Consider the following 57,671-nt stretch of genomic DNA (forward strand, 5'->3'; position numbering starts at 1 on the left):
CATCGCCCAGCCACACCGGCGGGGCATCCAGCAGCCGCCCGACGGTGACCAGATCCCGGGAATCGCGCGCGGACTTGCCGGTCAGGGTCGAGACGAGCCCTTCCGGGCCGCGCGCCCCGGTGCTGGCTGCGAGACCTTCATAGCCGGCATCCCGGGAGGAGCGCCGGTCGATCTCCCCGGCGAACGCGGCGACCACCGACTCGACGTGACGGGCGTGCGCGGCCCAGTGCCGCATCCCCTCCATCAACTCCTGATGCGAGGCACGCGCCAGCCCGGAGAGGTCGCAGACCTCGATCACAGGCACGGCAGGCAGGCTCACGCCGATCTCCCAGGTTCGTAGTTCGTCATTCAGAACGAGATGCTCGGCACGAGCAAGACCATACTATCGAATGTGTGTTCGATACGCAACTCTTGTGCGCAGGGTCTCGACACGCCGCCTCCGGCGGCTACTCGACCACCGAAGAGCCACACCGCCTCCGGCGGCTACTCGACCACCGAAGAGCCACACCGCCTCCGGCGGCTACTCGACCACCGAAGAGCCACACCGCGTCCGGCGGCTACTCGACCACCGAAGAGCCACGCCGCACCACCGAAGAGCCACGCCACCTCCGGCGGCTTCTGACCACAGAACTACAAGCTGCGGGTTTGGATGATCTCGGCGTAGCGGCGGCCGGAGTCCTTCACGATGCGCTCCTGGGTGTCGTAGTCGACGCGCACGATGCCGAAGCGCTTCGAGTAGCCGTAGCCCCACTCGAAGTTGTCCATCAGCGACCAGACCATATACCCGCGCACGTCGGCGCCGGCCGCACGAGCCGAGAGAGCCGCGGCGAGGTGCCGCTCGACGTAGTCCTGCCGCGCGACGTCGTGCACGCGACGGTCGATGACGACGTCGGGGAAGGCGGCGCCGTTCTCGGTGACCAGCAGCGGGGTCTCGGGGTAGTCGCGGGAGAGCCGTAACAGCAGCTCTTCGAGGGCATCCGGGGCGATGTTCCAGCCCATCTCGGTCTGCGGGCCGGGCTGCGGCAGAAACTCGACGTGTTCGCTGCCCGGCCACGGCGAGCCGCTCGCGGCCCCGTGCCCGTCGTTGCCGCTGCGCGGCGACCGGCCGTCCCACTCCCGTACGGTGACGGTCGAGTAGTAGTTGACCCCGAGCACGTCGATCGGGGCGGCGATCGCCGCCCGGTCGCCGTCACGCACGAACGACCAGTCGGTGACGCCCGCCGTGTCGAGAAGCAGGTCGTCGGGGTAGGCGCCGCGCAGGATCGGTTCGGTGAACGCCCGGTTCGCCAGGGCGTCGACGCGCCGCATCGCGTCCTCGGCGTCGTCGGATCCCGGGCGCGGCACGTGGAAGTTGAGGGTCGCCGACACTTCGGGGGCGTTGCGGGCGGCCCGCCGGATCTCGGGCACCGCGAGCCCGTGCGCGAGGTTGAGGTGGTGCATGGCCGCAAGCGCAGCGGCGCCGTTGGTGCGGCCGGGGGCATGTACCCCCGAGCCGTAACCGAGGAACGCCGAGCACCACGGCTCGTTGAGGGTGGTCCACATCGCCACGCGGTCGCCGAGCACCTCGACGATGCGGGCCGCGTACTCGGCGAAGCGGAAGGCGGTGTCGCGGGCGGGCCAGCCGCCGGCATCCTCGAGCTCTTGCGGCAGATCCCAGTGATACAGCGTCGCGATGGGGCGGATGCCGCGGGCGAGCAGCCCGTCGACCAACCGGGAGTAGAACGCGACACCTTTCGCATTGAGGTCGCCACGAGCCCCGGGCTGCACCCGCGGCCAGGAGATCGAGAAGCGATACGCCTCGAGCCCCAGCGACTGCATCAGGTCGAGGTCGGCATCCAGGCGGTAATAGTGGTCGGCGGCGACGTCGCCGGTGTCGCCGTTCCAGGTGCGGCCCAGCGTGTGGCTGAAGGTGTCCCAGATCGACGGGGTGCGGCCGTCGTCGTGAGCGGCGCCCTCGATCTGGTACGCCGCGGTCGCCGCTCCCAGCAGAAAGTCCTTCGGGATGGCCGTCATCGCGTCAGAGCCGGCTGAGGGTGTCGAGGAGGTCGGCGGTGAGGTCGTCGACGTCCTCGATGCCGACCGAGAGTCGCACCACGGAGTCGGGTACCTCGAGTTCGGTGCCGCGTACCGACGCGTGCGTCATCTCCGAGGGGTAGCAGACGAGCGACTCGACGCCGCCGAGCGACTCCGCGAGCTGGAAGAGCTGCGTCGACTCCGCGAACCGGCGAGCGGTGGCACCGTCGGCGAACTGCACCGAGAGCATGCCGCCGAACGCGCTCATCTGGGTGGCAGCGAGGTCGTGGCCGGGGTGGTCAGGCAGGCCGGGATAGTAGACGGCGGTGAGCTTCGGATGCCCCACCAGCTTCCCCGCGATCGCTGAGGCGTTCGCCGAGTGCCGATCCATGCGCACCGCGAGCGTCTTGATGCCGCGGATGGTGAGCCAGGCATCCATCGGGCCGGAAACCGCGCCGACGCCGAACTGCAGGAATTCGACCTTCTCGACCAGGCTCTGCCCGCCCACCTCGGTCGCGTCGCGCAGGATCACCGCGCCGCCGAGCACGTCGCTGTGGCCCCCGAGGTACTTCGTCGTCGAGTGCACAACGACGTCGGCGCCGAGCGAAAGCGGCTGCTGCAGGTAGGGGGTCGCGAAGGTGTTGTCGACGACCACGATCGCGCCGATCTCGTGCGCGATGGCCACCACCGCGGCGATGTCGGTGATCTTCATGAGCGGGTTGCTCGGGGTCTCGACCCAGACCACCTTCGTGGCGTCGGGCCGGATCGCGGCGCGCACGGCATCCAGATCGCTCATGTCGACCGTCGACAGGGATACCCCCCACGGCACGAACACCCGGCTCACCAGCCGGTGGGTGCCACCGTAGACGTCATTGCCCATGAGCACGTGCGCGTTCGGGGTGAGGATCGCGCGCAGCAGGGTGTCTTCGGCGGCGAGACCCGACGCGAAGCTGAACGCCCGATCGCCGCCCTCGAGGCTCGCGAGCAGGGTCTCGAGGGCCGTACGGGTGGGGTTGCCACCACGGGCGTACTCGTAGCCGTTGCGGAAACCGCCGATGCCGTCTTGCACGAACGTCGTCGTGAAGTAGACCGGCGGGATGACCGATCCGGTGGTCGGGTCGAAGTCCTGGCCCGCGCGGATCGCGCGCGTGGAGAACCGGTGGGATGCGTCGTTCATGGGGTGGGGTGTCCTAGGCGCCGAGGAAGGTGAGCAGGTCGTGGCGAGTGAGAACGCCGGCAGGCTTGCCGTCGTCTACCACGAGCAACGCGTCGACCGTGGCGAGGGATTCCCGTGCGGCGTCGACCGACTCGTTGACGCCGATCAGCTTCAGCGGCGGGGAGACGAAGGACTCGAGGGCGTCGGTGAGTTGCGCACGACCGGAGAAGACGGCATCCACCAGGGCCTTCTCGTCGATCGAGCCCATCACCTCGCCCATCACGACCGGCGGCTCGGCGGTGAGCACGGGCATCTGCGAGATGTCGTAGCGGCGCATCTTGTCGATCGTGTGCCGCACGGTGTCGCTCGGGTGCACGTGGATGAGCTCGGGCAGGTCGCCGTCCTTCGCGCCCACGACGTCGGCGACGGTCGCGCCCGACTCGGCGGGAAGGAAGCCGTAGGAGCGCATCCACTTGTCGTTGAACACCTTGCCGAGGTAGCCGCGCCCGCCGTCGGGCAGCAGCACGACGACGACCGCGTCGGCGGGGAGGTCTTTCGCCGCCTTGAGGGCCGCCGACACCGCGAGACCCGATGAACCTCCGACGAGCAGCCCCTCCTCGCGGGCGAGGCGGCGGGTGATCTCGAACGATTCGGCGTCACTCGACGCGATGATCTCGTCGACGACGCTCGGGTCGTACGCGGTCGGCCAGAAGTCCTCGCCGACGCCCTCGACCAGGTACGGGCGACCCGTGCCGCCGGAGTACACCGATCCCTCGGGGTCGGCGCCGATCACCCGGATGTCGGGGTTCTGCTCCTTGAGATACTTGCCCGCGCCCGAGATGGTTCCGCCCGTGCCGACGCCGGCCACGTAGTGGGTGACTTTGCCGTCGGTGTCGCGCCAGATCTCGGGGCCGGTCGTCTCGTAGTGGCTGAGCGGCCCGTTCGGGTTGGAGTACTGGTCGGGCTTGAACGCGCCCGGGATCTCCTTCACCAACCGGTCGGAGACGGAGTAATAGGAGTCTGGGCTCTCCGGAGCGACAGACGTCGGCGTGACGACGATCTCGGCGCCGTAGGCCAGCAACACGTTGCGCTTGTCTTCGCCGACCTTGTCGGGCAGCACGAAGACGCAGCGGTAGCCGCGCTGCTGGGCGACGAGGGCGAGACCGATGCCGGTGTTGCCCGACGTCGGCTCGACGATCGTGCCGCCGGGCTTGAGCTTGCCCTCACGCTCGGCCGCGTCGATGATGCGCGCCGCGATGCGGTCTTTGCTCGACCCGCCGGGGTTCAGGTACTCGATCTTCGCGAGCACCGTCGCCTGAATGCCGTCCGTCACGCTGTTGAGCTTGACGAGGGGCGTGTTGCCGACGAGGTCGAGCACCGTCTGGGCGTACTTCATCCCCCGATCCTACGGTCGCGGGTTGCCGTGTTACCTGGCCGGGCGACCTCAGGCGACGGGGAGCGAGACCGGAGGGGGCTCGCCGGCATCCATGAGGGCCTGGGCGACCAGCTTCAGTCGGGCGTCGATCGCCTGGCCCATGTCGCGGGCGAGGTCGGGATGCGTGCGCACCAGGTCGTCGATCACCGACAGCGGTACGAACAGCACCGCGAGGTCGACGAGGGCGACGACTTCCGCTCCGGCGATCTGCCGGGTGAGCGCGGTGACCCCGAGCACGTCGTCGCGCCCGAGCTGGCCGACCGGCAGCATCGCCCCGCGCGAGGCCGGCACCGACAGCTCGACGTTGCCGCTGATGATGATGCGGATGCCGTCGGGCACCGATCCGGCGCGCTGCACGATCTCACCCTCGCCGTACTGTTGCAGTCGCGCGCCCCTGTCGGCGAGCGCGACGGCTTCGGGGACGCTGAGGTAGAACCGGGGAGCGAGCCGCGCGAGATGCTCGCGAAGTCGCTGCGGCGTGGCGAAGTTGTCGGTGAGGTCGCGGTCGAGGTGCAGGCCCGCCCGGCGCGCGGCGTACCAGAGGCGCTTGCGGAACAGCCCGAGCGACATGTACCGCCGGGCCGGCGAGGTGAGGGCGAAATTGATCTCGTACTTCGATTTGCCCAGCGGGATGGCGTACGGCGTCTCGTCGGGATGCCGTTCGGGCAGTCCCGACGCCACCTCGACGAGCACGTCGATCGCCAGCTGCGGCGGGTCGTCGGTCGCGAAGCGCACGATGTCGGAGGCCTCGAACGGGGAAGTCGCCCGCGACAGGTTCGTGAACGACGCGCCTGACAGGGTCGAGTTCGGGATGACGAGGATGCCGTTGCTCGTGTCGAGATGCGTCGCCCGCCAGTTCACCGCGACGACGCGCCCCCGGCCGTCGGGGGTGACGATGAAGTCGCCGATCTCGAACGGCTGCTCGAAGAGCAGGAAGAGTCCCGACAGCACCGAGCCGACGGCGTTCTGCAGCGCGAGGCCGATGACGATCGAGCCGATGCCGAGCGCCGTGAAGAACCCGCCGATGTCGGCTTGCCAGATCCAGCCGAACAGCACCGCGAGGCTGATGGCGATGAGCAGCACCCGGGCGATGTCGACGAAGATGGACGGGATGCGCTGACGCCAGGTGCCCTCCTTCGCCGTGACGAAGACGGCGAGGTTGAGCCCGTTGAGCAGCACCAGGATGAGCACGAACCCGAATGCGGTCGCGGCGACCTTCGGCCAGGTGAACTCCGCGTTGCCGGCTTCCTGCGGGATCTGGGTGAACAGGATGATGATCGCGCCGAGCGGCGCCAGCACGTTCCGGATGAGCAGCACGATGCGCGTAGCGGGGGAGTCCCGGCGCACCATCGCGGTGTGGATCTCGCCGAGCACGAGCAGCACAATCGGCAGCCCGACGATCACCGAGACCGCGGGCCAGAACCACGGCTCCGCGGCGATATCGGCGAGGATCTCGATCATCGGCGCATCCGATCAGCGGCTCACAGCTCGGTCGCGACCGGGTCGACGCGCCACACCCGTTGCCACCCGGTCGAGGTCTCGACCACGCCCGCATCGCCGTACGGCAGGTTGTCGGGGATCTTGTCGACCACCCGCTGGGTGAGGAAGATGCCCGACTCGGTGGCGCCGCCCTGCAGCCGGAATGCGAGGCTCACCGCGTCGCCCCACAGGTCGTAGACCATGGCGGTGCGCCCGATGAGGCCGCTCGTGACGGTTCCGGTGTCCATGCCGACCCGCACGTGGATGTCGGCCCCCTGCTGGGCGCCGAACCGTTCGACGATGCGGGCGATGTCGAGTGAGAAGGCGACGGCCCGGCGCGCGTTGTCGACCCGGGGCACGGTGAGCCCGCAGCTGGCGAGGTAGCCCGCCCGGGTGCTGCGCACCCGTTCCACCCCGTGCACCTCGGCGGCCTCGTCGAACGCCCGGAACATCTCGTTGAGCAGGTCGAGCGACTTCTCGGAGTCGATGCCGCGCCCGTATTCCTCGAAGCCGACGACGTCGGCGAAGAGCACCGTGACCTCTTGGTGGTCTTGCACGATCGTGCGGGCGCCTTCGCGGTAGCGCTTCGCGATCGCCTCGGGCATGAGGGTGCGCAACAGTCGCTCGTTCTCGAGCCGTTGCTCTTCGAGCAGAGCGTTCTTGAGTTCGAGGCTGCGGCTCATCTCGTTGAACGCCGCGGCGACGTCGGCGAGTTCGTCGCTCTCGCCGGCCTCCACCTGCACCCCGCTCTCGCCGGCGGCGATGCGGCGGGCGGCATCCCGGAGGCGGTAGAGCGGCCGCACCGCGAAGCCGGCGATGAACACCGAGATGAGCGAGACGATGCCGACCAGAATCGCCGACGAGATCGCGAGACGACTGGTGAAGTCGGCCACCGGGGCGAGCGCCTCGTCGGCGTCGATCTCGGCGATGATCGCCCACTCGAAGCCCGCTGGCTTCACCGGGGCGTAGGCCGCGATCGATTGCGCGCCCAGATAGTTGCCGGACGTCACGATGCCCGTCTCGCCGCGCAGCGCGCTCGCGGCCGCCTCGGTGTCGACCCGTTGGATCAGAAGAGTCTGCCCGGTCGCGACGGCGCGGTCGGCGTCGTCGGCCGACAGGCCCATCGCGGTGGCGGCCTCGAGGTACGCCTGCGGGTCCTGAGCCAGATCGCGCGACAGCGATCGCATCGTGCCGTCCCGGCCGACGAGATATGCCTCGCCGGTCTCGCCGAGGCCGCTGTCTTGCCAGTCGGCACCGCCGGTCATGATCGCGTCGATGCGCTCCGAGGGCAGTCGAACGCCGATCGCCCCGATGATCGCGTCGTCGCTCGCAATCGGTGCGACAGCCCATCCGGTGGGAGCGTCGAGCGCCGGAGCGTAGGGCTCGAAGTCGCCGAAGGTGACCGAGTCGAGCCGGTTGCCCGACATCGCCTGTTGAAAGGCGAGCGCGAGGTTGGTGTAGCTGTAGGGCCCTTCGACCAGATCGGCTCCGAGGTCGACGTCCTTGTTGACCGAGTAGACGACTTGACCCGAGGGCGAAATGAGCACCAGCCCGGGGTATCCCGAGAGCCGGGCGAGCCGACGCAGGTAGTCGTGGTGCTCGGCATGAGCCGCCGACCACTCGCTTCCGTCACCCGCGTCGTCGACGGCGGAGGCGTCATCGCCGCCCTTCACGGTGTAGTGATACAGCAGGTAGCGGGCTGAGGCCGACGCCGGGATGAAACTGGACGCATCGACCTCCTCGCCACTGGCTTCGTTGAGCCGAGGGCCGAAATCGTCGGTGAAGAAGGCCACCAGTTCGGCCTCCTGCTCCGGCGTCAGCACCGGTGCAGGCGCGCCACCCGCCGCTGCGACGGCGTCGTTCGCGATCGCCGCCGCGTCGAGCTCGGCCACCCCCGCCGAGAACGCGAGCTCGGCATCCACCACGGCGCTGTCACGGCTCGCCAGCAGCAGCGACGCCTCGATCGAGTCGAAGAGGTTGACGATCTCGCGCGCGCGCGAGTCGCGCACCTCGGTGAGTCGCGCCTCGGCCGCAACAGTCAGCGACTCGGTGCCGTTGATGTAGCCGATCACGCCGACGACGACGTTCGACCCCACGCTCACCAACAGCAGCATCATCAGCAGCAGCGACTTGATGCTCAGCGAGTGCCGCCGACGCGCCCGGATGGCGACATGGTCGCCGGGAGCGTCATCGACCGTCACCGCAAGCCTCCTGGGGGCATGAGTAGGGCGCTCAGATAAGGAGTTGCCCCACTTTAGCGGGTGGCGGGTTCGGCGCATCCCTTGTCGCGATCATGGATGATATGGGGACAGGTCCACTGATCCCACCCTTCAGGAGCATGCTTGTCTTCGCCCTCGAACCGCCCCGCCCCGCCCAGCCTCAAGCAACAGCGAGCCGAGAAGCGGGCTGCCCAGCTTGAGAAGTTCAAGAAGCGCCAGGCTGCCGAGAAGCGCAACCGCATCCTCGGCATCATCGCGGCCGTCGTGGCACTCCTGCTCGTCGCTGGCACGGTGACGACGGTGCTCATCCTCAACGCGGCTCCGCCGAGCGGCGATCGTGAGGTGACCAGCGAGGACTACCCGGAGCGCCTGGAACTCTATCCCGACCTCGAGGCGACGCACACCGAGTCGCGGGTGACCTACGACCAGTCTCCGCCCGTCGGCGGCCCGCACAATCCGGCGTGGCTCAACTGCGGCGTCTACGACGTGCAACAGCAGAACGAGAACGTCGTGCACACCCTCGAGCACGGCGCCGTCTGGATCGCCTACGACCCCGCCTCGACAACCGACGACCAGATCGCCGCCCTCGTCGAACTCGCTCCGGACACCTACACGGTGGTCTCGCCGTACGACGGGCTCGACAGTGCGATGGTGATCTCGGCCTGGGGCGCGCAGCTGCGGTTCACCGACGTCGACGACCCCGCAGTGACGGACTTCCTCGACGAGTTCTGGCGCTCACCGACCTCGCCCGAGCCGAGCGCGCCCTGCACCGGCGGGCTCGACGGCCCCGGGCGGGTTTCGTGATCCGGTGACCCGCGGACGCATCGCCGCGGTGGTGCTCGCCGCGACACTCGTCGTCGCGGGCGCCTTCGCGGTGGGCCGCCTCACCGCCGGCCCGACGCCGACCCCGACCCCGACCTCCGACAGTGCCGCCGCCGGTTTCCTGCGCGACATGCAGGTGCACCACGCCCAGGCGGTCGAGATGGCCCTGCTCGTGCGCGACCGCACCGATGACGAGACGGTGCGCACGATCGCGTACGACGTGGCGATCACCCAGACCGGCCAGGCGGGGGCGATGTACGGCCTCCTCGACGCGTGGGGCCTGCCCCAGATCTCGACCGGGCCGCCGATGGCCTGGACCGAACTCCCCGCACTCGACGGCTCAGGCGACGGACACCAGATGGATCCCGAAGCGCCGGGCGGGATGCCGGGGATGGCGACGCAGGAGCAGCTCGCCGAGTTGCGCAGCGCCACCGGGGTCGATGCCGTGCGGCTGTACCTGCAGCTGATGATCCCGCACCATCAGGGCGGGCTCGAGATGGCCGAAGCCGTGCTCGCGCGCACCGGCGTGCCGCAAGTGGTCACTCTCGCGAGCGGGATCCAGCGCGCCCAGCGAGCCGAGATCCGCGTGATGGAGGATCTGCTGGCGGCTCTGCCGTCGGACTGAGGTCGCCCTCGAGCGTCGCGGCGAGCTGCTCGGCGAACAACCGGGCGTAGACGCCGCCGGCCGCGAGCAGTTCGGCGTGCGTGCCGCGCTCGACGATGCGACCGGCCTCGACGACGAAGATCACGTCGGCGGCGACGACCGTCGACAACCGGTGGGCGATCGCGAGCGTCGTACGCCCGCGGGACGCGTCGTCGAGGGCGCGCTGCACGATGCGTTCCGAGACGGTGTCGAGCGAACTGGTGGCCTCGTCGAGGATGAGCACGGCCGGGTCCTTGAGCAGCACCCGGGCGATCGCGACGCGCTGCTTCTCGCCGCCCGAGAGCCGGTAGCCGCGCTCACCGACGATCGTGTCGTACCCGTCGGGGAAGGCAGCGATGGTGTCGTGGATGTTGGCGGCCCGGGCCGCGACCTCGAGCTCGGCGTCGGTGGCGTCCGGTTTGGCGTACCGCAGGTTCTCGGCGATCGTCGCGTGGAACAGGTAGGTCTCCTGACTCACGATGCCGATCGCGTCGATGAGCGACGCGTGGGTGAGGCGCCGCACATCCTCGCCCGCGAAAAGCACGCGGCCGTCGGTGACCTCGTGCAGCCGGGGCAGCAGATACGACACCGTCGTCTTGCCGGCACCCGACGGCCCGACGAAGGCGGCGTAGGTGCCCGGCTTCAGGTCGAACGAGATGCCTTTGAGGGTGGTCGGAGCATCCTCGGCCTGGTCGGGGTAGCGGAAGACGACATCCTCGAAGGCGACCTCGCCGAGCCGGCCCGAGTCGACCGGCTGCGCGTCGTCGGCATCCCGGATCGCCGGCACGAGATCGAGGTACTCGAAGATGCGGGCGAACAACGCCTGCGAGGTCTGCAGGTCGAGCGCGACCCGCAGCAGCCCCATGAGCGGCCACATGAGTCGTGCCTGCACCGTCGTGAACGCGACGATCGTGCCGGCGGTGACCGCGACATCCTGGAAGATCAGCCACGCGGCGACGAGATAGATGACCGCGGGGATGACCGACAGTACGACGTTCACGATCGCGAAGAACCATTGACCCGTCATCGCGAGCTGGATCTGCAGCCGGATCTGGCGACCGTTCTCGTCGTGGTAGCGCGCGACTTCGGCGTCCTGCCGGTTGAACGCCTTCGCCAGCAACACGCCCGAGACGCTCAGGGTCTCCTGGGTGATCGCCGTCATGTCCGACAGCGACTCCTGCGTCTTCGTCGCGATGCGCGCCCGGGCCTGACCGACCCGCCGCTGCACGAACACCAGGATGGGCAGTAGCACGACGGCGACGATCGTCAGCTGCCAGGACAGCAGCAACATCGCCACGAGAGCGGCGATGACGGTGACGGTGTTGCCGACGACGCTCTGGATGGTGTTGCTCAGCACGCCCGCGACACCGCCGACGTCGTTCTGGAGGCGCGACTGGATGACGCCGGTCTTGGTGCGGGTGAAGAAGCCGAGTTCCATCGCCTGGAGGTGGGAGAACAGCTTCACCCGGAGGGCACCCATCACGTTGTTGCCGATGCGCGCGGTGAGATAGGTCTGCCCCACGCCGAGACCGGCCGACGCGAACCAGGCGAGCAACATCAGCCCGACCAGCTCGAGCAGCACCGGCACGTCGGGGCGGCCTTCCGGCGGGAAGAGGCCGCGGTCGAAGGCCTGCTGAGTGAGCAGTGGCGGCAACACGCTGAGGGCCGCGCCGGCGAGAACCAGCACGATCGTGACGATCAGGGCTCGGCGGTGCGGGCGGAAGAGATCGCCGATCCGGTGGATCAGGTCAGGGATGCGCGGAGCCTGCGCGTTGATCTCGCGCTGCGCCTCGGCGTCCCGGCCGCCGACTCGTCCGCCCCCCGGATGCGTCATGCCCCGGTTGCCCATGCTCACCGGGGAAGCCTACGGGACCGCACCCCGGGACGCCGGGGCCCGTCTGGGTCGGGATGTCCCGCATCGAAATGCCTCCGCCGTCAACCGGTGGACAGACGTGAGCGACCGCAAGTAGCCTCTCACCCGACTGCATTTGCCCGCCGAGCACGAGCGCTGGGAGCGATCCCGACGGGATTCCCGACGCTGCTGTCGCAGGATCACGACTCAGTGCGCCCCGGGCTCAACCACGTCGGGCGGCGCACCTACGCAGGAGACCGGTGGCGCACCCCGCATTCGAGGACGTGCGACGAACCGTCGAAGCCGCTCTGGCCGACGGCGACGTCGCGCGTGCCCTCGCCACGGTGCGCCAGTACGCGCGTGCCGCCGCGACGGAGCACGGGGCGGAGTTCCGCGCCCTGATCGCCGGCCTCCCGGCGTCGGCGTGGAGTTCAGATGCGCAGATCGCGAGCGCAATGGGCGCCAGCTACCGATCGCCGGGATCACCGCGTGGCTCGTCGGCGATCGGCTACTTCGACGCAGCCGAGGCGAGCCTCACCCAGGCGGGGCGAGACGCCGACAGCGACCGCATCACGGTCTGGCTGGGGCACGCGGCGGCGCTCCGCACCCTGGGCCGTCTCGGCGACGCCCAGCGATACGTGCAGCGTGCGCGCGACCTCGTCGCCGACGGCATCCTCTCCCTGCCCGTGCGGGTAGAGCTCGACGCCCGCACCATGCTCGAAGCCGGGATGATCGACCTCCATCTCGGCAACCTCGACGCCGCCCGGCACCATCTCGAGCACGCCAACGGCCTTGCCGCCGAGCATCTGACGCGCGCCGAACACATCGAGGGCCTCGGGGGGCTCGCCCTCGTCGAGTACGGGCAATCGGGCCTCGAGGCCGCGACCCGCCACAGCGCCGAAGCCCTCGCGTTGGCGGAAGGTACGGCGTTGCTGAAGACCGGCTTCGCGGCTCCCGCGCTCTTGGCCCAAAGCCTCGCCGCCACCGACCGGCACGACCGCGACGGCGCGGCCGAGATCGAGGGCGACATGCTCGACGCCGCAAGTCACACCGAGTGGGAGCCGTTCTCGTACACCGCCGCGGGCTACCAGCGGTTGGCCGAACGACGCCTCGCCGAAGGTCTCGACTTTTCGCAGCGCGCACGGCACGGCTACCGCTCCTGGGCACCGGCGGGACTCGGGCTCTCGGCGGCCGAGCTGATGCACGCATCGTTGCTGATGCATCTCGACCAGGGCGACGAGGCGTGGGCGATTCTGCGCGAACTTCCAGCCTATGAACACCACATCCTGTGCCCCGCGCGGGTCGCCGCCCAGTTACGGCTTCGTCACGGTGACCTCAAGGGCGCGGCCGCGGCGCTCGAGGGCTGCGAGCAGATCGCCGCCGATCACTCTCAGCGCACCCTCGTGGATGTGCGGATGCTGCGCGCCGCGATCGAGTTCGAACGCGGCAATGAGGCGCTCTCCGATGTTGCCTTCGATCGCGCGCTCGTCGCCATGACACGGAGCGGGTCGCGTGCGCCGTTGCGGCTCGTCCCGCCAGGAACGCTCGCCGCTCTCACCCGCCGGGCGATGACCCGCGGGCATTCCGGGGAAGCCGCCCGGATCCTCTCCCGCATCGCCGAGGCGACCGAGGGGCACGCCCGGGCGATCGAGCCGCTCAGCCATCGCGAACTGCTGGTTCTTGCCGAAGTCGAGAAGGGCGCGACCGTCGCCGACATCGCGGCCGCGCTGTACATCTCTCCGAACACGGTGAAGACGCATCTTCGACGGCTCTATCGAAAGCTCGGCGTCTCGACGCGCCCGGACGCCATCCGCAAGGCGAAGTCCCTCGGATTGGGGCACCCAATCACCCGCGATTCACCCGAGTAGACCGATCTGTCGCTCAGCCGCGGGTGCTTCAATGTGAAGCGTTGCATACGAGCGCCGTCCCTGATCCCGGCGCTCGGTTCGACATGGGTGGGGTCTTCCGGCTGGTTACCGGTGGCCCCACCCCCCGCACGAAGAAGGCGCTGCCCCCGACTCGGGAGCAGCGCCTTTCTCGTTGAAGCGATGACGCAGTGGTTCTTTCGAACGCAGCGGTTCTTCGAACTACTTGAGGGTCACCGTAGCGCCGGCGCCTTCGAGAGCGGCCTTGGCCTTCTCGGCGGCATCCTTGTTGACACCCTCGAGCACGTTGCTCGGAGCGCCATCGACGAGGGCCTTCGCCTCGCCCAGCCCGAGGCTGGTGAGGGTGCGCACCTCCTTGATGACGGCGATCTTGCCGGCACCGGCCGACTCGAGAACGACATCGAACGAGTCCTTCTCCTCTTCGGCTTCGGCGGCTCCACCGGCTCCACCGGCGGCCGGAGCGGCAGCGGCGGCGACGGGGGCGGCAGCGGTGACCTCGAAGGTCTCCTCGAACTTCTTGACGAACTCGCTGAGCTCGATCAGCGTCAGGTCCTTGAACGCCTCGAGAAGGTCGTCGGTGGTGAGCTTTGCCATGTTGATACTCCTTAGTTGGTTTCCTGCTTGGCACGCAGCGCGTCGACCGTGCGAACGGCCTTCGCGAGCGGTGCGTTGAACATGTAGGCGGCTCCGAACAGCGAGGCCTTCATGGCGCCCGCCAGCTTCGCCAGCAGCACCTCCCGGCTTTCGAGATCGGCGAGCTTGCCCACCTCGGCCGACGTCAGCGGGGCGCCATCGAAGTAGCCCCCCTTGACGACCAGCAGAGGGTTCGCCTTGGAGAAGTCACGCAGTGCCTTCGCGACCGCGACGGTGTCGCCGTGCACGAACGCGATCGCGGACGGACCAGCGAGCTGGTCGTCGAACGAGCTGATGCCAGCCTCGTTCGCCGCGATCTTGGTCAGCGTGTTCTTCACCACGGCATAGCTCGCGTGTTCACGGAGGTTCGCGCGCAGCTCCTTGAGCTGTGCGACCGTGAGCCCGCGGTACTCGGTGAGCACGATCGCGTTCGAGCTGCGGAAATTCTCCGCGAGCTCGGCGACAGTGGCTTCCTTGTTCGCCATGGCGTTCCGTTCTTTTGTGTGTGATTGACGGCCGCGCTCTGCTTTCACAGAACCGCACGAAAAAAGCCCCGGCGCAGACGCACGGAGCTTCGGGCCCAGAAAGGGCTGTCACTTCACACACCTGCGCAGGCATCTCTTGCGAGATCTTCGTCTCCCCGAGGGGAGAACCGGCGGTCTACGGCCTCGTGAAGGATACGCGACGGATGCCGCAACGGCAAGCCGGCGATCAGTCCTCCGGCGGCGGCGCCTTCTTCTTCGGCGCGGCCCGCTTCTTCGGCGTCGGCGCGAGCGCTGCTTCCGGCGCTGGTTCCGGCTCGGCGACCGGTGCCGCCTCGATCTCTGCCACAGGCTGCGCGGCAGCCTCCGGCTCGACGTCGGCATCCGTCTTCTTCTTCTTCGTGCGCACGCCCGGCAGCACGAGCACGGCCACGATGACGGCGAGAAGGAACAGCAGAACGCCGATCGCCAAGCCCACTCCCGTGCCCGGGTCGCCGTTCGGCGGGGTCGCGCCGGATGCTGCCGGCAGGATCGCCACGTCGTCGAGAGGCACCGGGGTGCTGAGCCCGGTCGACCCGGGAACCAGCGGCGTCAGGGTGCCGTCCGCGGCGAGAGCGAGCCAGGCGGCGCTCGGCACGTCGTGCACCAGCGACGAGCCGTCGGGGACCGCAGAGAGCGCGGTCGCGAGGTCGGCGTCGGCCTCGAAGACGGCCAATTCGGGACGGCTGTTCGCCGGGTTGATCCAGATGGTCGCCAGGCCCACAGGCGCGTCGGCGATCGCAATCGGCACGATCCACTCGTTGACGATGTCGAGCGGATTCTCCGTCTCTTCGCCCGCGCGTTGCTCGGCGCTCCAGACATGAACGCGTTCGATCACTCCAGGCTTGGTCGTCTCGTCGAAGTCGATCCCGTCACCTTCGGCGTTCACCCCATAGACGTCGTTCAGCTGGGCGACCAGCGTCCCGTCGGCGACGTAGGCGGCGACCTCCGACGGCACCGAGCCCTCGGCGGGCGCCGTGGGCGCGGCATGCGCCGACCCCGCGGGCGCGCCGAGGAGCACGGCGGCGAAAGCAATCGCGAGCACGCTGCGGGATCGGGTCATCCGGATGCGGCCTTCTTCGAAAGGGGCGGGCTCCCATGTTCTCACTGTTCCGGGGTCGCGAGCGGGAGGCGCACGACGAACCGGGTGTCACCGGGATGGCTCTCGACCGCCACCGACCCGTGGTGGGCGGCCACGACCGCCGACACGATCGCGAGTCCGAGACCCGTGCTGCCGGTCGTTCGGGCGCGGGAAGTGTCGCCGCGCGTGAATCGTTCGAAGAGGGACGGTTGGAGTTCCGCCGGGATGCCGGGGCCGTCGTCGGCGACGGTCACCACCGCCTCGCCCCGGTCGGTCGTGACGCTTGCGGTGACCGTGGTGCCCGCGGGGGTGTGCACGCGAGCGTTGGCGAGCAGGTTGCTGAGTACCTGATGGAGTCGATTCGCGTCGCCGGCCACGACCACCGGCCCGTCGCCCGTCTCGACGCGCCACAGGTGTTCGGCCGAGGCGGCGTGGGCGTCGGCAACCGTGTCGGCCAGCAGGGGAACAAGATCGACGGCGTCGGCCACCAGATCGTGTCCCGCGTCGAGACGCGCGAGCAACAGCAGCTCCTCGACGAGCGAGGTCATGCGCACCGACTCCGATTCGATTCTGGCCAGGGCGAAGACGATGTCGTCGGGTAGCTCGTGACCGCCGCGACGCGTGAGTTCGGAGTAGCCGCGAATCGATGCGAGCGGCGTGCGCAGTTCGTGGCTGGCGTCGGCGACGAACCGCCGAACCTTCTCTTCGCTCTGTTGCCGTGCGTGCAGGGCCGATTCCACGTGCTCGAGCATGAGGTTGAAGGCGGCGCCGACCTGCCCGACCTCGGTGCGCGGGTCGGTATCGGGCACCCGGTCGGCGAGCGCGACCTGACCCCGTGCCAGCGGCAGCTCGGCCACGCTGCGCGCCGTGGCTGTGACCCGCCCCAGAGGTCGAAGGGCGACGCGCACGATCTGTGCGCCCGCGAGCGCGGCGACGGCGAGCGCCGCGAGCGTCACGAACGCGAAGATGAGCGCGAGGTTCGTCGTGGTCGCGGTGACCTCCGCCGTCGGCAGCCCGGCGATATTCAGGTCGCGGTCGGCGGGCGGTGTCTGTCGCGCGGCGACCCGGAACTCCCCAAGGTCACCGAGGTCGACCGTGACCGGCCGCTCGCTCAGATCCAGAGCGAGCAGCCGGTCGACCTGGGCCGGCTCAAGGGCGATCGTCGCGCCGGCCTCGGTCACGTATTCGGAGCGGACCACCACGCCGTCGCGCACTCGCACCACGAGAGTTCCGATGCGGTTGCCCGGCTGATCGACCTGCGGTCCGCCCGCGGTGGGCCCGGCGGCGCGACGGGCGGCATCCAGCACCTGATCGTCGAGCCGCACCAACAGGGTGTGCCGCAGCGCGACGACGCTCGACACCCCGACGACGACGCTGACCACGGCGAGCAGCGCGACGATCCCGACGACGAGACGGCGTCGCAACGACCACGAGCGGCGCGCGGCTGCCATCACGTGGCCGATTCGGGAGAGGGTGCCTTGATCGTGTAGCCGACACCGCGCACGGTGTGGATCATCGCGGCGCGACGAGCGTCGATCTTCTTGCGGAGGTAGGAGATGTAGATCTCGACGATGCTCGACCGCCCCCCGAAGTCGTAGCTCCACACCCGGTCGAGGATCTGCGCCTTGCTGAGCACCCGGCGCGGATTGCGCATGAGGTAGCGCAGCAGCTCGAACTCGGTCGCGGTGAGCGCGATCGGCTCGCCGCCGCGTTCGACCTCGTAGGTCTCTTCATTGAGCACGAGGTCGCCCACCCGGATCTCGGGGTCGATCGCCGCCGACACGATCCGCGCGCTGCGTCGCAGCAGCCCGCGCAGCCGCGCGACGACCTCGTCGAGCGAGAAGGGTTTCGTCACGTAGTCGTCACCCCCTGCGGTGAGTCCGGCCACCCGGTCGTCGACGGCATCCTTCGCAGTGAGAAAGAGCACGGCAGCCTCGCTGCCCGCCTCCCGCAGGCGGCGCAGCACCTGCAACCCGTCGACGTCGGGCAGCATGATGTCGAGCACGATGACGTCCGGGGAGAAGGTACGGGCCAGGGCGATCGCATCCTGGCCGTTGGCGGCGGTCTGCACCTCCCAGCCCTCGTAGCGCAGGGCCATGCGCAGCAGTTCCCCGAGGGATGCCTCGTCATCGACGACGAGGGCGCGGACGGCGGTTCCGTCGGTGCGGGTGAGCGCGGATGCAGGAGTCGGGAGGGCCACGTTCCCCAGTCTGTCCGGCTTCCTATGAATCGCCTATGACGACCCTTGGGGCGTACCCGGAATCGCCTTGGCGCGTCCCGGCGGCGGATGTCTGCGCCGTCCCGCAGACTGGACGGGTGACGATCGCGCAGCCCACCCTCCCCCTCTGGGACGAGCCGCCGGCATCCCACCGCGACCGCATCGTCGCCGATCAGACCGATCGGATCGGCTGGCTCAAGGCCCGCGCCCGCGGCGTCACCGCGACGGATGTCGCTCGGCTGACCAGCGAGCGCGCCGTGAAGACCCTTGCCCTGGAGAAGTTGCTCGGCTCGCGCTTCGGCGGCAACGCCTATACCGAGCACGGTCGCCTTCGTGAGCCGGCGATCGGCCGCTGGGCGGGCAGCGTGTACGGGATGCGGTCGTCGAGCGCCCTCTTCCACGCCGACGGCAACCGCGATCACCTCGCCACGCCCGACGGGCTCCGCGAGATCGACGATCGCGTCGAGCTGTGCGAGATCAAGACGACCTCCCACTCGTGGCGCGGCATCCCGCGCAACTACCTGCGTCAGGTCTGGTGGCAGCAATACGTGTTAGGCGCGGAGCGAACGCTCGTCGTCTGGGAACGGCACGAGGAATTCGTCCCCGTCTCGAGCGAGCCCGAGTGCCGCTGGGTCGACCGCGACGACGCCGAGATCGGCCGTCTCATCATTCTCGCCGACGACCTGTTGCGCGCCATGCGTCGCGAACGCTGACCGCTTCTCGAACGTCAGCGCCACCCCGTAGACAGCGACCCAGGCGATTCCGAGCGTCGTCGCGACGAACTCGAGCCGGCTGCCGAACCAGGCGTAGAAGTCGAAGACCGACATGAGACCGCCCGTCGCGGCGATCACCGCGACCGATATGGCCGCGACGAACGAGAACCGGCGGATGACGGCGTGCCCGACCGCGAACGCGCACTGCAGCATCGCCCAGGCCGCGAAGGCGAACGCCAGGGCTGCGGCGCTGACGTGCCCGAGATCCTGCCACGAGAGGTCGGGCCCGAACCGCGGTACCGGGCAGCCGCTCGTGCACGGAACCTGCGATGCGACCAGAAACAGCAAGCTCGCGATCGCGAGGCTCACCGACGGCCTCCACCACCGCAGCACGGAGGCGCGCGAGCGGATGCGGCGGCCGGCCCCGGCGATCGCGAGGCCCCCCGCGACGAGCAGCAGCAGCGCCTGCTCGAACGCCGCAGCCGTCGGTTCGCCGTCGGCGCCGAGTTCGCTCACGTAGACCTCACGCGGCACGTCGACGCGCAGCATCCAGATGATGGCGAGCGAGGCCAGCACGCACAGCGTGCCGATACCGGCGATGACGCGGTCGAGCATCCTGCGGGTCAGCCCTTCGGTACCGGCAGCGGCCAGCGGTCGCTGCGCCGCGACGCCCAGATCACAGCGGCCCCCACCAGGCCGATCACCGCGGCGATCAGCGCCACGTAGAACGCGACCGAGACGTAGCCCTGAGCTGAGGTCACGGGGTTGAGGAACGGGTACGGGTACCAGCCGCCGGCGTAGTCGGGGTTGAGCGCGGCTTGCGTGGGGTCGTCGACGAATGGCCCGCGGATCATCGTGTAGACCGCCCAGACGATCGGGAAGATGATGACGATCCAGATGTGCTTCCACTCGAGTGGGCGGCGGCCGGGGGCGAACAGCCAGTCGATGACGATCAGGATGGGCCCGATGACGTGCACGATCTCGTTCGACCAGCCGAGCGTCGCGCCCTCACTGACTTGGACACCGCGCAACAGAGTGTTGTAGACGATCCCGGTGGTCGCCAGGTAGGCGGTGACGGCCGCGCGTCCCACTCCGAACCACAGCGGGTCGGGGTCGGCCGATCGAATCAGCAGGATCGCGCCGACCAGGAACACCGCGATGGCGAGGATGTTCGACTCGACGGTGAAGAAGCTGAAGAAATTGACCGCGGGAACGCCGTTCTCTTCGATGCCGTGCAGAGCCCGGAAGTTCAGCGAGTGGATGTACTGTCCGACGATCGCCGCCGTGATGGCTGCTGCGCCCGCCAGGCGGAACACGATGAACCCGACCCGCACGTGTACCCCGACTCTCCGAGGCGGTATGCCTCGAAGAAATGCTAACGGAGCCCTCAAGTTTCACGAGGCGGAGACAGCCGCGTAACACCGGCGACTCATGCACGCCGTTAGCTTGGGTACGGACGACGGGATGAGGATGATGGCGACGATGCGGGCCATGGCGATGACGCGGGCCGGTGGCCCCGAGGTGCTCGCGCTCACCGATGTCGACCGCCCCGTGCGGGTCAACGCCGAACTGCTCGTGCGCGTCGTCGCCGCAGGGGTGAACCCCATCGATGCGAAGACCCGCGCCGGCACGGGTGCGTTCCCCGGAATCACCGCGTTTCCCGTCGTGCTCGGCAACGACTTCAGCGGCATCGTCGAGGAGGCGCCCTACGAGGCGCACCCGTTGCAACCGGGCACCGAGGTGTACGGCATGGGAATGGTGCCGCGCATGTCGGGGGCGTACGCCGAGTACCTCACCGTGAACGCCCTCTCGGTGGTGAAGAAGCCGTCGACGCTGTCGCACGTCGAAGCCGCCGGGGTGCCGCTCGCGGCGCTCACCGCGTGGGGCATGGTGGTCGAGACCGCCAAGGCCCACGAGGGGCAGCGGATGCTCATCCATGCCGGCGCCGGCGGAGTCGGGCACTTCGCGGTGCAGTTCGGCGCCTACTTCGGCGCGCACGTCATCGCGACCGGGTCGGCCCGCAACACGTCGTGGTTGCGCGAGCTGGGTGCGGCCGAGGTGCTCGACTACACCGCAGAGCGGTTCGACGAGGTGCTCGACCCGGTCGACACGGTGATCGATCTCATCGGCAACGTCTCCGACGACACCGGCACCCGCTCGCTGCGGGTGACGCGCTCCGGCGGCCTCATCGTCAACGGCCCGACCGGGTCATGGCCCACGATGGTCGCCGACGCCGCCGCCGCAGGAGTGCGGGCGACCGGCTACCGCGTCACCCCCGACGGCTCGACGCTGGCGGTCGTGTCTCGCTTGCTGGAATCGGGCGCCGTGAAGGTCTACGTCGACCACGTCTTCGATCTGGAAGACGCCGCGGATGCTCACATCGCGATCGAGTCGGGGCACACGCGCGGCAAATTGGTGCTCAAGGTCGCCGACGGCTGAGGATCTTCCCCGGAACGCCGGGGCTGCTCAGCGCGGCCCCCAGATGAACCGGTGGGTATGGATGGCGTGGTAGTCGAACGTCTGCACGCTGACGACCCCGGACACGGCGCGCACCTGGTCGTTCACGATCGCGAAGAGGGCATCGGGGGTCTCGGCAAGCACCTCGACGAGCAGATCGAATGGCCCGGAACCGAGCACCAGGTAGATGACCCCGTCGAGTTTGCCGATCTGGTCGGCGACGGCGCGCGCGTCGCCCTGCACCGTGACGCCGAGCATCGCCATGCGTTCGTAGCCGAGTCGCAACGGGTCGGTCACGCCGACGACCTGGAGGATGCCGCGCTCCTCAAGTCGCAGCACGCGCAGCCGGGCGCCTCCGGCGGAGAGGGCGACGCGCTCGCCCAGTTCGGCGTAGGTGAGCCGGCCGTCGAGCTGCAGGGCGACGATGAGTTCTCGGTCGATGTCGTCGAGGTCGGTATCCATCGTGAGAACTGTAGAACACTTATCGACGGTTAGCGAGGGGGGTCTTGTGCTAATGATTCGTCATCCGTAGGGTTATAGGAGTGACGATCTTTGACTTCTTTGCCCGGCCAGCCCTCGCTCGGCCCGAGGTCGACGCAGCGGCGGCCCTTCGCGTCGCCGACGGGCACTACGGGGTCACCGGGGATGTCGCCGAACTCGGCAGCAACCAGGACCGCAACTTCCACGTCGCCGCCTCGGATCGCCGCGTACTCCTCAAGTTCTCAAACGCCGCGTTCGGCCGAGCCGAGCTTGAAGCCCAGAACCTCGCCGCGGCGGCCGTCGCGGCAGCGGGCATCCGCGCCCCACAGTGCCTGCCCGCACTCGACGGGCAGACCGTGCTCGCCGTCGACTCGCCCGGCGGGCCGCTTCGGGTGCGCATGCTCGAGTACGTCGAGGGCGAGCCGCTCAGCGGCGCCGGCGCCTTCGTCACCGCCGACGCACGGCGCCTCGGAGCACTCTCGGCTCGCGTCGCCCTCGCGCTGGCCCCGCTTCGGCATCCGGGACTCGCCCAGCGCACCCAGTGGAACCTGCGCGACGCCGCCTTGACGGTGCGGCTTCTCGCCGGTGCGATACCGGATGCCGAGCGTCGTCGGCGCGTCACCACTGTCGCCGAGGCGGCGGCGCGTGCGCTCGATCCGCTGCGCGCCGACCTGCGCACCCAGGCGATCCACGGCGACCTCACCGACGACAACATCGTGGTCGGCGCTAGCGACGGCGAGTGGGGCGTCATCGACTTCGGCGACGTCGCGGAGAGCTGGCTCGTCGCGGAGCTCGCCGTGACCTGTGCCGCTGTGCTGCACCACAACCCGCGCGACCCGCTCGTGATCCTCGAGGCGATCGCGGCTTTCCACGACGTCCTGCCCCTGGCCGACGCCGAACTCGATGCGCTCTGGCCGCTCATCCAGCTGCGCGCGGCGACCCTGGTCGCGAGTGGCGAACACCAGGTGGCCCTGGAGGCCGACAACCGGTACGCCGCGCAGAACCGTCTGCAGGAGTGGCGGTCGTTCGCCGTCGCTGCCGATCTGGATGTCAACGCGATGACTGCACTCATCCACTGGCGGGTTGGCGGGCGAACCGACCCCCTCGAGCTCGGCGCCCCCGTGGCGCTGCTCGCCGACGCCTCGTCGGCCGTCGTGCTCGACCTTTCGACCACCTCCCGCGACCTCGACGGCGGCGTCTGGCTTGAGCCGGATGCCGAGCGGCGACTCGCTGCCGCCCACCAGCTGAGCGTGACCGCCTGGGGCGAGCCGCGGCTGACCCGAGCCGTCGTGCGCTCCCGGCGACACACGTCCACGGTGCCGCTCGGCATCCAGCTCTCGTCTGCGGACGCGCTCGCCGTCACAGCTCCCGCCGACGGAACCCTGCGTCGCGTCGGCGATTCGACCGTGTTGGAGACGGCCGGCTACGACCTCTGGATCGACGGGTTGCACAACGGTTCGAGTGGCGCGGTCGCGGCCGGCACTCCGCTGGGAACGCTCGCGCCACATCCGGCCCGGCTATCGGTGCAGATCTCGCGCGCGCGCGGCGGCCGACTGCCGTTCTTCGTGCCGCCGGCTCTCGCCGAAGTGGGAAAGCTGGTGAGCCCAGACCCGGCGCCTCTCCTGGGCCTCACCTCCCGACTCGGGGAGCCGGAACCCGCCGAGGTGCTCGCGACACGCGACGCCCACTTCGCGACGGTGCAAGAGCACTACTTCGCCGAACCACCGCTCATCGAGCGCGGCTGGCGCGAGCACTTCGTCGACACGCAGGCGCAGACCTACGTCGACATGGTGAACAACGTCGCGACCGCCGGGCATGCGCACCCGCGGATCGTCGCGGCGGCGAGCCGGCAGTGGGCGCTGCACAACACCAACTCGAGATTTCACTACTCCGCCGTCGCGGAGTTCAGCCGGCGGCTCAGCGAGCTCGCCCCGGCATCCCTCGACGCCGTCTTTCTCGTCAACAGCGGCAGCGAGGCCGTCGACCTCGCGCTGCGGCTCGCGACCGTGACGACGGGACACGACACGATCGTCGCGATGCGCGAGGCGTACCACGGCTGGACGGTGGGGTCGGATGCCGTGTCGTCGTCGATCGGCGACAACCCGCGGGCGCTCGAGACCCGCCCCTCGTGGGTGCGACTCGTGAATGCGCCGAACACCTACCGCGGAACGCACCGGGGGCCCGACGCGGGGCCGCGGTACCTCGCCGACCTCGACGCCGACTTCGCCCGCTGGGATGCCGAGGGGCTGTCGATCGCCGGATTCATCGCCGAACCCGTCTACGGCAACGCCGGGGGCGTCATGCTGCCCGACGGCTACCTGGCGGGTGCCTACGGGATGGTGCGGGAACGCGGCGGCCTGTGCATCGCCGACGAGGTGCAGGTCGGTTACGGCCGCCTCGGCTCGTACTTCTGGGGGCACGAGCAGCAGGATGCGGTGCCCGACGTCATCACGATCGCCAAGGCGATGGGCAACGGGCAGCCGCTCGGGGCAGTGCTCACCACCCGCGCGATCGCCGAGGCGTTCGCGGTCGAGGGGTCGATGTTCTCGTCTGCCGGGGGCAGTCCGGTGAGCTGCGTGATCGGCAGCACCGTGCTCGACATCATGCGTGACGAGGCGCTCGTCGACAACGCCCGCGACGTGGGCGGGCATCTCAAGTCCCGGCTGGAAGACCTCGGCCGCCGACATCCGCTCATCGGCGCGGTGCACGGGCTGGGGCTGTACCTCGGCGTCGAGCTGGTGCGGTCACCCGAGACGCTCGAGCCCGCGACCGCGGAAGCGTACGCCGTGTGCGAGGCGCTGCTCGAGGAGGGCTGCATCGTGCAACCGACCGGCGACCACCACAACGTGCTCAAGATCAAGCCGCCGCTCGTCATCACTCGCGAGAGCGTCGACTACTTCGTGGATGCGCTCGACCGGGTGCTCGGCGGGATCCCCCTCGGCTGACCCTCAGCCGCCGCGGGCTCAGCGGAACGACGCGGCCACCGCGTTGCGGTGGTAGTCGAAGATGATGCTCGTGCGCGTCGAGGCGACCGACGGCTGCGCCGACAGATGGTCGACGACGAACTGCCTCAGTCCGGAGGAGTCGGCGACTGCGACGTGCACCATGAAGTCGTCGACGCCGCCGAGGAAGAACAGCTGAAGCACTTGGGGCAGCGCACGCACCCTGTCGGCGAACGCCTCGATGTTCTCCTGCCGCGCGCCCGGGCGCAGGGTGACGCCGATCATCGCCTGCAGCCCGAGGCCGAGGCTGCGCTGGTCGACGCTCGCGTGGAAGCCCGTGATCACGCCGCGGTCAACGAGAGAGCGCAACCGCTGGTGGACCGTCGAGGGGGCCATACCGACCTCGTCCGCGAGTTGCGCGTTCGAGATACGGCCGGTGAGCGCCAGCACCTCCAAGATCGCGCGATCCGTCGGGTCGAGGGGGGCCGGAAGAGTCTTCGGCGTCACCCCGGCGCGGGTGTCAGTCATCCGTAGATTCTACGGCAGGTTCCCTCTTGGGCGCAGTTTCTGCGGCTCTATAGACATGTTGCCGCGCTTTCTGCGAGCGTAGGCACGCTTTCAACGACGACCCAGCAGGCGGAGAGACCCATGCGCATCGGTGTGCCCACAGAGATCAAGAACAACGAAGGTCGCGTCGCACTCACGCCCGCCGGCGTCGATGCCCTGACCCGCCAGGGTCACGACGTCCACGTGCAGAGCGGTGCGGGCCTCGGCTCGCGCATCTCCGACGAGGCGTACCGTGCTGCCGGCGCCACCCTCGTCGACGACGCCGCGGAGGTCTGGGCCGGTGCCGACCTGCTCGTGAAGGTCAAGGAACCGATTGCCGCCGAATACCCCCACCTGCGCGACGACCTGCTGCTCTTCACCTACCTGCACCTCGCCGCCGACCGGCCGTTGACCGACGCCCTGCTCGCGGCGGGCACCACGGGAATCGCCTACGAGACGGTGCAGCTGCCCGACCGGTCGCTGCCGCTGCTGGCGCCGATGAGCGAGGTGGCCGGTCGGCTCTCGATCGTCGTGGGTGCCCACACCCTTCTCGCCGGCTCGGGTGGCCGCGGCGTGCTGCTCGGCGGTGTTCCCGGCACTCCGCCGGCTCGGGTCGTCGTCATCGGCGGCGGCGTCGCCGGCGAGCATGCCGCGTCGAACGCGCTCGGCCTCGGAGCCCGCGTCACGGTCGTCGACCGCTCGATCCCGCGACTGCGCCAACTCGAGGCCCAGTTCTCGGGACGCATCGAGACCCGCGCCTCGACGCGCTTCGACATCGCCGAGCTCGTCGCCGAGGCCGACCTCGTGATCGGCTCGGTGCTGGTGCCCGGCGCGGCGGCACCGAAGCTCGTCACCGACGACATGGTGCGCGGCATGCGCGACGGCGCCGTGCTCGTCGACATCGCGATCGACCAGGGCGGATGCTTCGAGCACTCCCGGCCGACGACCCACGACGACCCGACGTTCGCCGTGCACAACACGCGCTACTACTGCGTCGCGAACATGCCCGGCGCGGTCCCCGAGACGTCGACACGGGCACTCACCAATGCCACGCTCCCGTACATCTCGGCGGTCGCCGACCTGGGCTGGGATGCCGCGGCAGCGGCCGATCCGGCGCTCGCGCGCGGCCTGAACACTCGGGACGGCCAGGTGGCGCACGCCGCGGTCGCCGAGGCGCTCGGACTCGCGGTGGCCGGCGCCTGAGGCGTCACCCCGCGTCGAGGACTCGCTCGCGCACGAAGTCGTCTTCGTACCGGTCGCCGACTTCGAACCGCTTCGTGCCGACGAGGGCGAACCCGCTCTTGTCGTAGAAGCGGTTGGCGCGAGCGTTCTCCTGGTTGACGCCGAGCCACACGCTCGCGGCACCCCGCGCGGCCGCCTCCTCGAGCGTTGCCGCGACGAGGGCCGCCGCGATCCCCGCGCCGTGGTGGTCGGGATGCACGTAGACCTTGCTGAGTTCGACCGTCGGCCGCGTGGTCACCGCCGCCGCGACATCCGGGTCGTCGGGTTCTCCCTCGACGAGCATCGTGTAACCGAGAAGGCCGGTGTCGCTCTCCGCGACGAGCAGCGCCCGGGTCGGGTCGGCAAGATAGCGCGCGAACGAGCCCTCACCCAGATGCCGGGCGATGTGCGCCGCCTTCGCCTCGTCGGTCGTGTGCGGCGGGCAGGCGAGCGGAAAGGTGAGCGCAGCAAGACGGGCGAGCAACGCGGCATCCGCGTCGCCCGCCCGTCTGATGCGGAACGTCTCGTTCAGGCTTAGAGCACGCTGACGTCGAGCGGGACACCGGGGCCGAACGTCGTCGACACCGATCCCTTCATGATGTAGCGGCCCTTCGACGAACCCGGCTTCGCCCGGTTGATCTCGTCGAGCGCAGCCTGGAGGTTCTCGCCGAGCTGGTCGCTGCTGAACCCAGCCTTGCCGATCACGAAGTGCACGTTGGCGTGCTTGTCGACGCGGAACTCGATCTTGCCGCCCTTGATCTCCTCGACCGCCTTCGCGGGGTTGGGGGTCACGGTGCCGGTCTTCGGGTTCGGCATGAGGCCACGCGGGCCGAGCACCTTACCGAGTCGACCGACCTGGCCCATGAGCTCAGGAGTCGACACGGCCGAGTCGAACGACGTGTACCCGCCGGCGACCTTCTCGATCAGCTCGGCGCCACCGACCTCGTCGGCACCGGCGGCGATCGCGGCCTCGGCGGCCGGACCGGTCGCGAACACGATGACACGGGCGGTCTTGCCGGTGCCGTGCGGCAGGTTGACGGTGCCACGCACCATCTGGTCGGCCTTGCGCGGGTCGACCCCGAGCTTGAGCGCGACCTCGACGGTCGAGTTGAACTTCGCCGAACCGGTTTCTCGAACGACGGCGACTGCTTCGGTGGGGCCGTAGAACTTGCCCTCTTCGATCTTGGCTACGGCGGCGCGGTAGGCCTTGGAGTTCTTACCCATGATTACGCCTCCACCGTGATCCCCATCGAACGGGCGGTGCCCGCGATGATCTTCATGGCCGCCTCGATGTCGTTCGCGTTGAGGTCGGACTGCTTCTGCTCGGCAATCGAGCGAACCTGGTCACGGCTGAGCTTCGCGACCTTGACCGTGTGCGGGGTTCCCGAACCCTTCTGCACGCCGGCGGCCTTCTTGATGAGCTCCGCGGCCGGCGGGGTCTTCAGGATGAAGGTGAACGAGCGGTCTTCGTAGACCGTGATCTCGACCGGGATGACGTTGCCGCGCTGCGACTCGGTCGCCTCGTTGTACGCCTTGCAGAACTCCATGATGTTCACGCCGTGCTGACCGAGCGCGGGGCCGATCGGCGGGGCGGGGTTGGCGGCGCCGGCGTTGATCTGGAGTTTGATCAGCCCGGTCACCTTCTTCTTCGGTGCCATGTGCTTCTTTCTTGTCGTGCGTCACTTCGGACGCGCTCCCGCGAACCAGGCCGTTCCTGGCAGCGGTGGGGATTTCAGTTCCGCTGGTTGAGTAGCGCCGTAGGCGCGTGTCGAAACCAGCCAACGGGCAAGTGTAGCCCGTGAGGAGTGGTTTCGACACGCCCGCTTCGCGGGCTACTCAACCAACGAGGTGGGTGGCTACAACTTGGTGACCTGGTCGAACGAGAGCTCGACGGGAGTCTCGCGCTCGAAGAGCGAGACGAGCACTGTGAGCTTGCCGCTCTCGGGCTTGATCTCGCTGATCGTGCCGGGAAGACCCGCGAACGAACCCTCCTTGATCGTGATGGTCTCGCCGACCTCGAAGTCGATCTCGGCGGGGATGACCCGAGCGGCCTGGCCCTTGCCGCCGCCCTTCGCGCCTGCGGCACCCTTCGACGGGGCCTCGACGACCTGCACCAGGCTCTTCAGCATGTTGAAGGCCTCCTCGAAGCGCAGCGGCGTCGGGTTGTGCGAGTTGCCCACGAAGCCGGTGACCCCGGGGGTGTGTCGCACGACCGACCAGGAATCTTCGTTGAGGTCCATGCGCACGAGCACGTAGCCGGGGATGCGCACGCGGGTGACCAGCTTGCGCTGGCCGTTCTTGATCTCGACGACGTCTTCCATCGGAACCTGAACCTCGAACACGTGATCTTCCATCGCCATCGAGATCTTGCGGCTCTCGATGTTCTGCTTCACACGCTTCTCGAAGCCGGCGTACGAGTGGATGACGTACCACTTGCCCGGCTTGCCACGCAGTTCGGCGCGGAACTCCTCGTACGGGTCGACTGCGGCCTCTTCTTCGGCCTCGACGATCTCTTCGTCGCTCGCTGCGGCCAGGGCGGCGTCGGCCTCCTCGACGGAGTCGATGTCGAGGGCGTCGTCGACGATCGCGTCGGCCTCGGGGTCGTTCGCGGCGTCGAGGGCGTCGAGCATCTGCTCGAGGCCGGCCTCGACCGACTGTTCGTCTTCTTCGTCATCGACCACGTGGATCGCGGCGTGCTCGGCGGGGTCGACGGAGTGCTCTTCCTGCGCGAGAACGTTGCCCTCCTGGGCCTCGTCTTCCTCGGAGGACTGCTCGGCAGCCGTCGCGAGGTCGATGTCGCGGCGCTCTTCTTCAGACACGTTTCAGATTCCTTCTATAGCTGCGGATGCCGCAGGGTCACAAGCGGTTCGGGCTCAGCCGAAGAGGGCGCCGTTACCGAACACCCATGCCACCACGGTGGCGAACACGAAGTCGAGTCCGTAGATGATCGCCATCATGATGACGACGAACACGATCACCACTCCCGTGTAGCTGAGCAGTTCGCGCCGCGTCGGGCGCACCACCTTCGAGAGTTCGGTGAGCACCTGCCGGATGAACAGGGCGATGCGCGCGAACGGGTTGCGCCGCTCGGCGCGATCCCGCTTGGCGTTCGCGACGAGGTCCTCACTCGGCTCGTCGACCACGTTGCGTGCCACGACATCCAACCTTTCGTCGATCCCAGCCAGTTCGGCGGGACTCTGTTTCGCTAACGCTGCCAGTAGCTAGCGCTGCGCAGGGCGGACAGGACTCGAACCTGCAACCTGCGGTTTTGGAGACCGCTGCTCTACCAATTGAGCCACCGCCCTCGGTTCGTGCCCACATCCGCGTTGGCGAACGGCGGGCACGACGAAGCTTGGCGTTTTCAGCCAACCGCCTCAGTGTACGTCATCTCAAATGAGCCGAGGAATCCGCGTCATAGGCCCCGGGGTCGACGGTCTCTTCTGGTAGCGGGACCCAACCAGTTCCGTCGCAACACACCAGCATCACCACAACTGCATACAGGCGTACGAGACTGTGATCAGGTTTCCACGAATTGAAATAGTAGGAAGTCGTCGAACGCGCACAGCCGAAGCTCTACCCGGACGGCCCTTTGGGGCCGTAGCTACGCTTCAGGCGCATCCTGACCACAGCCTCCTCGTCCGTATCGGACCAGGAAGGCAAGAGACGTGTTCACCACTGCAGACCGGCGCGTGGCGACTCCTCCAGGGGGATCGACAGCTCGGAACAATCACCGGACGGCAACGCGCATCGTCGCGACCATCATCGCACTCGCCCTCGGCGGGGCCTTCAGCCTCGCCGCCCCACTCGCCGCCTCGGCAGAGGAGCGGCCCGCGTCGTACGCGAAGGGGCAGTTCCTCACCGGAAACCTCATCGGGATCGACCTGGACCAGATCGTCTCGCTTGGCGCGGCCGAAGCGTCGAACAACGGCTCTCAGTCGACGCAGACCGCAAAGGACCCCCTCGACGCAGCTGTTCTCGAAGACGCCGTCGTCGTTCAGCAAACCGAGTCGCCGCAGATCGACCTCGGCGGTGTCCTGCAGATCGGCCCGGTCGCCCAGTACGCACAGGCGAACAACGACGGTTCGTCGCTCGGCGCGAGCGGCGCAATCGCCGATGACGGCGCGATCGGCGTCGGGGACCACCAGAACACCCCGCCCGCGAACGCGACGCTCGACCTACAGGCGCTGCTCGGGAACGAGTTCGCCTCGACCCTTGCCGACCTGAAGCTCGAGCTCGGCGCGATCGCAGCCCGGGCCGAAGCCGACCTCGACGTCGCGTCGGGGGACTACCAGATCGCGGATGCGGTGCTCACCTTCTCGAGCCCGGCGATCGCGAATCTCACCCCGAAGGTCGACTCGGCACTCGATGAGGTGGCCGACGCCCTGGGCGAGCTCATCGGCGGCAACGGAGCGCTGATCAGCGACGTCAACGGACTGCTCGTCGACCTCGACCCGGTGCTCAACCTGCTCGGCGGAAACGCCAACGTCACGGCCACGATCAACACCGGCAACCTCAAGGAGATCGTGCACGCGATCCTCGAAGACGAGTACGGCAACGGGGCAGTCTCGTTCGACCTGGAATCCGGCGAGGTGCACATCGACCTCGAGGTGTTGCTCGGCGGAGACCTCAACAACCTGGAGCCCGGAACCGAGCTGCTGACGGATGCCGTCGTCAACCAGATCCTCGAGGGGATCACGATGACGGTCGCGACCATCGCCGATCAGGTCGTCGACAAGGTCGAGGACGCGCTCCACGACGCGACGGTCGACATCCACGCCGACCTGTCGACGAACATCGCGCAGTCGCCGATCGTTCGCGAGGTGTGCGAACTCGTCGACCGCGTGCTGACCACTCCCGTGCTGCGCGACGCCACCAGCCTCGAGCTGCTCACCAACGGGCTGCTCGGCGACGTCGGCACGCTGCTCAACACCGGGCTCCTGGGCAGCCTGACCGACGGAGTGGCCGACGAGGTCGGCGACTTCGTTCTGGTCGACGGGGTGATCCAGCGGATCACCGGTTTCGTCAACCAGACGGTGCAAGACACGGTCTGCAGCACCACCTCGACGCCGGTCGCGCCGCTCACCACGAGCGTCGTGCTCGACATCGAAGCGACGGTCGACGAACTGATCAACGGTGTCGCCGCTCGCGCGGTCGCCGCGGTCGAGATTCTCGGGGTCGGCACCAACGTCGACCTCTCGCTCCTGATCGACGAACTCGGCGATTCGCTCGTCGATGGCCTGTTCGACGGGGACGGGGCGGTGCAAGGTCTCGTGGATGCTCTCGAGACCGGCCTCGTGCACCCGGCAACGCAGGGGTTGCTCGGCACCGGGGTCGGATCGGTGGGTGACGCGCTGCGCGACGTGCTCTCGATCACGGCCAACGTGCAGGAGCTGAGCGGTGGCCAGTTCACCGAGACCGCCATTCGGGTGTCGGTGCTCGGCGACGACCTCGCGACGCTGAACCTGGCGCAGGCGATCGTCGGACCGAACGTGACGACCATCGTCGACCCCGAGTGCACCGACCCCGACGGCTGTGACCCGGGCGGTGAAACCGTGACGCCTCCCGGAAGCGGCGGCGGGCCGGGCGCGGGAAGCCTGGCGTACACCGGAATCGGGATCGCCACGCTGATCGCCGTCATCCTCGCACTGCTGGCAGCGGGTGCCTATCTGGTGCGGGAAAGCTACCGACGCAACCACTCGGTACTGACCTCGATCGGGTAACCCGGTAGCCCCAGCGAAGCCGGAGTCGTCGGCCCCCCAACGGTGACGACTCCGGCTCCGCATTCCGGTCCCGACCCAGGTGCGCACTGAATCGCCTCGAAACGCGGAGACGCCGGCGCCCCCAGCGGTACGTGTCTCCTTTTCGGTCGCGATGGGCCCGACCGACGTGTTCAGGGTGTGGGTGCGCGCAGACAGTGCCGCCGCGAAGGTGGTGCGACTGCCGCTGATCTCGTCGCGGAGCGGGATGATCGCGGCTCTGAGCGGGCTTAGGCTGGAGCCTCGTGGGACGCATCTCGACGCGCATCGGATCCATCGCCGAATCCGCGACACTCAAGGTCGACGCCAAAGCCAAAGCGCTCAAGGCCGCGGGCCGCCCGGTCGTCAGTTTCGCCGCCGGTGAACCGGACTTCCCGACCCCCGAGCACATCGTCGAGGCGGCCGTTGAGGCGGCGCGCGATCCGAAGAACCACAGGTACACCCCGGCTGCGGGCCTGCCCGAGCTGCGTGAAGCGATCGCCGCGAAGACCTTGCGTGACTCCGGTCTGGACGTCTCGCCGTCTCAGGTCGTCGTGACCAACGGCGGCAAGCAGGCGGTTTACCAAGCGTTCGCCACGTTGCTCGACCCGGGTGACGAGGTACTCGTCCCCACGCCGTACTGGACGACCTACCCCGAGGCGATCAAGCTCGCGGGCGGGGTTCAGGTGGATGTCTTCGCCGGCGCCGACCAGGGCTATCTGGTCACGGTCGCCCAGCTCGAGGCCGCCCGCACCCCACGGTCGAAGGTGCTGCTCTTTGTGTCGCCGTCCAACCCGACCGGAGCCGTGTACTCGCCCGAGCAGGTCGCGGCGATCGGAGCGTGGGCCGAAGAGCACGGGCTCTGGGTGATCAGCGACGAGATCTACCAGAACCTGACGTACGACAATGTAAAGGCCACCTCGATCGTCGACGCGACGCCTGCACTGGCCGACCGCACGCTCCTGGTCAACGGCGTCGCGAAGACCTACGCGATGACCGGATGGCGCCTGGGCTGGATGGTCGGACCCGCCGACGCGATCACCGGAGCGGCGAACCTCCAGTCGCATCTGTCCAGCAACGTGTCGAACATCTCGCAGCGGGCGGCCCTGGCCGCACTCACCGGGTCGCAGGAGAGCGTCGAGCAGATGCGCCAGGCGTTCGACCGTCGGCGCAAGCTCATCGTCGAGGGCCTCAACGCCATCCCCGGGATGGTCTGCCCGACCCCGGAAGGCGCGTTCTACGTCTACCCGGATGTCACGGGTCTGCTGAACCGCGAATGGGGCGGGGTGACTCCGACGTCATCGCTCGAACTCGCCGACCTCGTTCTCGAGCAGGCCGAGGTCGCCGCCGTGCCGGGTGAGGCGTTCGGCCCGAGCGGCTACCTGCGTTTCTCGTACGCGCTCGGCGACGACGACATCCGCGAGGGCGTCAGCCGGCTTCAGAAGCTCTTCTCGTAACCGTGGGTTGAGGAGCGCCCGCCGTCAGGCGGACGCACGCCGGGCTTCGCCGCGGCTTCGAAACCCGTCGCGAGCTGTCGATACGACCTCGGCGGCGACGGCGTCGAGCAGCGGCGAACGCAGGTTCCACTGCTGCCAGTAGAGCGGCACGTCGATGAACCGCGCGGGGTCGAACTCGACGGTGCCCTCGGCCTGGGCGTCGGGCAGCATCCCCCAGCCCAAGCCCAGTCGCACGGCGAGCGCAAAGTCTGCGGAAGCCGGCACCCGGTGTCGCGGTGGGGCGAGGGTGCGCCGGGTCACTGTCCGCAGGTAGCGCGCCTGCAGCTGATCTTTCTCGTCGAAGACGACGACCGGTGCGAGGGCGAGGGATGCCGCACCCGGCCCGTCAGGGAACCAGCGGGCGGCGAAGCCCGGCGCCGCTCGCGGCCGGTAGCGCATGCTCCCGAGCGGCGTCGACGTGCATCCCGGCACCGGCTCGGCTTGCGAGGTGACGGCGCCCATCACGGTGCCGCTCGCGAGCCAGCCGGCGGTGTGATCCTGGTCGTCGCGGTAGATCTCGAAGACGATCGGATGCTCGCGGGCGACCCGCTCGAGCGCCGGCAGGATCCACGTGGCGAGCGAGTCGGCGTTCACAGCGATCGGCACCGTCGTCACTCCCTCGGCGCCGCCCAGCGCCTGGTCGGTTTCGTGCTCCAGTAGGGAGAGCTGCCGAGCCATCCGCACCAGCTCTTCTCCGGGTCCGGTCGCCCGGGCCGGCTTGCTGCGCACGACGAGCACCCGTCCCACCTGCTGTTCAAACGCCTTGAGCCGCTGGCTGACGGCCGATGGGGTCACCTTGAGCCGGTGTGCGGCGGCGTCGAGCGTTCCCTCCTCGACGACGGCGCGGAGGGTCTCGAGATGTTCCCGGTCGTACCTCATCGACAGCAACGCTAATGCTTCGACAGAATCTTGAGGTGGACTGACGCGGATTCGCGGCCTACGGTCAGCGTGTGACCACTCCGCTTCTCGCCGCACTCGCCGGCCTCGGGCTCGGCCTGTCGCTCATCATCGCGATCGGCGCGCAGAACGCCTTCGTGCTGCGGCAGGGCCTCCGCCGCGAACACGTGCTCGCCGTCGTACTGGTCTGCGCGGTGTCGGATGCGGTGCTCATCATCGTCGGAGTGGCGGGCGGCGGGGCGCTCTTCGCCGCGCTGCCGTGGCTCGTCGAGATCATCCGCTGGGTCGGCGCGGCGTTCCTCGTCGCCTACGGCGTGCTCGCCGGGGTGCGCGCGATCCGCCGCCCGAAGCCGGGCGCCGACGGTCTGCGTGCCGACGGGTCATCCGAGACCAGGGGCCTCGCCGTCGCCATCACCACCTGCCTCGCGCTCACCTGGCTCAACCCGCACGTCTACCTCGACACGGTGCTGCTGCTCGGCTCCGTCGGCAGCACGCACGGCGATGACCGCTGGTGGTTCGCCGGCGGCGCGACGCTCGGCAGCATCCTGTGGTTCACCTCCCTCGGATTCGGCGCCCGCCTGCTCGCACCCCTGTTCGCGAAGCCCCTCGCCTGGCGCATCCTCGACGGGATCATCGCGATCGTCATGATCGCGATCGCCCTCAGCCTCCTCCTCGTGCGCTGACGCGATCTCAACCGATCGGTGGAGGCAGTTCCCGCCGTCCGGTCGTGGTGGCGGATGCGGGCGGGCGCGAGTGTGGAGGCATGACAGAAACAGTGGTGCGGGTCCATGACCTGCGAAAGACCTACCAAGGAGGTGTGGAGGCGCTGCGCGGCGTGAGTTTCGAGATCGCGCGCGGCGAGACCTTCGCTCTGCTCGGCCCGAACGGTGCCGGAAAGTCGACGACCATCGAGATCCTCGAGGGATACCGCGACCGCTCCGGCGGCACGGCGGAGGTGCTCGGCACCGACCCGCAGCGCGGCGACCTCGACTGGAAGGCTCGGCTCGGCATCGTGCTGCAGGGAACCGATGAGGCTCCTGCCGCGACGGTCCGCGAGCAGCTCGCGCACTTCGCGGGCTTCTACCCGAAGCCGCGCGACGTCGACGAGGTGATCGCGGCGGTCGGGCTGACCGACAAGGCGAAGACGAGCATCCGCAAGCTCTCCGGCGGTCAACGCCGGCGGGTGGATGTCGCGCTCGGCATCGTCGGCGGCCCCGAGCTGCTCTTCCTCGACGAGCCGACCACCGGGTTCGACCCGGCGGCCCGGCGTTCGTTCTGGGACCTCATCCGGCGCCTGCAAGACGAGGGCACGACGATCCTGCTGACCACGCACTACCTCGATGAGGCGGCCGAGCTCTCGAGCCGGGCCGGCATCATCGCGAACGGCGTGATGGCGGCGATCGGCGGCATCGACGAACTCGGTGGCGCGGAGGCGCGAGTGCCGATCGTGCGCTGGCGCGAGAACGGCGTGGCGCGCGAGGAGCGCACCGACGCACCCGGGTCCGTCGTGGCACGGCTTGCCGCACTCGGCGAACCGGAGGGGCTCGAGATCATCCGACCGAGCCTGGAAGACGTCTACCTCTCATTCGTGGGAGCTGACAAGGAACTACTGGAGGTGACGGCGTGAACGCGCTGGTGATGAACGGCGCCTCGCGCGTCGGCTACGAGGTGCGGACTTACTTCCGCCAGGGGGACACGGTGTTCTTCACCTTCCTCTTCCCAGTCGTGATGCTCACGATCTTCTCGGTCGCGTTCGGCGAGGTGCCGTTCGGTGAGCCGGGAGCGGAGCTCAGCGCCGCCGAGTTCTACCTGCCCGGCATGATCGCGGCCGGCGTGCTGCTGTCGGGCCTGCAGAACATGTCGATCGACATCGCCATCGAGCGAAGCCAGGGCACGCTCAAGCGCCTCGGCGGAACCCCGCTGTCGCCGGTGTCGTACTTCATCGGCAAGCTCGGTCAGGTGCTGCTCACCGGGCTGCTGCAGTCGGCGGTGCTCATCCTCGTCGCGGTCGTCGCGTTCGGGGTCGACCTGCCGACGGATGCGGGCAGCTGGCTCACCTTCGGCTGGGTCTTCCTGCTCGGTGTCACGACCTGCGCCCTGCTCGGCATCGCCCTGTCGGCGATCCCGCGTTCGGCCCGCAGCGCGACGGCGGTCGTCATCCCGATCGTGCTGATCCTGCAGTTCATCTCGGGCGTGTACCTCGCGTTCGCGTCGCTGCCCGAGTGGCTGCAGAACGTCGCGAGCGTGTTCCCGCTCAAGTGGTTGGCGCAGGGGATGCGCGCGGTGTTCCTGCCCGATGCCTTCGAGGCGGTCGAGGCCGGCGGCGCGTGGGATCTGCCCGGTGTCGCGCTGGTCTGCGCCATCTGGCTGGTGGTGGGCCTGGTGCTCGCCCGCCTCACCTTCCGCTGGATCCGCAAAGATGCCTGAATGGGGCATGTGACAGCAGTGCTGGGTTCCCGGTGGTGGGCGCTCGCGGTCGGTGTGGTGGTCACGGTATGTGCCGTGCTGCTCGCCGTCGCGGCGCCCACCACCGCGCACTGGTGGGTCGGCGCGGCCGCCCTCGCGGTCTTCGTCGTGGTCTACCTCGTCGTCGGGCGCCGGGCGGCCGACGGGTCGCCCGGCGCCATCGCCTTCATCGTGACGAGCGTCGTCACCACCGGGGCGCTCGTCTCGGTCGACCCGCCGCTCGCCGTCTTCCAGGCGCTGGCGATGCCCTCCGCGTGGGTGCTGACGACCTCCCGCCGGGCGGCGATCGTCGCGAACGCCTTCATCGCCGCGGCCACCGGCACCGGCTTCTTCGTGGCACTCGGGCCGGCAGCGGCGACGAGTGCCGCGGTCACGGTGCTCTTCTCATTCGTCGGCTCCGTCGCGCTCGGCCTGTGGATCTGGCGCATCGCCGAGTACGGCGACGAGCGGGCGCGGCTGCTCGACAAGCTGACCGCGGCGCAAGACGAGCTGGCCGCCCTGCATCGGGATGCCGGCGTCACCGACGAGCGGGAACGTCTCGCCCGCGAACTGCACGACACGATCGCCCAGTCGCTCGCCGGGGTGGTGCTGCTCGCGCAACGTGCCCGACGCGACCATGCCGCCGGGAAGCTGCGCGATGACACCCTCGAACTCGTCGAGGATGCCGCTCGGGCGGCCCTCTCGGAAACCCGCACCCTGGTCGCCGGCAGCGCCCCCGTCGAACTCTCGAGCGGGATAGCCGAGGCTCTCGACACCCTCGCCGCCCGATTCCGCCGGGAGACCTCGGTGGCGATCTCGTGCGACGTCGCCCTCACCTCCCCCCTCGACCGTGACGCTGAAGTCGTGGTGCTGCGCTGCGCGCAGGAGGGTCTGGCGAACGTGCGCAAGCACTCAGGAGCGACAGCGGTACGCGTGACCCTCGTCGACGAAGCCGACACCGCCGTGCTGCGGGTGGAGGACGACGGACGCGGCCTCGACCCCGACGCGGTGCCCGACGGTTTCGGGTTGAGCGGGCTCCGCGCGCGGCTCGCCCTCGTCGGCGGAACACTCGAACTGCACGGCGGCCCCAGCGGAACCACCGTCGTCGCCCGCATCCCGAGGGAGACGACGGCATGATCAGCGTCGTCATCGTCGACGACCACCCGATCGTGCGGTCGGGACTCGTGGCGCTCGTGGAATCGGCCGACGATCTGTCGGTCGTCGGCACCGGGGCGACCGGACTCGACGCCGTCTCGCTCGCGCAGGCGCATCGACCCGACGTCGTGCTGATGGACCTGCGCATGCCCGAACTCGACGGCGACGAGGCGACCGCCCGCATCCTGGCCGCCGTGCCGACGACGCGGGTCATCATCCTCACCACGTACGAGAGCGACGACGCGATCCTGCGCGCGATCGGTGCGGGGGCGAGCGGCTACCTGCTCAAGGCGGCGCCCGAGGCGGAGCTGCTCGCCGGCATCCATGCGGTCGCCGCGGGCGAGGTGGCGCTGGCTCCGAGCGTGTCGCGGGTGCTCGTGCGTCAGGCGGCCAGGCCCGCACCGGCGGTGACGCTCACCCCGCGCGAACTCGACGTGATGCGTCTGGTGGCAGAAGGGTTGTCGAACCGCGAGATCGGCGAGCGCCTGCACCTCGGCGAAGCGACCGTGAAGACGCATCTGCTCACGGCGTTCCCGAAGCTCGACGCGAAGACCCGTACCGGCGCCGTGACCCGCGCCCGCGAGCTGGGACTTCTCGGCGGCTGAGTCCGCGCGACGACCTCGGGAACCTCGAGCGAGGAGTAGCGGCCGTCCGTCCCGAGCTCGTCGAGTGCAGGATCTTCGTCGCGATGCGCCGGGTCGTCGGCCGCCGCGCCGGGGAGGGTTAGCCGGCTCCATCGAGTTCATCACAGCCAGCGTCGGCACCGGAGCGCTCTCGTCGATCGACCCGACACTCGCGGTCTTCCAGGCGCTGGCGATGTCCTCGATGTAGGTGCTCAGCCGCCCGCGACCCGCGTGCATCGTCGCCAGCGCGGTCGGCTCTGGGTTCTTCGTCGCTCTCGGGTCGTCGGTCGCGACGACCGCCGCGGTCAAGTTGCTCTTCAGGTGAGGCTCAGCGGCTTCCGCCCGCCTTGCGGGGCTCAGCGCTGGTGGCCGTCAGGTTGCGGAGCGTCCGCACGAGCCCTGCCGCCACGGCCGTGGGGTCGCCTCGTCCGTCTGCATCGATCACGATGCCGCGCTCGCGGTAGATGTCGAGAAGGGGAACGGTCACCTCTTCATAAATAGCGATCCGCCCCCGAATCGCCCCGACTCTGTCGTCAGCACGGCCGCCGCGCGATCCGCGGAGCGTCAGGCGGGCTTCGAGTTCGTCTGCGGCGACCGACAGGTTCACCACGGCGTCCAGTCGCAATGCCCTGCTCGCGAGTACACCGTCCAATTCCTCGACCTGACCCCTCGTGCGCGGATAGCCGTCAAGGATGAAGCCCTGTTCCGTGTCTGCCGCTGCCAGGCGGCCCTCGATCATTGAGTTGGTGATGTCGTCCGGAACGTAGCCACCATCCGCCAGGACCTTCTCGACCTCACGACCGAGAGCAGTACCTTGGCGGACATGCTCTCGGAAGAGGTCCCCTGTAGAAATCGTTGGAACTCCTAGCGCAACGGACAAGAGCGATCCCTGCGTCCCCTTTCCCGACCCGGGTGGCCCGATGAGTAGTGTGCGCATCAGCGCCAGCGCTTGGCCAGCGCCCAGAACCCGGGCAGGAGCAGCGCCGCAAGGATGGCCTTGAACACATCACCGATCATGAAGGGAAGTAGCCCGCCTTGCACCGTTGCGGCTAGCACGTTACTGGTTCCGAATACTGAGACGAGGGTCTCCGAAGTCCAACCACTCAGCACCACGTAGAGCCACGGCAATCCGAAGGCGTAGATCACGAGCGTTCCGGCCGCGAACGCCAGGAACGTGGTCGGAACCTTTCGGTCCCAGGAGCGCTGTGCCAGCCACCCGACGAGTCCGGAAGCAAGAACGAAGCCGAACAAGAACCCGCCTGACGGCGCCCCGATCGGCGAGCCGTGGCCGGCAGCGGCGAAGACCGGCAGTCCGAGGGTGCCGAGCACGACGTAGAGCGACATCGAGATCACCGAACGCACGGCGCCGAGCGTCGCTCCGACGAACAGAACGGCGAACGTCTGTCCGGTGATCGGGACCGGCAGGAGCGGAATTGCCCACTGAGCGGCGATGCTCACCAAGGCAGTTCCGGCGACCACGGCCGCGGCATCGCGCACGACACTGCGCTGCGCGATGACGTCGAGAAGGGTTGTGCGGCTGCGGACATCCAGGGCGATGGTCATCGTGGTACCTCATTACGGGTGAGCGGACAGGGTGGTGGGGAACAGGGTCGACTACCGGGTCTGTGGGAGGCCCAACAGAGTGGCCGCGTTCCGTTTCATGATGAGAGGCCGCACTTCCGGCTTGATGGGCAATCCCTCGAAGTCGGCGATCCAGCGGTCGGGTGGCAGGAGTGGAAAGTCTGAACCGAAGAGGACTTTCTCACGCAGAATGGTGTTGGCGTATTGGACGAGGTTCGGGGGAAAGTACTTCGGCGACCAGCCGGAAAGGTCGATGAAGACGTTGGAGTGTCGCGAAGCTACTGCGAGTGCTTCGTCCTGCCAGGGAAACGCCGGGTGCGCCATGACGATCTTCAGGTCGGGAAAGTCGACCGCGACATCGTCGATAGCGAGGGGGTGGGAGTACTTGAGGCGGATGCCAGCGGATCCACGCATTCCCGCCCCGATCCCGCACTGGCCCACATGGAAGAGTGCTGGCACACCGAGGTCTTGGATTTCCGCGTACAGGGGGTAGGCCGCGGGGCTGTTCGGAAGGAACCCTTGCAAGTTGGGATGGAACTTGAATCCCTTGATTCCATAGTCCTCAACAAGAATGCGGGCTTCTCGCACAGCCTGGTCTCCGCGGGCGGGGTCGAGGCTGCCGAACGGGACGAGGATGTCGGTGTACTCGGCCGCCTGTTCGGCGATCAGCCGGTTCGACAAAGGGGGGTGACCGGTCGTCAACTCGTGGTCGACGGTGAACACCACAGCCGCCATCTTCCTGTCTCTGTAATACTCAGCCACGTCGGCAACGGAGACCGGTTCATGGCTCGCTCCGAAATGCGCCTGGGCCGCCTCGCGAAAGTGCTGCGGCATGTCTGAGTTGCCATACCCATCGGATTCGATGTGCACGTGCATGTCGAACGCCACGAGCTCATCCGCGTCGATCGCCCGGCGACTGCCCGTCACGATCGCTCCCGCACATAGGTGAGTGCGTTCTTGTACTCGCCGACTGGTATCGCTCCTCGTTCCAGCAGCTCGACGGCAACGCGAACGCGAAGCCGCTCCCGAACCGCCTCCTCCATCCGCCAGCCGAGGTCGCCCGCGTCTGTCGGCGAGATCCCGTCGGGCAACTCCACCTCGAGCGGGATAGGGTCGTCGAATCGGACTTGATCGATGCGGTCTTTGCGAACGCGGAGCGGTCCAGCGATCTGCGACGCAAACCCTTCCATGACGATGTCCCTGATCGCACTCGGAAAGACGTTCATCGCTTTGAAGATCAACATGTCATCTGTGCGGCCGACACAGCGCACTACCGGAGCCGTACGGCCGCACCGGCAGCTCACAGCCATGACTTGAAGGTGGTCGCGCGAGCGGAACCGGAGTGTTGGACTTGCCTCGCGCGTAAACGGTGTGTAGACCGCTTCTCCGGACGCACCTGCAGTCCAGTCCACGAGCTCTCCGCTCTCAGGGTCGATCAGTTCGACATAGACATTCCTGCTGGCCGTGAAATGCATCCCGTTGCCCTCAGAGCATTCGCCCCACAAGCCGGACATCACATCACCGAGCCCCATCACTTCGCTGACCCGCTCGGCGTTCCAAGCGTCACGAATCCGCGACCGTATGGCCTCCTGCCCCATTCCGGGCTCGCCGCCGCCGATCACTGTTCGAATCGCCAGATCGCTGGCGGGCCGTCCGGTCACCGCTTCGCACCGTTCGGCGAAGAACGTGGCAAACGATGCCGTTCCGATCAGAGTGTCGACCTTGAGGTCTGCGACGATCGAAACCGTGCGGGCCATCGTTTGACCGCCCACCCAGACAAGAGTCGCGCCGATTCGTCGAACCGCGTCCGCGTACGGAGTCCCGCCAGCCACGAGAGGCATGCCCGTCGTCAGCGCAACGACGCTCGAAGGCCGGATACCTGCGGTGTAGAACATGTTGGCGATGCTGTCTGCCCACGCCGCCCGATCGCCATCGGTCAGCCCAAAGTAGACCGGCCGTCCCGTCGTACCTGACGACGCCAGCACCTGGACGACTTCGGAGTTGTCGACGCACTGCAAAAAGCCGAGCAGGTTGTCACTTGCTTCGCCTCCTTGACCGGCCCGCAGATCGTCCTTCGTCGTGTACGGAATCTCGGCCCATTCATTCGCATCGAAGTCCCCAGAGACCTGCACCCCCTCGAGCCGATCAGCAAAGAACGGTGAGCGCTCCGCCAGTCGCGTGACGAAACTCGCCAATTGTGTGCGCTGCCACGCCAGTACCTCGACCCAGGGCTTGGTGTCCAGGTCTTCGTCCCAGTACTCATCGGACACAAGCGAGCTCCTTGCCCCTCATGAATCCGCGGGACACGTGAGCCGCTGTCCGTTCAGTGTGTTGATGACGTGTGCGTGGCATCAACCGCGCCATACGTTCCCCCATTCGTTCCGGTGATGCTCCCGGATATCCACGACATCACGCTGCCGCCCGGGTCAAAGACGGGGCCGCGACGCGCGTTCGACCACACCGTCTCCGGACGGCACTGGAGTAGAACCAGGTTGCTGCCGTCGGGCAGCTCCTCGTCAACGGCAAACTCGATGTCCTGAGCGCCCCCGTGAAGTCTTTCCAGGCGCTTTCCAAATCTCGCCAACGCAAGGACTTCGGCGTCCGTGAGACAGAATGCGTCGCGCCGATCTTCCGGAACCTCGACGAGGGCATCACCGCGTCGATACTCGACACGCTTGTCACCCATGATGCGTTCGGCAACGACCAGCCCGACCTTTTCCACGACATAGCGGTCCGGCGTGACCTCCCCTCCGACGACCGAGAGTCCGAGACCCCAGTTCGCCTCGAGCACGATCTTGGACCGATCTCCGCTGGTGGGGCTGATGGTGAACATGACCCCTGCGGCGCGGGCGCGCACCGTCTTCTGAATCACAACAGCCATCTCGATCGAGTACGGGTCGATCTCCTTCATCGCGACGTAGGAGAGAACGCGACTCGAAAACACACTCAGGTAGCACTTACGAACGTGCTCGAGCACGTCAGCTGTGCCGACGATGTCCACCCATGTCTCGAACTCGCCTGCGAAACTCGTGGCGACCGAGTCTTCCGCGGTCGCGCTCGAGCGAACGGCGACAGCAACGTCGGGCACACCGGTGTCCCGGCACAGCTTCTCGTAGCTCGTTCGGACCTGGTCGGCGACGTCGCTCGGGAGAGGCGTTTGCCCGAGGACGGCCAGGATGTCTCGCTCGGCCTTGTCGTAGGCGGCCCCGTCGCCGGGCTTCGCGATGTTTCCCAGGATGCCGTCGAGTTGGGCGCGCAGGTCGCCCTGCGCCAAGAAGGCTCGATATGCGGCGGCTACCACTGTGAAGGCCGGTGAGACCGGGAGCTCGTCGGCCACCATCTCCGCCAATCCCAGCGCTTTACCGCCCACTTCACGTACGTCTCTGCACGCCTCGTCAGCCAGCTCTGTCGTATACATCTCGCCGGCTCCTAGCTGGTCGTGGTACCGGCGTGCGTTGCGACATCGGTATCGTCGAGCAGCTCGACGGTGCCGGCCTTGCCGTCTATGCGCACGCGCTGCCCCGTCGTCAGCCGGGCGGTGGCGAAGCCCGTGCCTACGACCGCCGGGATGCCGTACTCCCGGCACACGATCGCGGCGTGGCTCATCATGCCTCCGATGTCGGTGATGACTCCCGTCGCCACCGCGAAGGCGGCGGCCCACGAGGGCGCGGTGATCGGAGCGACCAAGATCTCGCCAGGCTCGAGTAGGGACAGGTCCTTTTCGCTCCTCAGCACGCGAACGCGACCCTCGACGATTCCGATCGAACCGGGGATGCCGTTCATGGTGGATGACGAGCCCGTCGTCGCGCCGAGCCAATCGGCGACCCGCTCCGTCGTGACCCCGTAGTTCATGATGGCGAACGGGTCGGTGACCTGCTTCGGCGGGATACCGTACGCCGGCGGTGCACTGGCGCTCTGGAGGGCGTCGACGATTACCCGACGCTTGGCGATCTCGGCCCCCCAGCGCTTCACCCCTCGGGCGGGGACGCCGATGGCCCAAGATTCGACGACGTCAAAGAGGACGGCGTCGAGTTCGAACCGGTTCATGTAGAACATGTCGTCGCGCGTCTGCGTGAAGCCGGCCGCGAGAAGGAAGTCTGCGAGCTCCCACGTCTTCTGCCAGAACACGTTGTGCGCCCAGTGCTCGACGTAGATGTTGTGTTCCTCGATGTACGGGAAGACGGTGCGCGCGAGCCCCAGTAACTCATCGAACTGCTTCGCTTCACCGTCGGTCAGCAGCGCCCGATACTCGTCCACGATCGCATCCCGCTCTGCACGCAGCCGTTCGACAGGACGTGCGATGCCCTCGCCGGCAGCGAGTTTCGTCGCATAGCGGGCGATGCCCTGCAGCGGAATGCTCAGGTCACTGGCCCACGTCTCTTGGTCGTGAGTGAATCCGTACTCCGCGAAGTAGTTGAACCAGGGATCCTTTGCCTTGTCGAAGGCCTCGATCCAAGCCCGCCCCTCGTTGGTCTTCGCAAGCTCAGCGACGAGCATGTCGGGTGCATGTCCGGCACTGATTGCGGCGGTCAGCCCGAGCTCATTGGCGAGCGCGGCCAGGGCACGGAGCTCGTCGTCGGGCCGGAACGCCAGCACCTCGACGCCCGCAACCATGCGCGAGATGCTCTGCTCGCTGATCTGAGGGAACGCTTCCTTGCAGAACTGGAAGAAGGTGATGTAGCCCCCGTAGCCGAGGTTGAGGAACTCGAAGTGGTACTGCCAGACGACGAAGAACTCATCGATCAAACGGTGGTAGTTCTCGATGATGTTCCAGGACGTGGAACGGCCGCGCGCTTCGGTGACCACCTCGATCGGGTCCAGCTCGCCGAGCGGCGGAAAGGAGATGCCGCGAAGCGACTCGATCGCCGCATCCATCTTGGCTTTCCACTTGCTGTAGAGGTCATCCCAGTTCGCGTAGTAGTAACCGGCTCGTTCCTGAAAGTGGGCAACGCGAGCCTGAATCGTCTCGGGGTCCTCCACCGCGATCGGCGAGATGTACACGTAGCCGTTGACGATGCGGACATCGAGGCCGAGAGACACCGGCAAGACGAAGATTCGCGTGCTGTTCTGCCCCGCGCCGAGGTAGACGGCCTCCGCGCCGATGCTGTCGAACGGATGGGCGCCTCGCGACCAGTGCATGGTGTCGGCGAACCAGAACCGCGCGTTCTCGTCGTCTCGGGTCTCCTCGCTGGGCACGAGGAAGTAGGGAAACATCGATTCCCAACCTTCGCCGCCGGCAGGGACCTCCGCCTCATTGAAGAACGGAAAACGATCGGACTGTGAACTCATGCTGTGACTCCTTTGTCGTATGGCGAATGGATGGGTGGGAATGCGCCGAAGAGAATGCGGAAGAGCTCTGACACGTCTGCCACGGCAAGATCGGGGCGACTTCGGCCGACCAGGGCATCGAATTGGGCGGCCGAGGTCGCACCGCTCAACACGAGGACGCTTTGAGCGCCCATCAGGCGTGCCAGCTCGATCTCGACGGTGGCGTCGCCGACCACCGCGATGGTCTGGGGTTGGCTGTCGAGACGGCGGAGCAAGGTCTCGGCGAGGGCCGGCGACGGCTTGCCGAGGACCTGAGGGGTGACGCCCGTCGTCCACCCGATCGCATGAGCAATCGCCGCCGACACCGCGACTGACTTCTGGATCCCGCCGTGGAACCAAGGCGTGTCGACGGTTGTGTAGAGCGACGCTCCTGACTCGACCGCAATGCAGCCGGCGTTGATGTCTGAAGCGAGGTATTCGTCGGCCGCTCCGACCACCACGACGCCCGCGGGCCCGCCGTCTGCAGTGGTGACGACCGCGAGGCCGCGTGCCCGAAGGGGATCCACCAGCCCTTCCGCACCGATCGCCAGCACCCTTGACGTCGGATGATGCGCCGCGATGTAGTCGGCGGCGGCGCTACCGGCGGTGACGACCTGATCGTCGGAGATCTCGAGACCGACAGACCGGAGATGTGATGCGTACTGAGCGGGCGTGCGTTGCGAGGCGTTGGTGCACACCAGGATGCGCTGACCGGCGGCCTTCAGCGCCGACAGCAACTCCGCGGCCATCGGGAAGGGTTCGCCGCCGGCGCCACCCGCCCTCGCCGTTCGCATCAGGCAACCATCAACGTCGATGACCCACGCCGTGGTAGTCGCGAGAGGCTTGCCGGTCACGTCAGGTCTCCCGCCGGCGCTTTGCGCTCGAGCCGAACCGAGGTGTCACCACGTGTGACAGAGAACGACGTGATCGACGGCCGCTCATCGAGAGTCGCTAACAGGTCCTTGAGCGAGGAGGCCGCCGAGCGACCGCGAGCCTGGATCATTCCGTCGACCTGTTCGGCTGGCATCACTGCGCGCAACAGCAGCTCCTCGTCGCTGAGGCTCGCCCCGAGTCGCTTGCGCAGTTCTGCGATGGTGATGTCCCCTCCGTCGTTGATCGGCTTTCTCCCACGGTTGGTATCCATGGCGCGGTCCATCAGAGCCGGGTCAATCGGGCCGGGCAACTCCCCGAAGTCGCCGCGAAGTAGGTCGATCACCTCGTCGGAGATCTGCTTGTAGCGCTCCCCCGACAGGACGTTGAGGGTGGCCTGGGTGACGATGTATTGGGCAAACGGGGTCATCACGATCGGCCAGCCGAGGTCTGCACGCACCTGGACCGACTCCTCGATGACCTGGTCGAACAGGTCCGGACGGCGCAACTCCTTCAGTTGCCGCGCGAGGGTCGACTGCACGCCGCCCGGGATGGTGTGCCGGTAGTAGCTTTCGTCGTACTCGTTCGGGATACCAACGGGAAGCCGCCGGATCCTCGCCTGACGCTGCAGGTAGGCGGACGCTCTGGCCATGGCTTCGAGGTCGACGTTGACGGTGTGACCTCTGGCGCGAAGGTTCGCCACCAATCGTTGCGCCTCCGGGTGCGAGCTGCCGTTGGCGAGCGGAGGCAGTGCGCAGTGGATCGTCCGGATGCCGAGGTCCGCCGCATCCAACACGGTCAGCGGCGAGAGCCCTGTCGTGCTGTGCGAATGGATCTCATCGAGACGCGTCGACGCGAGGCTGCCCTGCAGCAAGGGAATGAGCGCCTTCGCCCGGTCCGGCGTCAGGAGGCCGGCCGGGTCCTTGAGGTAGACACTGTCGATATCGGCACAGCCATCGAGTTCGGCGATCTTCGCGGCGAAGTACTCGTCCGTGTGCACCGGACTGGTGGTGTAGCAGATGCCACCGATCACCTCGTCGAAGCCGACTCGCTTGGCAAGATTGGCCGTCCGTTTGGCCCCATCCATGTCGTGCATCGGGTCGATGACCCACAGTCGCCTGATGCCGTTCCGAGCGAGCAGTTCGAACGCCAGCTCGAAGACGGCATCCGGCGTGCGATGGAACGTGATGAAGCGCTTGCCCGTGGTGAGAAACCCGAGCTTCGTTCGCGGTGCGCGTTCGCGCGCGACGCGGATGCGTTCCCACGGGTCTTCCTTGTGAAAGCGCACAGCGACCGCGAGCATCGTGCTGCTCATCAGTTCGAGCGCTCGGTAGCCCACCTCATCCAAGAGGGGAACGGCACCTTCGATCATTCGCGTGGTAACTCCAGTAGCTCCCCAGAGGCTCTGGTTTCCATCCCGCAGGGAGACGTCTACGAGTTCGATCTCAGCCATCAGTGCGTCGCCCCTTGCGCGATCAAGCCGTCCAGCCAGTTAGTCGTGACGCTGTTTCCCCGATAGTCGGCGTGGGCGATGATTCGCTTGAGCAGCTCTAGCGACGTGGTCAGACCACCCACCCCGAACTCGTCGAGCCCTTCACTCATCAGTTGGATCGCCGACGCCCTATCAGGTCCCCAGGCGATGAGCTTGCCCATCAGCGCGTCGTAGAAGGGTGGAAAGACGTAGCCCTGATAGACGTGCGAGTCGAGCCGAAGCCCGGCGCGAACGGGTGGCCGCCACGTTTCAACGACCCCTGGGGACGGGGCGAGAGCCCGATCAGGATCCTGTGCCGTAACCCGGCACTCAATGGCGTGCCCGCTGAGCCGCACGTCGGCCTGGGTGAACGACAGCGGCGCTCCGAGCGCGACGAGGATCTGTTCTCGGACCAGGTCGATCCCTGTGACCATCTCGGTGACCGGATGTTCGACTTGCACACGGGGATTGACCTCCAGGAAGCTCACCTCCTCGCGATCTACGTCGTAAAGAAACTCGACCGTGCCGAGACCGACATAGTCCAGTTCTTCTGCGATGCGAAGCGCGCTGTCATGCAGGATTGCTCGGGTGGCCGCCGAGAGCGCGGCGCAGGGAGCTTCCTCTACGACCTTCTGGTAGCTGAACTGCACCGAGCACTCCCGCTCACCAAGGTGAACGCGGTTGCCGTGGCGGTCCCCCAATATCTGCACCTCGACGTGCTTGGCGTCGCTGACGAATCGTTCCAAGAAGACGGTTCCGTCGCCGAACGCCGACTGGGCTTCGGACGAAGCCAGATCCCATGCTTGAGCGAGGTCGGATTCGTGATCGACGCGTTTCATTCCCCGCCCGCCGCCGCCATGGGCCGCCTTGATGAGAACCGGGTACCCGATCTGCTCGGCGAGGGCGTTCACCTGGGGAAGACCGTCTGCTGTGCCGCCTGCCGAGACCGGGACGCCCACCGATATGGCGAGGGCACGAGCCCTCAGTTTGTCGCCAAGCGCTTCCAACGCCGCGGGCGCGGGACCAATGAAGGTCAGGCCGTTCTCTGCACAAAGTTGCGCGAACGCGGGCCGCTCGGAGAGAAAGCCGTATCCGGGATGGACTGCGGTGCAATCGGTCGACACCGCCGCTTGTACAACTGTCTCCATCGCCAGATAGCTGTCACCCGGGCGAGGACCACCTAACGTGACGACTCGACCCGCGCGTCTTGCTGCCAAGGTCTTCCGGTCTGCAGTCGAGACTCCCAAGACCGTTTCGAAACCCAGCCGCTCGCACGCCTCGATGATCCGTACCGCGATTTCGCCGCGGTTGGCGACAAAGATCCGGACTGTCATGGCAGCGGACGGATCTCGAAGAGCGGTTGCTCGAACTCGACCAGCTCACCATCTCTCGCGAGGACGGCCGTGATCTCTCCGGCCACTTCGGCGACGACCGACGACATCAGTTTCATGACCTCGATGATGCAGAGCAGATCTCCCGCCGCGACGATGGCGCCCACCTCGACGAATGGAGGTTCGCCCGGTTTGGGCGACCGGTAGAAGGCGCCGAGCATCGGAGCTGTCACGTGCACCTTTCCGGGCGAGGGTCCTCGGTCGGGTTGCGCGGGTTGTGAGGCTGCGGGTGGTGTCGAGACCTGCCGCTCGACGGTGTCCGGGACCGCGTGCGGCCTGGGGGACTCCGCTGAATCGGACAACAAATGTCCGCGACTTATCGCGAGCTTCATCTCGCCCTTCTCGAACCGGAACTCGGTGAATTCCATGCCCTCAACGAGTTCGATGATCGCCGCAAGCTCCTCGAGATCTGGATCCATGAGAAGGGAGCCCTTCCGCTGTCTGGCGCGCTCGACCGTGAGCGTCGCTCCTACTTGAAAGCTACAAACATGTTCCGCTGAAAGCAATGAGTGAGGACGACGATTCTTCCTTGCGGAATGCTCTTGCCTTTCGTCGCCCCCTCCTCTTCCTCAGCGCGGGAAGGCCGCCGCGACACCGCCATCGACATTGATCACTCCGCCAGTCACCAGGGCGCTGTCGGCAGAAAGGAGAAAGGCGACCGAGGCAGCGACATCCTCGGGTCTCACGCTGCGCCCGAGTGCAGTTCTGTCGGCATAGAAGGATTCCAGCGCCTGTGGATTCACGCCGAGCGCCGCCGCCCGTGCCTCACGGACGCCCTGCTCCCACACTCTCGAGCCCGCGAAGACCGCACCCGGATTGATAGCGTTGACGCGAATCTGGTGAGGCCCGCCCTCAAGCGCTGCAACACGCATCAGCTGCACCATCGCTGCCTTCGACGCCGAATACGCGCCAAACCCTGCGCTGGGGCCGAATGCGCTCTTGCTCGCGATGAAGACGATCGATCCCCCGCGCTTCGCCCGCTTCATGACGCGCAAGGATTCGCGGGTTAACAGAAACGCCGTATCGACATTGACCCGAAATGCCCGGACCCAATCCGCTGCGTCGATCTCGTCGAGCATCCCGGTCACACCGACGCCCGCGTTGCATACGACGCCATCCAGACCGCCGTGATCGCGAACCGCCGCATCAGCCGTCCTCTCAGCGACCTTTGGATCGGACTGGTCACCGACCACGACGGTGCACGCCGGCGCACCTAGATCGGCGAGCTCTCGAGCGACCGTGGCCAAGCCGTCGACCTCCAGATCCGCGAGTACCAGCGACCACCCGTCGCGGCCCAGGCGATGAGCGATCCCTCGGCCGATGCCGGAAGCCGCACCCGTGACGATCGCGGTTCTAGAACCCTGAGAAGGGCGGCCCACTTCTAGCGCTCTCAGGCCTTCAGCCCACGGGCGAGCCGTCCGCGGAATCGCTCGAACGTCAGTGCCAGGAACAGAATCGCGCCGGTCGCAACCGCTTGCCAGAAGGTGGGCACGCCGGAGAGCGTCAGGCCGTTCTGAAGGACCCCGATAAAGATGCACCCGACGGCGGTGCCCCAGACACTTCCCGACCCCCCCGCGAAAGACGTTCCGCCAAGTAGCACCGCGGATGCGGCCGCGAGTTCGAGCCCGATGCCGCCGGTAACGGGCTGGGACGATGTGAGCCGCCCGACCAGGAGAACCCCTGCCAGCGCCGCCAGGCCGCCGCTCAGTGCGAAGACACCTGCTCGGACCCGTCGCACATCGATTCCCGCCAGCCACGCGGCCTCGGGATTGCCTCCGACCGCGAAGACCATCCGACCGAACCTCGACCACTTCAACACAGCGAATCCGAGGACGTACACGACAACGACCACGGCGATCGGCACGGGGACCGGGCCCAGCTTTCCGTCGCCGAGGTACTGCACGAGGGGCCAGCTCGATGTATCCGCCGACTGACCGTTGGAGATCAGCAGGGCGGCGCCACGGAAAATCGACAGCGTCGCGAGTGTGACGACGAAGAAGTTGAATGCCAGGAACCCGATCGGCAGCCCGTTGGCGATCAGCGCGATCAGCGAGCACGCGACGAGAGTGGCGAGTATCGCGAGCGGTGCAGGAAGGCCCGCACTGAGGGCCATGACCAGAATGACGCCCGCAAGTGCGGACATCGACCCCACTGAGAGATCGAAGGCTCCAGCGATCATCACAAACGTCATTCCGAGGGCCGCAATCAGGAGGGCCGTGGTCGTGCGCAGGATGCCCGATGCGTTCTCGCTGGTGAGAAAGGACGGCTGTGTCAGCGAGAAGAAGATAGTGAGGGCAATCGCGGCCAGAAGGATGCCGCCTGATGAACCCAAGGCGGTCGTTAGCCGACGACCCATCCCTTTCCACGGCCCTCGTTCGAGCTCCCGCGGCGGCTGCCTGACGGCAGATTCGTCGTGACCTTGTTCAGCCGGTGACTTCTTGAGGCTCACGCGGCCCCTCCTTTTCTATGATGAGGTGGAGCAGAGACTCCTCGGAGGCCTCGTGGCGCTGGAGTTCGCCGACGATCTGGCCACGACGCATCGCGACGATTCGATCGCTGACGGCGAGCAGCTCGGGCATGTCCGAACTGATGACGATGATCGCGACGCCGGCTTTCGCGAGATCGTCGATGATCTCGTAGATCTCGCGCTTGGCGCCGACATCGATCCCCTGCGTGGGTTCATCAAGGATCAGGACCTTGGGGTTGGACATCAGGCACTTCGCGAAGGCCACCTTTTGCTGGTTCCCTCCGGACAACGACAGGACCAGGACGTCCAGGGAGCTGGCGCGGATACGTAGTGAATCCGCCTTCTCATGTGCAAGGGCCTGTTCTCGCGACTTGCGAATAACCGAGAGCGGGCCGAGCTCGAAGAGGCGGCCCAGTGTGATGTTGTCCAAGACAGACTTCGAGGCGATGATCGCGCTTCGCTTTCGGTCCTCAGGCAGGAGGGCAATGCCAGACCGGAGACTGTCCAGAGGGGTCGACAACGCGACCGCCTCGCCGCGCACGCGGACTGATCCCGTGCCCCCGGGACGGAGGCCCGCGAGCGTCCGAGCGAGCGCGCTCCGGCCCGACCCGGCAAGCCCACCTACGCCGAGCACCTCGCCAGCGCGGACCTCGAACGATACGTTTCGCAGAATGCCCCGATTCAAGCCCTCGACCTCGAGGACATTCCCGCCGCGGCCGCGACCACTGGACTTCCACTCCAGCAGGTCCCGGCCGACCATAAGGCGGATCAGCTCGGACTCGCTGGTGGAGCCGATGTCAACGGTTCTTCGATGTACCCCGTCGCGCAAGACGGAGGCGCGATCGCACAGGTCGAACACTTCAGCCATGCGGTGGGAAACCAGGACGATTCCCACTCCCGTGCTCTTGAGGTGCCGCAGATGGTCGAAGACCCGCCTCGACTGCGTGACGTTCAACGCTGTCGTCGGCTCATCGAGCAGGAGCAGGTCCGGGTTGGAGAGGAGCCCTCGCGCGATATTCACGAGCTGGGCCTGGTCCGTACGGAGCTCGCCCGCGGTCCGTCGAGGATCGATGTCGGCTCCGATGAGGTCGAGTGTCGCGCGGCACAGATCGTTCATCTGTTTTCGCGCGATCCGGAACGGCGTCCCTGGCCAACGACCCATGGCCATGTTCTCCGCCACGGTCGTGTGCTTGTTCAACTGGACATCCTGAGCAACCAGGGCGATGCCGTGCTTCCATGCATCGCTCGGCCGGCTCACTCGCAACGGAACACCGTCTTTGAGCAACGTGCCTTCGTCCGCATGGAGGCGACCAGCAACGATGTTGGACAGGGTCGACTTGCCCGAGCCGTTCTCTCCGAGAAGGGCATGGACCTCACCTCGACGCACGGCAAGCCTCGCGTCGCGGAGCGCGTGGATACCACCGAAGGACTTTGCGACGCCGGAGGCATCGAGGGCAAGTGGCGGCAAGGCGGACGGGTTCGGTTGATGTCTATTTATCATGTTCATGGCTTCGTCGACGAGGGGCGGCTGCCAGGACGTGGAGTGCACCTGGCAGCCGCACAAGCGGACTAGCTGACGACTCCGACGATCGTGGTCGGGTCGATCCACTCACCGATGTTCGCCTTGGTGTAGAGATCGGGTTCCGAGTCCACAACGATCGTCTCGGACGGAATCGCGGTCTTGCCCGTGAGGATGTCGTAGACCTGCTGCACGGCGGCAGCACCGATCTCCTGACTCTTCGGGTCAAGAACCATCGACATGGCGCCAGCCTTCACGGAATTGACGCTTTCGGGGGATGCTCCCAGACCGGTGGTAAGCACGTCTCGATCGGCCGCGTTGACCGCCGCTGCGGTGCCAGCGCCGATGATGTCGGTCACGCTCAGGATCGCGTCGAGGTCAGGGTACTTGACCAGAAGCTGCTCCCCGACAGTCCGGCCGCCGCCCGCGTCGTCGGGCAGAGCGTCGACCCGAGGCACGACGGTGATGTTCGGGAACTGCTCCCTGAAGACCTCCTCGCAGGTCGCGACCCGGATCTCCAGAACGGGGATGGGGATGCTGCCGGTGCAGGCGACCTGCCCCTCGCCCCCCAACTGCTCGCCGACCCATTCGACGGCCTGCGTTGCCATGATCACCGAACTCTGGTCGGCGATCACGCTGACGTTCTCCAACGTCGGGAGCCCGTCGATCCCGTTGACCAGCACACCAGCGTCGGCTGCTCGCTGGAGCGCCGACCTGACGGCGTTGGGATCACCGACGAGGTGGACGAAGATCGCGTCGGCACCGGAGGCCGTCAGCTGATCGATGTCGGAGACTTGCTTGTTGATGTCGAGGTTCGAGTCGAGGATCCGGACCTCCATCCCAAGACGCTCGGCCTCAGCCTTGATCCCGGCGTACGTGAGGTTGGCGGCAGGGTTGGCAACCTTGGCCGCCGCGATACCGATCGTGAAAGTCTCCTCATCGGGCGACGTGCCCGAGTCGCCGTCCGGCGCTGAGCACGCCGTCAAGAGAACCACCGTCGCTGCGCCGGCTATGAGAGTGCGCGCGCGCAGACCCAAATGACCTCTGCCGTTGCGTGAAATCAACATACTGACTCCTTTGTCGTGTGTTGCATCTGTCGGGTGCTGCGTTTGCGCCCGCTGTCCATGCCACGGAGCGCTGCTTCCTCTGCCTTACACAGCGTGCTCACGGTAGGACGCGATTCGCGGTACAGCAATACGCGAGATCGCCGTTTCTCTAGAGCAGAATCACCGAGTGGCGAGCATCCGGAGATCGACGACGACTTCGCGCGCTGTGACTCGCCTGGAGCGCTTGACGAAACTCGCGCTGACGCCTCTGACGAGCCGCGGGCGCTCGTCAGCTCAATGCCGCGGTCTAGTGGGGCAGGAGCGACAGCCGCTCAGCGCTTTCGGCAGCAACGCGTCGAAGCTCTCGACCCATGGCTGGCACAAGGCGCTTGTCGAATCGGGCGGTCGGGATCGCAATTGTCAGGGCGGCGACCGGACGCTCGGACCCGTCCAGGATCGCCGCCCCGACGCCGCACACGCCGACTTCGGTCTCCTCCTGGTTCACGGCATAGCCGTCGCCACGGACCTCCGCCAGGTTGCGCTTGAGGAGATTGACGCTGCGCAGCCTGCTGGTCGGCCAGCTGGGCAGTCCCTCCTTGTGAAGTGACTCGACCTCGGCCAACGGGACCGCCGCGAGAATCGCCTTGCCTCCGGCCGAGCAGTAGGCGGGCATCGTACCGCGGATTCTCAGGCCGACCCGGAGAACTCGGTCTGCCTCGATGCCGTCGATGAACAGAACGTCAGTGCCCTGGAGCACCATGAGGTGGACGGTCTCTCCGAATTTGCCGTGAAGCGCCTGTAGCGCGGGCGCGGCCGCCGAGCGGAGCGCGGTCGAGGTGACGGCAGCAGACCGAGACGCGAGGGCCGGGCCGGCCCGGTATCGACGTGAAGCCTCCTGCACCGCGAAACCTCGGAAGCAGAGCGCGCCGAGCAGACGATGCGCCGTCGAAGGTGCAACGTCCAACTGGGCCGCGGCCTGGGTGACGGTGAAGATCTCGCCCGCTTGGAGCAACAAGACCAGCTTCAACGCACGATCGACCGACTCCAACGGGTAAGCAGGTTGCTTCGGCACGGCAGAACGCTAGCACGGCGCTCTTGCTGCGTCGCGAACGGAGGAATCTACGACCGCACTGACAGGTCGGCAATAATTCCGACCAACACGTCAATCGCTGCGCTTGTAATCGTTGGGGTACTGACAATAAGGTGGACCTTCTGACAAAGGAGTCCCCCATGCAATTTCACGCTGATGGATACCGGCCCGGCGACCCGCGCATCGCGCCGGCGTCCACAGACGCTTACCGTGCCGGCGAAGCCATGCCGGACAAGGTCGATGTCCTCATCGTCGGGACGGGGCCTGCCGGGTGTGTTCTCGCCGCACAGCTGGCCGTCTTTCCCGGAATCCGTACTCGCATCGTCGAAAGGCAGCGAGGCCCGCTGCTGAAGGGCCAGGCGGATGGGGTGGCTTGCCGAACCGTTGAGATGTTTCAGGCGTTCGGGCTGGCGACGACCATGCTTGACGAGGCTTACTGGGTGAACGAGAGTACGTTCTGGGGCCCCAACCCCGCCGACGCGGGTGGCATCGTTCGCACCGGTCGCGTGAGGGATACCGAGGACGGGCTCTCGGAGATGCCTCACGTCATCGTCAACCAGGCCCGGCTGCAGGACTATCTGCTCGAGAAGATGCGTGAGTCACCGACCCGGCTCGAACCCGACTATGGCGTCGAGTTCGTCACCCTCGTCGTCGAGTCCAGCGGGGAGTATCCGGTGCTCGTGACTCTACGCAAGGGCGACGAGCAGTTTCAGGTGCGATCCCGTTACGTGGTCGGCTGCGACGGCGCACGAAGCGCTGTGCGGGAGTCAATCGGACGTGAGCTGTTCGGCGATAGCGCCAATCACGCATGGGGTGTTATCGACGTCCTTGCAACGACGGATTTTCCCGACTGGCGCGTGAAGTCGCTGATCCAGTCCGGGGCGGGCGGCGGTAACCTCTTGCTGATTCCCCGTGAAGGCGGTCACCTGGTGCGGCTCTACGTCGATCTGGGCACGGTGACGGACCGGGCGGCCGCCAAGGCGCTCACGGTCGAACAGGTCATCGAATCCGCGCAGCGAGCGCTGCGCCCCTACACTCTCGACGTACACGAGGTCGTGTGGTTCTCGGTCTATGAGGTCGGTCAGCGCGTCGCCGACGGTTTCGACGATGTGCCGGCCGACGAGGCGAGCCTTCGGCCGCCTCGGGTGTTCATCGCGGGCGACGCCTGCCACACGCACAGCGCCAAGGCGGGGCAAGGAATGAATGTCTCCATGCAGGACGCGTTCAATCTCGGTTGGAAACTTTCCGCCGTGCTCGAGGGGCGCAGTCCGGCCGGGCTTTTGCGCACCTACTCGGCTGAGCGACGGGCGGTTGCGGAGGAGCTGATCGCCTTCGACAGAGAGTGGTCGACCGCGATGGCGCGGCCATCCGAGGGCAGCGGGCGGCTACAGGATGCGTTCGTCAGGGCGGGCCGATACACAGCCGGAGTGGCGACCCGATACGAACCATCCTCGCTGGTCGGATTGGCGACGCATCAAGGGCTGGCAACGGGGTTTCCGATCGGTATGCGTTTCCATTCGGCGCCCGTCGTACGTATAGCCGATGGAAAGGACATGCAGCTCGGCCACACCCATGAGGCGGATGGGCGCTGGCGCATCTACGTTTTCTCGGACGCCACCGGGACGCTTGCGGCCACCCTGTTCGCGCACATCCAGAAAGTCCGCGCCAGGTTCACGCCGGTGGGCGCTGACCCAGATGCCGTGCTCGACGTCCGAGGAATCTACCCGGATCGTGAAATTCGGGAGCTTCCCGAAGCACTTCGGCCCCACAAGGGCGCGTTGTCGTTGCGCGACTACGAGAAGGCGTTCGCGGCGAGGACCCACGGAGGAACGGACATCTACGACCTGCGCGGAATCGATCGCGCGAGGGGAGCGCTCGTGGTGGTGCGACCTGACCAATACGTCAGTCACGTCCTCCCACTCGATGCCTACGATGAACTCGACGCCTTTTTCGGTGGGATCCTTCAGGAGGTCGCGTGAGCAAAGGGTCAGAGCTGGAGCCTCAGCGCTACACCGGCCATCTCATCCGCCGAGCTCAGCAACGGCATGCGGCACTGTGGACGAAACACGTGTCGCCCGAGTTCTCGAGCGTCCAGTACGCGGTGCTCTCAGTTCTTGCCCGGAAGCCGGGCGCAAGCCAGAGCGAACTCGGTGCAGAACTCGACCTCGACCGTTCGACCATCGCGGACATCGTGGTGCGCTTGGAACAACGTGGAGTGATCGAGCGGATAGCGCACGAGAGCGACCGACGACGAAACGCGT

The 57,671-nt window shown here is 67.5% G+C and carries 53 protein-coding genes, 1 tRNA gene and 1 pseudogene (1 of these 55 running past the window's edge); 17 read left to right on the forward strand and 38 right to left on the reverse strand.

Annotation, left to right across the window (positions count from 1 at the left end):
- The 6 genes from WBL06_RS01035 to WBL06_RS01060 form a co-directional block, all read right to left on the reverse strand.
- Positions 1–304 (reverse strand): hypothetical protein (locus WBL06_RS01035; protein ID WP_424454117.1); only part of this gene is annotated, 304 nt, incomplete at its 3' end.
- Positions 305–630: 326 nt separating this feature from the next.
- Positions 631–2,013 carry a GH1 family beta-glucosidase gene (locus WBL06_RS01040; protein ID WP_424454118.1) on the reverse strand — a complete coding sequence of 461 codons (1,383 nt, stop codon included), beginning with the start codon at positions 2,011–2,013 and terminating at the stop codon, positions 631–633.
- 4 nt (positions 2,014–2,017) lie between these two features.
- Positions 2,018–3,190 (reverse strand): cystathionine gamma-synthase, encoded by a 1,173-nt coding sequence (locus WBL06_RS01045; RefSeq protein WP_424454119.1) that lies wholly within the window; start codon positions 3,188–3,190, stop codon positions 2,018–2,020.
- Positions 3,191–3,203: 13 nt separating this feature from the next.
- Positions 3,204–4,565 (reverse strand): cystathionine beta-synthase, encoded by a 1,362-nt coding sequence (locus WBL06_RS01050; protein WP_424454120.1) that lies wholly within the window; start codon positions 4,563–4,565, stop codon positions 3,204–3,206.
- Positions 4,566–4,613: 48 nt separating this feature from the next.
- A complete protein-coding gene (locus WBL06_RS01055) occupies positions 4,614–6,065 on the reverse strand; it encodes a mechanosensitive ion channel domain-containing protein (protein WP_424454121.1) in 1,452 nt (483 codons plus the stop codon).
- Positions 6,066–6,085: 20 nt separating this feature from the next.
- Positions 6,086–8,284, reverse strand: a complete 2,199-nt coding sequence (locus WBL06_RS01060; RefSeq protein ID WP_424454122.1) for an adenylate/guanylate cyclase domain-containing protein — start codon at positions 8,282–8,284, stop codon at positions 6,086–6,088.
- Between the two features lie 141 nt (positions 8,285–8,425).
- On the opposite strand from WBL06_RS01060, the gene WBL06_RS01065 reads away from it, so the two are divergent.
- A complete protein-coding gene (locus tag WBL06_RS01065; protein ID WP_424454123.1) occupies positions 8,426–9,106 on the forward strand; it encodes a DUF3105 domain-containing protein in 681 nt (226 codons plus the stop codon).
- A gap of 4 nt (positions 9,107–9,110) precedes the next feature.
- Complete coding sequence (locus WBL06_RS01070) at positions 9,111–9,749, forward strand: DUF305 domain-containing protein (RefSeq protein ID WP_424454124.1); 639 nt, start codon at positions 9,111–9,113, stop codon at positions 9,747–9,749.
- Here the strand turns inward: WBL06_RS01070 and WBL06_RS01075 are convergent.
- Positions 9,664–11,616, reverse strand: a complete 1,953-nt coding sequence (locus WBL06_RS01075; protein WP_424454207.1) for an ABC transporter ATP-binding protein — start codon at positions 11,614–11,616, stop codon at positions 9,664–9,666. The two genes, WBL06_RS01070 and WBL06_RS01075, sit on opposite strands and share 86 nt — an antisense overlap.
- 263 nt (positions 11,617–11,879) lie before the next feature.
- Here WBL06_RS01075 and WBL06_RS01080 point away from each other — a divergent pair, with 263 nt between their 5' ends.
- Positions 11,880–13,487 (forward strand): LuxR C-terminal-related transcriptional regulator, encoded by a 1,608-nt coding sequence (locus WBL06_RS01080; RefSeq protein WP_424454125.1) that lies wholly within the window; start codon positions 11,880–11,882, stop codon positions 13,485–13,487.
- Between the two features lie 219 nt (positions 13,488–13,706).
- On the opposite strand, the gene rplL is transcribed toward WBL06_RS01080, so the two are convergent.
- The 5 genes from rplL to WBL06_RS01105 all read right to left on the reverse strand — a co-directional run bounded on the left by rplL (position 13,707) and on the right by WBL06_RS01105 (position 17,940).
- Positions 13,707–14,099, reverse strand: coding sequence for a 50S ribosomal protein L7/L12 (gene rplL, locus WBL06_RS01085; RefSeq protein ID WP_424454126.1), 393 nt, complete (start codon positions 14,097–14,099; stop codon positions 13,707–13,709).
- A gap of 11 nt (positions 14,100–14,110) precedes the next feature.
- A complete protein-coding gene (rplJ, locus tag WBL06_RS01090; RefSeq protein WP_424454127.1) occupies positions 14,111–14,623 on the reverse strand; it encodes a 50S ribosomal protein L10 in 513 nt (170 codons plus the stop codon).
- A 226-nt stretch (positions 14,624–14,849) separates the two neighbouring features.
- Positions 14,850–15,722 (reverse strand): hypothetical protein, encoded by an 873-nt coding sequence (locus tag WBL06_RS01095; RefSeq protein ID WP_424454128.1) that lies wholly within the window; start codon positions 15,720–15,722, stop codon positions 14,850–14,852.
- A gap of 41 nt (positions 15,723–15,763) precedes the next feature.
- Positions 15,764–17,191, reverse strand: a complete 1,428-nt coding sequence (locus tag WBL06_RS01100) for a sensor histidine kinase (RefSeq protein WP_424454129.1) — start codon at positions 17,189–17,191, stop codon at positions 15,764–15,766.
- Positions 17,191–17,940 carry a response regulator transcription factor gene (locus tag WBL06_RS01105; protein WP_424454130.1) on the reverse strand — a complete coding sequence of 250 codons (750 nt, stop codon included), beginning with the start codon at positions 17,938–17,940 and terminating at the stop codon, positions 17,191–17,193. The genes WBL06_RS01100 and WBL06_RS01105 overlap by 1 nt, the downstream gene beginning before the upstream one ends.
- 116 nt (positions 17,941–18,056) lie before the next feature.
- On the opposite strand from WBL06_RS01105, the gene WBL06_RS01110 reads away from it, so the two are divergent.
- On the forward strand, positions 18,057–18,671 hold the full coding sequence (locus WBL06_RS01110; RefSeq protein ID WP_424454131.1) for a YqaJ viral recombinase family protein: 615 nt from the start codon (positions 18,057–18,059) through the stop codon (positions 18,669–18,671).
- Between the two features lie 33 nt (positions 18,672–18,704).
- On the opposite strand, the pseudogene WBL06_RS01115 reads toward WBL06_RS01110, so the two are convergent.
- Both WBL06_RS01115 and WBL06_RS01120 read right to left on the reverse strand, forming a co-directional pair.
- Positions 18,705–19,286, reverse strand: a pseudogene (locus WBL06_RS01115) (DUF998 domain-containing protein); the annotation flags it as partial.
- A gap of 8 nt (positions 19,287–19,294) precedes the next feature.
- Positions 19,295–20,005 carry a Pr6Pr family membrane protein gene (locus WBL06_RS01120; RefSeq protein WP_424454132.1) on the reverse strand — a complete coding sequence of 237 codons (711 nt, stop codon included), beginning with the start codon at positions 20,003–20,005 and terminating at the stop codon, positions 19,295–19,297.
- 136 nt (positions 20,006–20,141) lie between these two features.
- Between WBL06_RS01120 and WBL06_RS01125 the strand changes: the two genes are divergently transcribed.
- Entirely contained in the window at positions 20,142–21,110 is a 969-nt protein-coding gene (locus WBL06_RS01125; RefSeq protein WP_424454208.1) for an NADP-dependent oxidoreductase, read from the forward strand.
- 27 nt (positions 21,111–21,137) lie between these two features.
- On the opposite strand, the gene WBL06_RS01130 is transcribed toward WBL06_RS01125, so the two are convergent.
- Positions 21,138–21,590, reverse strand: a complete 453-nt coding sequence (locus WBL06_RS01130) for an Lrp/AsnC family transcriptional regulator (protein WP_424454133.1) — start codon at positions 21,588–21,590, stop codon at positions 21,138–21,140.
- A gap of 80 nt (positions 21,591–21,670) precedes the next feature.
- Between WBL06_RS01130 and WBL06_RS01135 the strand changes: the two genes are divergently transcribed.
- A complete protein-coding gene (locus tag WBL06_RS01135; protein ID WP_424454134.1) occupies positions 21,671–24,553 on the forward strand; it encodes an aminotransferase in 2,883 nt (960 codons plus the stop codon).
- A gap of 18 nt (positions 24,554–24,571) precedes the next feature.
- On the opposite strand, the gene WBL06_RS01140 is transcribed toward WBL06_RS01135, so the two are convergent.
- Positions 24,572–25,078 (reverse strand): Lrp/AsnC family transcriptional regulator, encoded by a 507-nt coding sequence (locus WBL06_RS01140; RefSeq protein ID WP_424454135.1) that lies wholly within the window; start codon positions 25,076–25,078, stop codon positions 24,572–24,574.
- Positions 25,079–25,198: 120 nt separating this feature from the next.
- Between WBL06_RS01140 and ald the strand changes: the two genes are divergently transcribed.
- A complete protein-coding gene (gene ald / locus WBL06_RS01145; RefSeq protein ID WP_424454136.1) occupies positions 25,199–26,299 on the forward strand; it encodes an alanine dehydrogenase in 1,101 nt (366 codons plus the stop codon).
- 4 nt (positions 26,300–26,303) lie between these two features.
- Here the strand turns inward: ald and WBL06_RS01150 are convergent, their stop codons facing one another.
- From WBL06_RS01150 to WBL06_RS01175, 6 genes are all read right to left on the reverse strand, one after another.
- Positions 26,304–26,849 (reverse strand): GNAT family N-acetyltransferase, encoded by a 546-nt coding sequence (locus WBL06_RS01150; protein ID WP_424454209.1) that lies wholly within the window; start codon positions 26,847–26,849, stop codon positions 26,304–26,306.
- Positions 26,850–26,851: 2 nt separating this feature from the next.
- Positions 26,852–27,541, reverse strand: a complete 690-nt coding sequence (rplA, locus tag WBL06_RS01155; protein WP_424454137.1) for a 50S ribosomal protein L1 — start codon at positions 27,539–27,541, stop codon at positions 26,852–26,854.
- 2 nt (positions 27,542–27,543) lie between these two features.
- Entirely contained in the window at positions 27,544–27,975 is a 432-nt protein-coding gene (rplK, locus tag WBL06_RS01160; RefSeq protein ID WP_424454138.1) for a 50S ribosomal protein L11, read from the reverse strand.
- 198 nt (positions 27,976–28,173) lie between these two features.
- Positions 28,174–29,136 carry a transcription termination/antitermination protein NusG gene (gene nusG / locus WBL06_RS01165; protein WP_424454139.1) on the reverse strand — a complete coding sequence of 321 codons (963 nt, stop codon included), beginning with the start codon at positions 29,134–29,136 and terminating at the stop codon, positions 28,174–28,176.
- Positions 29,137–29,190: 54 nt separating this feature from the next.
- Positions 29,191–29,472 carry a preprotein translocase subunit SecE gene (gene secE, locus WBL06_RS01170; protein WP_424454140.1) on the reverse strand — a complete coding sequence of 94 codons (282 nt, stop codon included), beginning with the start codon at positions 29,470–29,472 and terminating at the stop codon, positions 29,191–29,193.
- A 77-nt stretch (positions 29,473–29,549) separates the two neighbouring features.
- Positions 29,550–29,622 (reverse strand) — tRNA-Trp (locus WBL06_RS01175).
- Positions 29,623–29,982: 360 nt separating this feature from the next.
- Between WBL06_RS01175 and WBL06_RS01180 the strand changes: the two genes are divergently transcribed.
- Together WBL06_RS01180 and WBL06_RS01185 are read left to right on the forward strand one after the other, a co-directional pair.
- A complete protein-coding gene (locus WBL06_RS01180) occupies positions 29,983–32,037 on the forward strand; it encodes a choice-of-anchor G family protein (RefSeq protein ID WP_424454141.1) in 2,055 nt (684 codons plus the stop codon).
- 281 nt (positions 32,038–32,318) lie between these two features.
- Positions 32,319–33,509 (forward strand): pyridoxal phosphate-dependent aminotransferase, encoded by a 1,191-nt coding sequence (locus WBL06_RS01185; protein WP_424454142.1) that lies wholly within the window; start codon positions 32,319–32,321, stop codon positions 33,507–33,509.
- A gap of 24 nt (positions 33,510–33,533) precedes the next feature.
- Here the strand turns inward: WBL06_RS01185 and WBL06_RS01190 are convergent, their stop codons facing one another.
- Positions 33,534–34,427 carry a LysR family transcriptional regulator ArgP gene (locus WBL06_RS01190; protein ID WP_424454143.1) on the reverse strand — a complete coding sequence of 298 codons (894 nt, stop codon included), beginning with the start codon at positions 34,425–34,427 and terminating at the stop codon, positions 33,534–33,536.
- Between the two features lie 71 nt (positions 34,428–34,498).
- On the opposite strand from WBL06_RS01190, the gene WBL06_RS01195 reads away from it, so the two are divergent.
- The 5 genes from WBL06_RS01195 (at position 34,499) to WBL06_RS01215 (ending at position 38,650) form a co-directional block, all read left to right on the forward strand.
- Positions 34,499–35,128: a LysE/ArgO family amino acid transporter gene (locus WBL06_RS01195; RefSeq protein WP_424454144.1), complete on the forward strand. Its 630-nt coding sequence runs from the start codon at positions 34,499–34,501 to the stop codon at positions 35,126–35,128.
- A gap of 80 nt (positions 35,129–35,208) precedes the next feature.
- Positions 35,209–36,072 carry an ABC transporter ATP-binding protein gene (locus WBL06_RS01200; protein ID WP_424454145.1) on the forward strand — a complete coding sequence of 288 codons (864 nt, stop codon included), beginning with the start codon at positions 35,209–35,211 and terminating at the stop codon, positions 36,070–36,072.
- Positions 36,073–36,083: 11 nt separating this feature from the next.
- Positions 36,084–36,872: an ABC transporter permease gene (locus WBL06_RS01205; protein WP_424454210.1), complete on the forward strand. Its 789-nt coding sequence runs from the start codon at positions 36,084–36,086 to the stop codon at positions 36,870–36,872.
- Complete coding sequence (locus WBL06_RS01210) at positions 36,873–38,027, forward strand: sensor histidine kinase (RefSeq protein ID WP_424454146.1); 1,155 nt, start codon at positions 36,873–36,875, stop codon at positions 38,025–38,027. It begins immediately after the preceding gene.
- On the forward strand, positions 38,024–38,650 hold the full coding sequence (locus WBL06_RS01215; RefSeq protein ID WP_424454147.1) for a response regulator: 627 nt from the start codon (positions 38,024–38,026) through the stop codon (positions 38,648–38,650). The genes WBL06_RS01210 and WBL06_RS01215 overlap by 4 nt, the downstream gene beginning before the upstream one ends.
- A 346-nt stretch (positions 38,651–38,996) precedes the next feature.
- Here WBL06_RS01215 and WBL06_RS01220 read toward each other — a convergent pair whose 3' ends face one another.
- The 10 genes from WBL06_RS01220 to WBL06_RS01265 form a co-directional block, all read right to left on the reverse strand.
- A complete protein-coding gene (locus WBL06_RS01220) occupies positions 38,997–39,605 on the reverse strand; it encodes an adenylate kinase (protein WP_424454148.1) in 609 nt (202 codons plus the stop codon).
- Positions 39,605–40,231, reverse strand: a complete 627-nt coding sequence (locus WBL06_RS01225) for a biotin transporter BioY (protein WP_424454149.1) — start codon at positions 40,229–40,231, stop codon at positions 39,605–39,607. The genes WBL06_RS01220 and WBL06_RS01225 overlap by 1 nt, the downstream gene beginning before the upstream one ends.
- Before the next feature lie 51 nt (positions 40,232–40,282).
- Positions 40,283–41,125 carry an amidohydrolase family protein gene (locus tag WBL06_RS01230; RefSeq protein ID WP_424454211.1) on the reverse strand — a complete coding sequence of 281 codons (843 nt, stop codon included), beginning with the start codon at positions 41,123–41,125 and terminating at the stop codon, positions 40,283–40,285.
- 47 nt (positions 41,126–41,172) lie between these two features.
- Positions 41,173–42,519: a phenylacetate--CoA ligase family protein gene (locus WBL06_RS01235; RefSeq protein WP_424454150.1), complete on the reverse strand. Its 1,347-nt coding sequence runs from the start codon at positions 42,517–42,519 to the stop codon at positions 41,173–41,175.
- Positions 42,520–42,572: 53 nt separating this feature from the next.
- Positions 42,573–43,667, reverse strand: coding sequence for a PEP/pyruvate-binding domain-containing protein (locus WBL06_RS01240; RefSeq protein WP_424454151.1), 1,095 nt, complete (start codon positions 43,665–43,667; stop codon positions 42,573–42,575).
- 11 nt (positions 43,668–43,678) lie between these two features.
- Positions 43,679–45,538 (reverse strand): PEP-utilizing enzyme, encoded by a 1,860-nt coding sequence (locus tag WBL06_RS01245; RefSeq protein ID WP_424454152.1) that lies wholly within the window; start codon positions 45,536–45,538, stop codon positions 43,679–43,681.
- Complete coding sequence (locus tag WBL06_RS01250) at positions 45,535–46,410, reverse strand: HAD-IIA family hydrolase (protein ID WP_424454153.1); 876 nt, start codon at positions 46,408–46,410, stop codon at positions 45,535–45,537. Before WBL06_RS01250 ends, WBL06_RS01245 begins: the two co-directional genes overlap by 4 nt.
- Positions 46,407–47,522, reverse strand: coding sequence for a pyruvate/oxaloacetate carboxyltransferase (locus tag WBL06_RS01255; RefSeq protein WP_424454154.1), 1,116 nt, complete (start codon positions 47,520–47,522; stop codon positions 46,407–46,409). Before WBL06_RS01255 ends, WBL06_RS01250 begins: the two co-directional genes overlap by 4 nt.
- Before the next feature lie 356 nt (positions 47,523–47,878).
- The gene (locus WBL06_RS01260) at positions 47,879–49,231 is read right to left on the reverse strand and encodes an acetyl-CoA carboxylase biotin carboxylase subunit (protein ID WP_424454155.1); all 1,353 of its coding nucleotides are present in this window, start codon (positions 49,229–49,231) and stop codon (positions 47,879–47,881) included.
- Complete coding sequence (locus tag WBL06_RS01265) at positions 49,228–49,656, reverse strand: acetyl-CoA carboxylase biotin carboxyl carrier protein (protein WP_424454212.1); 429 nt, start codon at positions 49,654–49,656, stop codon at positions 49,228–49,230. The genes WBL06_RS01260 and WBL06_RS01265 overlap by 4 nt, the downstream gene beginning before the upstream one ends.
- On the opposite strand from WBL06_RS01265, the gene WBL06_RS01270 reads away from it, so the two are divergent.
- Complete coding sequence (locus tag WBL06_RS01270; protein ID WP_424454213.1) at positions 49,594–49,788, forward strand: hypothetical protein; 195 nt, start codon at positions 49,594–49,596, stop codon at positions 49,786–49,788. The two genes, WBL06_RS01265 and WBL06_RS01270, sit on opposite strands and share 63 nt — an antisense overlap.
- Positions 49,789–49,857: 69 nt before the next feature.
- Here WBL06_RS01270 and WBL06_RS01275 read toward each other — a convergent pair whose 3' ends face one another.
- The 5 genes from WBL06_RS01275 to WBL06_RS01295 form a co-directional block, all read right to left on the reverse strand.
- Positions 49,858–50,667, reverse strand: coding sequence for an SDR family oxidoreductase (locus WBL06_RS01275; RefSeq protein ID WP_424454156.1), 810 nt, complete (start codon positions 50,665–50,667; stop codon positions 49,858–49,860).
- 11 nt (positions 50,668–50,678) lie between these two features.
- Positions 50,679–51,737: an ABC transporter permease gene (locus tag WBL06_RS01280; RefSeq protein WP_424454157.1), complete on the reverse strand. Its 1,059-nt coding sequence runs from the start codon at positions 51,735–51,737 to the stop codon at positions 50,679–50,681.
- Complete coding sequence (locus WBL06_RS01285) at positions 51,712–53,304, reverse strand: sugar ABC transporter ATP-binding protein (RefSeq protein ID WP_424454158.1); 1,593 nt, start codon at positions 53,302–53,304, stop codon at positions 51,712–51,714. Before WBL06_RS01285 ends, WBL06_RS01280 begins: the two co-directional genes overlap by 26 nt.
- Positions 53,305–53,324: 20 nt before the next feature.
- Positions 53,325–54,269, reverse strand: coding sequence for a sugar ABC transporter substrate-binding protein (locus WBL06_RS01290; protein WP_424454159.1), 945 nt, complete (start codon positions 54,267–54,269; stop codon positions 53,325–53,327).
- A gap of 358 nt (positions 54,270–54,627) precedes the next feature.
- The gene (locus tag WBL06_RS01295; protein ID WP_424454160.1) at positions 54,628–55,392 is read right to left on the reverse strand and encodes an IclR family transcriptional regulator; all 765 of its coding nucleotides are present in this window, start codon (positions 55,390–55,392) and stop codon (positions 54,628–54,630) included.
- Positions 55,393–55,550: 158 nt separating this feature from the next.
- Here WBL06_RS01295 and WBL06_RS01300 point away from each other — a divergent pair, with 158 nt between their 5' ends.
- Positions 55,551–57,389, forward strand: a complete 1,839-nt coding sequence (locus WBL06_RS01300) for an FAD-dependent monooxygenase (protein WP_424454161.1) — start codon at positions 55,551–55,553, stop codon at positions 57,387–57,389.
- A protein-coding gene (locus WBL06_RS01305) for a MarR family winged helix-turn-helix transcriptional regulator (RefSeq protein ID WP_424454162.1) crosses the window boundary here: on the forward strand, positions 57,386–57,671 show its 5' portion. 152 nt of this gene lie beyond the right edge of the window; only the first 286 of its 438 coding nucleotides appear in the window; its start codon is at positions 57,386–57,388; its stop codon lies beyond the right edge, outside the window. The genes WBL06_RS01300 and WBL06_RS01305 overlap by 4 nt, the downstream gene beginning before the upstream one ends.

Origin of the sequence: Pseudolysinimonas sp., from assembly GCF_049651805.1 — a bacterium.
Lineage (GTDB): Bacteria > Actinomycetota > Actinomycetes > Actinomycetales > Microbacteriaceae > Pseudolysinimonas_A.

Bases quoted from the DNA above. Each gene is read 5' to 3' on its own strand.
- WBL06_RS01265 (WP_424454212.1), bottom strand. From the start codon at position 49,656: ATGGAATTCACCGAGTTCCGGTTCGAGAAGGGCGAGATGAAGCTCGCG.
- WBL06_RS01225 (WP_424454149.1), bottom strand. From the start codon at position 40,231: ATGACCATCGCCCTGGATGTCCGCAGCCGCACAACCCTTCTCGACGTC.
- WBL06_RS01050 (WP_424454120.1), bottom strand. From the start codon at position 4,565: ATGAAGTACGCCCAGACGGTGCTCGACCTCGTCGGCAACACGCCCCTC.
- WBL06_RS01260 (WP_424454155.1), bottom strand. From the start codon at position 49,231: ATGACAGTCCGGATCTTTGTCGCCAACCGCGGCGAAATCGCGGTACGG.
- WBL06_RS01125 (WP_424454208.1), top strand. From the start codon at position 20,142: ATGATGGCGACGATGCGGGCCATGGCGATGACGCGGGCCGGTGGCCCC.
- WBL06_RS01130 (WP_424454133.1), bottom strand. From the start codon at position 21,590: ATGGATACCGACCTCGACGACATCGACCGAGAACTCATCGTCGCCCTG.
- WBL06_RS01245 (WP_424454152.1), bottom strand. From the start codon at position 45,538: ATGAGTTCACAGTCCGATCGTTTTCCGTTCTTCAATGAGGCGGAGGTC.
- WBL06_RS01230 (WP_424454211.1), bottom strand. From the start codon at position 41,125: ATGCACGTGCACATCGAATCCGATGGGTATGGCAACTCAGACATGCCG.
- WBL06_RS01055 (WP_424454121.1), bottom strand. From the start codon at position 6,065: ATGATCGAGATCCTCGCCGATATCGCCGCGGAGCCGTGGTTCTGGCCC.
- WBL06_RS01220 (WP_424454148.1), bottom strand. From the start codon at position 39,605: ATGCGCACACTACTCATCGGGCCACCCGGGTCGGGAAAGGGGACGCAG.
- WBL06_RS01240 (WP_424454151.1), bottom strand. From the start codon at position 43,667: ATGTATACGACAGAGCTGGCTGACGAGGCGTGCAGAGACGTACGTGAA.
- ald (WP_424454136.1), top strand. From the start codon at position 25,199: ATGCGCATCGGTGTGCCCACAGAGATCAAGAACAACGAAGGTCGCGTC.
- rplA (WP_424454137.1), bottom strand. From the start codon at position 27,541: ATGGGTAAGAACTCCAAGGCCTACCGCGCCGCCGTAGCCAAGATCGAA.
- WBL06_RS01045 (WP_424454119.1), bottom strand. From the start codon at position 3,190: ATGAACGACGCATCCCACCGGTTCTCCACGCGCGCGATCCGCGCGGGC.
- WBL06_RS01270 (WP_424454213.1), top strand. From the start codon at position 49,594: ATGTCCGCGACTTATCGCGAGCTTCATCTCGCCCTTCTCGAACCGGAA.
- WBL06_RS01255 (WP_424454154.1), bottom strand. From the start codon at position 47,522: ATGCACGACATGGATGGGGCCAAACGGACGGCCAATCTTGCCAAGCGA.
- rplJ (WP_424454127.1), bottom strand. From the start codon at position 14,623: ATGGCGAACAAGGAAGCCACTGTCGCCGAGCTCGCGGAGAATTTCCGC.
- WBL06_RS01215 (WP_424454147.1), top strand. From the start codon at position 38,024: ATGATCAGCGTCGTCATCGTCGACGACCACCCGATCGTGCGGTCGGGA.
- WBL06_RS01190 (WP_424454143.1), bottom strand. From the start codon at position 34,427: ATGAGGTACGACCGGGAACATCTCGAGACCCTCCGCGCCGTCGTCGAG.
- WBL06_RS01210 (WP_424454146.1), top strand. From the start codon at position 36,873: ATGGGGCATGTGACAGCAGTGCTGGGTTCCCGGTGGTGGGCGCTCGCG.
- WBL06_RS01300 (WP_424454161.1), top strand. From the start codon at position 55,551: ATGCAATTTCACGCTGATGGATACCGGCCCGGCGACCCGCGCATCGCG.
- rplL (WP_424454126.1), bottom strand. From the start codon at position 14,099: ATGGCAAAGCTCACCACCGACGACCTTCTCGAGGCGTTCAAGGACCTG.
- WBL06_RS01100 (WP_424454129.1), bottom strand. From the start codon at position 17,191: ATGGCAGCCGCGCGCCGCTCGTGGTCGTTGCGACGCCGTCTCGTCGTC.
- WBL06_RS01040 (WP_424454118.1), bottom strand. From the start codon at position 2,013: ATGACGGCCATCCCGAAGGACTTTCTGCTGGGAGCGGCGACCGCGGCG.
- WBL06_RS01205 (WP_424454210.1), top strand. From the start codon at position 36,084: ATGAACGGCGCCTCGCGCGTCGGCTACGAGGTGCGGACTTACTTCCGC.
- rplK (WP_424454138.1), bottom strand. From the start codon at position 27,975: ATGGCACCGAAGAAGAAGGTGACCGGGCTGATCAAACTCCAGATCAAC.
- WBL06_RS01140 (WP_424454135.1), bottom strand. From the start codon at position 25,078: ATGACTGACACCCGCGCCGGGGTGACGCCGAAGACTCTTCCGGCCCCC.
- WBL06_RS01200 (WP_424454145.1), top strand. From the start codon at position 35,209: ATGACAGAAACAGTGGTGCGGGTCCATGACCTGCGAAAGACCTACCAA.
- WBL06_RS01075 (WP_424454207.1), bottom strand. From the start codon at position 11,616: ATGGGCAACCGGGGCATGACGCATCCGGGGGGCGGACGAGTCGGCGGC.
- WBL06_RS01095 (WP_424454128.1), bottom strand. From the start codon at position 15,722: ATGACCCGATCCCGCAGCGTGCTCGCGATTGCTTTCGCCGCCGTGCTC.